Origin of the sequence: Actinoallomurus sp. NPDC052274, assembly GCF_040679475.1 — a bacterium.
GTDB lineage: Bacteria > Actinomycetota > Actinomycetes > Streptosporangiales > Streptosporangiaceae > Actinoallomurus > Actinoallomurus liliacearum.
The window spans coordinates 1-41,227 of the sequence record NZ_JBFAUT010000072.1; the positions used below are offsets into that span (position 1 = coordinate 1).

At 71.6% G+C, this 41,227-nt stretch carries 45 protein-coding genes; 18 read left to right on the forward strand and 27 right to left on the reverse strand.

Translation table 11 applies throughout. The features are described from left to right. Positions 1-173: 173 nt before the first annotated feature. Complete coding sequence (locus AB0K82_RS38410) at positions 174-605, reverse strand: SSI family serine proteinase inhibitor (protein ID WP_364406782.1); 432 nt, start codon at positions 603-605, stop codon at positions 174-176. Positions 606-1,083: 478 nt separating this feature from the next. On the opposite strand from AB0K82_RS38410, the gene AB0K82_RS38415 reads away from it, so the two are divergent. From AB0K82_RS38415 to AB0K82_RS38430, 4 genes are all read left to right on the forward strand, one after another. Further along, on the forward strand, positions 1,084-1,608 hold the full coding sequence (locus tag AB0K82_RS38415) for a hypothetical protein (protein ID WP_364406785.1): 525 nt from the start codon (positions 1,084-1,086) through the stop codon (positions 1,606-1,608). 66 nt (positions 1,609-1,674) lie between these two features. Continuing rightward, positions 1,675-2,544, forward strand: coding sequence for a DUF4097 family beta strand repeat-containing protein (locus tag AB0K82_RS38420; protein WP_364406787.1), 870 nt, complete (start codon positions 1,675-1,677; stop codon positions 2,542-2,544). Positions 2,545-2,818: 274 nt separating this feature from the next. Next, the gene (locus tag AB0K82_RS38425; RefSeq protein WP_364406790.1) at positions 2,819-3,793 is read left to right on the forward strand and encodes an ATP-binding cassette domain-containing protein; all 975 of its coding nucleotides are present in this window, start codon (positions 2,819-2,821) and stop codon (positions 3,791-3,793) included. After that, on the forward strand, positions 3,790-4,593 hold the full coding sequence (locus AB0K82_RS38430) for an ABC transporter permease (protein WP_364406792.1): 804 nt from the start codon (positions 3,790-3,792) through the stop codon (positions 4,591-4,593). The genes AB0K82_RS38425 and AB0K82_RS38430 overlap by 4 nt, the downstream gene beginning before the upstream one ends. Positions 4,594-4,844: 251 nt before the next feature. Here AB0K82_RS38430 and AB0K82_RS38435 read toward each other — a convergent pair whose 3' ends face one another. Beyond that, the gene (locus AB0K82_RS38435) at positions 4,845-5,321 is read right to left on the reverse strand and encodes a type II toxin-antitoxin system VapC family toxin (RefSeq protein ID WP_364406795.1); all 477 of its coding nucleotides are present in this window, start codon (positions 5,319-5,321) and stop codon (positions 4,845-4,847) included. Beyond that, entirely contained in the window at positions 5,311-5,580 is a 270-nt protein-coding gene (locus tag AB0K82_RS38440; RefSeq protein ID WP_345352944.1) for a type II toxin-antitoxin system prevent-host-death family antitoxin, read from the reverse strand. Before AB0K82_RS38440 ends, AB0K82_RS38435 begins: the two co-directional genes overlap by 11 nt. Positions 5,581-5,863: 283 nt before the next feature. Between AB0K82_RS38440 and AB0K82_RS38445 the strand changes: the two genes are divergently transcribed. Beyond that, positions 5,864-7,279, forward strand: coding sequence for a transposase (locus AB0K82_RS38445; RefSeq protein WP_364406798.1), 1,416 nt, complete (start codon positions 5,864-5,866; stop codon positions 7,277-7,279). Positions 7,280-7,286: 7 nt separating this feature from the next. On the opposite strand, the gene tsaD is transcribed toward AB0K82_RS38445, so the two are convergent. From tsaD to AB0K82_RS38500, 11 genes are all read right to left on the reverse strand, one after another. Continuing rightward, complete coding sequence (gene tsaD, locus AB0K82_RS38450) at positions 7,287-8,318, reverse strand: tRNA (adenosine(37)-N6)-threonylcarbamoyltransferase complex transferase subunit TsaD (protein ID WP_364406801.1); 1,032 nt, start codon at positions 8,316-8,318, stop codon at positions 7,287-7,289. Beyond that, positions 8,315-8,800, reverse strand: a complete 486-nt coding sequence (gene rimI, locus AB0K82_RS38455) for a ribosomal protein S18-alanine N-acetyltransferase (RefSeq protein ID WP_364406803.1) — start codon at positions 8,798-8,800, stop codon at positions 8,315-8,317. Before rimI ends, tsaD begins: the two co-directional genes overlap by 4 nt. After that, on the reverse strand, positions 8,797-9,459 hold the full coding sequence (gene tsaB, locus AB0K82_RS38460; protein WP_364406806.1) for a tRNA (adenosine(37)-N6)-threonylcarbamoyltransferase complex dimerization subunit type 1 TsaB: 663 nt from the start codon (positions 9,457-9,459) through the stop codon (positions 8,797-8,799). The genes rimI and tsaB overlap by 4 nt, the downstream gene beginning before the upstream one ends. Before the next feature lie 124 nt (positions 9,460-9,583). Continuing rightward, positions 9,584-10,306, reverse strand: a complete 723-nt coding sequence (locus AB0K82_RS38465; protein WP_364406808.1) for a hypothetical protein — start codon at positions 10,304-10,306, stop codon at positions 9,584-9,586. 128 nt (positions 10,307-10,434) lie between these two features. Continuing rightward, entirely contained in the window at positions 10,435-10,857 is a 423-nt protein-coding gene (gene tsaE / locus AB0K82_RS38470; protein WP_364406895.1) for a tRNA (adenosine(37)-N6)-threonylcarbamoyltransferase complex ATPase subunit type 1 TsaE, read from the reverse strand. Positions 10,858-10,886: 29 nt separating this feature from the next. Continuing rightward, a complete protein-coding gene (locus AB0K82_RS38475) occupies positions 10,887-11,966 on the reverse strand; it encodes an alpha/beta hydrolase (protein ID WP_364406811.1) in 1,080 nt (359 codons plus the stop codon). Further along, positions 11,963-13,111 (reverse strand): alanine racemase, encoded by a 1,149-nt coding sequence (gene alr, locus AB0K82_RS38480; protein WP_364406898.1) that lies wholly within the window; start codon positions 13,109-13,111, stop codon positions 11,963-11,965. Before alr ends, AB0K82_RS38475 begins: the two co-directional genes overlap by 4 nt. 114 nt (positions 13,112-13,225) lie before the next feature. Next, entirely contained in the window at positions 13,226-14,722 is a 1,497-nt protein-coding gene (locus AB0K82_RS38485) for an NAD(P)H-hydrate dehydratase (RefSeq protein WP_364406814.1), read from the reverse strand. 52 nt (positions 14,723-14,774) lie between these two features. Then, positions 14,775-15,131: a holo-ACP synthase gene (locus AB0K82_RS38490; protein ID WP_364406816.1), complete on the reverse strand. Its 357-nt coding sequence runs from the start codon at positions 15,129-15,131 to the stop codon at positions 14,775-14,777. 13 nt (positions 15,132-15,144) lie between these two features. Beyond that, positions 15,145-16,029: a helix-turn-helix transcriptional regulator gene (locus AB0K82_RS38495; RefSeq protein ID WP_364406819.1), complete on the reverse strand. Its 885-nt coding sequence runs from the start codon at positions 16,027-16,029 to the stop codon at positions 15,145-15,147. A gap of 434 nt (positions 16,030-16,463) precedes the next feature. Further along, positions 16,464-17,378 carry a trypsin-like peptidase domain-containing protein gene (locus tag AB0K82_RS38500; protein WP_364406822.1) on the reverse strand — a complete coding sequence of 305 codons (915 nt, stop codon included), beginning with the start codon at positions 17,376-17,378 and terminating at the stop codon, positions 16,464-16,466. 187 nt (positions 17,379-17,565) lie between these two features. On the opposite strand from AB0K82_RS38500, the gene AB0K82_RS38505 reads away from it, so the two are divergent. Then, a complete protein-coding gene (locus AB0K82_RS38505; protein WP_364406825.1) occupies positions 17,566-18,954 on the forward strand; it encodes an MFS transporter in 1,389 nt (462 codons plus the stop codon). A gap of 80 nt (positions 18,955-19,034) precedes the next feature. Here the strand turns inward: AB0K82_RS38505 and coaA are convergent, their stop codons facing one another. Next, entirely contained in the window at positions 19,035-19,973 is a 939-nt protein-coding gene (coaA, locus tag AB0K82_RS38510; RefSeq protein WP_364406828.1) for a type I pantothenate kinase, read from the reverse strand. Positions 19,974-20,085: 112 nt separating this feature from the next. Between coaA and glmS the strand changes: the two genes are divergently transcribed. Then, positions 20,086-21,930, forward strand: coding sequence for a glutamine--fructose-6-phosphate transaminase (isomerizing) (gene glmS / locus AB0K82_RS38515; RefSeq protein WP_364406831.1), 1,845 nt, complete (start codon positions 20,086-20,088; stop codon positions 21,928-21,930). A 3-nt stretch (positions 21,931-21,933) separates the two neighbouring features. Continuing rightward, positions 21,934-22,464: a DUF1697 domain-containing protein gene (locus tag AB0K82_RS38520; RefSeq protein WP_364406834.1), complete on the forward strand. Its 531-nt coding sequence runs from the start codon at positions 21,934-21,936 to the stop codon at positions 22,462-22,464. A gap of 78 nt (positions 22,465-22,542) precedes the next feature. Here the strand turns inward: AB0K82_RS38520 and AB0K82_RS38525 are convergent, their stop codons facing one another. Then, complete coding sequence (locus tag AB0K82_RS38525; RefSeq protein ID WP_364406836.1) at positions 22,543-23,373, reverse strand: helix-turn-helix transcriptional regulator; 831 nt, start codon at positions 23,371-23,373, stop codon at positions 22,543-22,545. A 102-nt stretch (positions 23,374-23,475) separates the two neighbouring features. Between AB0K82_RS38525 and AB0K82_RS38530 the strand changes: the two genes are divergently transcribed. The 3 genes from AB0K82_RS38530 to AB0K82_RS38540 are packed head-to-tail and all read left to right on the forward strand — an operon-like array spanning position 23,476 to position 25,710. Then, positions 23,476-24,246, forward strand: coding sequence for an SDR family oxidoreductase (locus AB0K82_RS38530; protein ID WP_364406839.1), 771 nt, complete (start codon positions 23,476-23,478; stop codon positions 24,244-24,246). A 34-nt stretch (positions 24,247-24,280) separates the two neighbouring features. Continuing rightward, complete coding sequence (locus AB0K82_RS38535; protein WP_364406842.1) at positions 24,281-25,060, forward strand: glucose 1-dehydrogenase; 780 nt, start codon at positions 24,281-24,283, stop codon at positions 25,058-25,060. Next, positions 25,057-25,710, forward strand: coding sequence for an SDR family NAD(P)-dependent oxidoreductase (locus AB0K82_RS38540; RefSeq protein ID WP_364406844.1), 654 nt, complete (start codon positions 25,057-25,059; stop codon positions 25,708-25,710). Before AB0K82_RS38535 ends, AB0K82_RS38540 begins: the two co-directional genes overlap by 4 nt. Before the next feature lie 97 nt (positions 25,711-25,807). On the opposite strand, the gene AB0K82_RS38545 is transcribed toward AB0K82_RS38540, so the two are convergent. From AB0K82_RS38545 to AB0K82_RS38555, 3 genes are all read right to left on the reverse strand, one after another. Then, positions 25,808-26,068 (reverse strand): GDSL-type esterase/lipase family protein, encoded by a 261-nt coding sequence (locus AB0K82_RS38545; protein WP_364406846.1) that lies wholly within the window; start codon positions 26,066-26,068, stop codon positions 25,808-25,810. A 71-nt stretch (positions 26,069-26,139) separates the two neighbouring features. Then, a complete protein-coding gene (locus AB0K82_RS38550) occupies positions 26,140-26,280 on the reverse strand; it encodes a hypothetical protein (RefSeq protein ID WP_364406849.1) in 141 nt (46 codons plus the stop codon). 92 nt (positions 26,281-26,372) lie between these two features. Beyond that, a complete protein-coding gene (locus AB0K82_RS38555) occupies positions 26,373-27,803 on the reverse strand; it encodes an MFS transporter (RefSeq protein WP_364406852.1) in 1,431 nt (476 codons plus the stop codon). Positions 27,804-27,952: 149 nt separating this feature from the next. On the opposite strand from AB0K82_RS38555, the gene AB0K82_RS38560 reads away from it, so the two are divergent. After that, a complete protein-coding gene (locus AB0K82_RS38560) occupies positions 27,953-28,837 on the forward strand; it encodes a helix-turn-helix transcriptional regulator (RefSeq protein ID WP_364406855.1) in 885 nt (294 codons plus the stop codon). Here AB0K82_RS38560 and nagA read toward each other — a convergent pair. After that, positions 28,834-29,988, reverse strand: a complete 1,155-nt coding sequence (nagA, locus tag AB0K82_RS38565; RefSeq protein WP_364406858.1) for an N-acetylglucosamine-6-phosphate deacetylase — start codon at positions 29,986-29,988, stop codon at positions 28,834-28,836. The genes AB0K82_RS38560 and nagA overlap by 4 nt on opposite strands. Before the next feature lie 134 nt (positions 29,989-30,122). Between nagA and AB0K82_RS38570 the strand changes: the two genes are divergently transcribed. Continuing rightward, complete coding sequence (locus AB0K82_RS38570; protein WP_364406861.1) at positions 30,123-30,698, forward strand: YceI family protein; 576 nt, start codon at positions 30,123-30,125, stop codon at positions 30,696-30,698. Between the two features lie 25 nt (positions 30,699-30,723). Here the strand turns inward: AB0K82_RS38570 and AB0K82_RS38575 are convergent, their stop codons facing one another. From AB0K82_RS38575 to AB0K82_RS38585, 3 genes are all read right to left on the reverse strand, one after another. Then, complete coding sequence (locus AB0K82_RS38575) at positions 30,724-31,194, reverse strand: ATP-binding protein (RefSeq protein ID WP_364406864.1); 471 nt, start codon at positions 31,192-31,194, stop codon at positions 30,724-30,726. Positions 31,195-31,268: 74 nt separating this feature from the next. Next, positions 31,269-31,385: a DUF397 domain-containing protein gene (locus tag AB0K82_RS38580; RefSeq protein ID WP_364406867.1), complete on the reverse strand. Its 117-nt coding sequence runs from the start codon at positions 31,383-31,385 to the stop codon at positions 31,269-31,271. Beyond that, on the reverse strand, positions 31,382-32,197 hold the full coding sequence (locus AB0K82_RS38585; protein ID WP_364406869.1) for a DUF5753 domain-containing protein: 816 nt from the start codon (positions 32,195-32,197) through the stop codon (positions 31,382-31,384). The genes AB0K82_RS38580 and AB0K82_RS38585 overlap by 4 nt, the downstream gene beginning before the upstream one ends. A gap of 89 nt (positions 32,198-32,286) precedes the next feature. Between AB0K82_RS38585 and AB0K82_RS38590 the strand changes: the two genes are divergently transcribed. Further along, the gene (locus AB0K82_RS38590; RefSeq protein WP_364406872.1) at positions 32,287-32,700 is read left to right on the forward strand and encodes an ATP-binding protein; all 414 of its coding nucleotides are present in this window, start codon (positions 32,287-32,289) and stop codon (positions 32,698-32,700) included. A 128-nt stretch (positions 32,701-32,828) separates the two neighbouring features. Further along, positions 32,829-33,701 (forward strand): alpha/beta hydrolase, encoded by an 873-nt coding sequence (locus AB0K82_RS38595; protein WP_364406874.1) that lies wholly within the window; start codon positions 32,829-32,831, stop codon positions 33,699-33,701. A 1,745-nt stretch (positions 33,702-35,446) separates the two neighbouring features. Here AB0K82_RS38595 and AB0K82_RS38600 read toward each other — a convergent pair. From AB0K82_RS38600 to AB0K82_RS38615, 4 genes are all read right to left on the reverse strand, one after another. Continuing rightward, positions 35,447-36,196: a PhzF family phenazine biosynthesis protein gene (locus AB0K82_RS38600; protein WP_364406877.1), complete on the reverse strand. Its 750-nt coding sequence runs from the start codon at positions 36,194-36,196 to the stop codon at positions 35,447-35,449. Positions 36,197-36,246: 50 nt separating this feature from the next. Beyond that, a complete protein-coding gene (locus tag AB0K82_RS38605; RefSeq protein WP_364406880.1) occupies positions 36,247-37,254 on the reverse strand; it encodes a hypothetical protein in 1,008 nt (335 codons plus the stop codon). A 19-nt stretch (positions 37,255-37,273) separates the two neighbouring features. Further along, positions 37,274-38,044 carry a VC0807 family protein gene (locus AB0K82_RS38610; RefSeq protein ID WP_364406883.1) on the reverse strand — a complete coding sequence of 257 codons (771 nt, stop codon included), beginning with the start codon at positions 38,042-38,044 and terminating at the stop codon, positions 37,274-37,276. Positions 38,045-38,176: 132 nt separating this feature from the next. After that, positions 38,177-38,839: an HNH endonuclease family protein gene (locus tag AB0K82_RS38615; protein WP_364406886.1), complete on the reverse strand. Its 663-nt coding sequence runs from the start codon at positions 38,837-38,839 to the stop codon at positions 38,177-38,179. A 173-nt stretch (positions 38,840-39,012) separates the two neighbouring features. Between AB0K82_RS38615 and AB0K82_RS38620 the strand changes: the two genes are divergently transcribed. The 3 genes from AB0K82_RS38620 to AB0K82_RS38630 all read left to right on the forward strand — a co-directional run bounded on the left by AB0K82_RS38620 (position 39,013) and on the right by AB0K82_RS38630 (position 41,126). Next, on the forward strand, positions 39,013-39,756 hold the full coding sequence (locus tag AB0K82_RS38620; protein WP_364406889.1) for a dienelactone hydrolase family protein: 744 nt from the start codon (positions 39,013-39,015) through the stop codon (positions 39,754-39,756). Position 39,757: 1 nt separating this feature from the next. After that, the gene (locus AB0K82_RS38625) at positions 39,758-40,045 is read left to right on the forward strand and encodes a DUF6295 family protein (protein WP_364406891.1); all 288 of its coding nucleotides are present in this window, start codon (positions 39,758-39,760) and stop codon (positions 40,043-40,045) included. A gap of 187 nt (positions 40,046-40,232) precedes the next feature. Beyond that, on the forward strand, positions 40,233-41,126 hold the full coding sequence (locus AB0K82_RS38630; RefSeq protein WP_345352839.1) for an ABC transporter ATP-binding protein: 894 nt from the start codon (positions 40,233-40,235) through the stop codon (positions 41,124-41,126). Positions 41,127-41,227: the final 101 nt, after the last annotated feature.

Sequence of the window (41,227 nt, forward strand, 5' to 3'; positions counted from 1 at the left end):
GACGTGGGCGCCAAGGCGCTGCGGCTGCGGATCACCTCCGGCTCGGACTCGATCTGGTCGTCCGACCGGTGCGCCGCCGGACCCGCGTCCGATCTAGTCCCGAGCCGACGTCCAGGGGAAGCTCGTGAAAGTTACAACCGAGTGATGTCTCGGTGCACCTGGGATGTCTCCCGTCAGAAGGCGAAGAAGACGCCTCCGGTCGCGCGGATCGCCGCGCGTCGATCGAAGAAGGTCCGGGGGTGGCGGCGAGAGTCGCCGTTCCCTCGGCCCTCAGCGGTCACGCGCACGGGCGCGTGGACCAGCGCGCATGCGCCGGACCCCTCCGGCAGGTCGGCGATCCGGCCGTCGACGGCGCGCGGCCGCTCGCACGCCGCCGCGGGGGCGAGGTGCGTTCCGCCGTCAGGGTCGCAGGTCAGAACGGTCGTACGGGCGGGGTCTCCGCCCTCGATCGGACTGACGGGCAGGGTGTGGACCCCCGCCGGACCGGTCTGGATGGTCGTTGGCGCCGCCACCGCGGCGGGGCCGGCGGCCAGGGCCGGCAGCCCCGAGGCGGCCACCGTGGTGGTCCGCCGGCCTCCGCCTCGCAGCGAGTCGGGCATGCGCATTCCAGCCTCCTTTTCCAAGCCGAGCTGTGTTCGATGGCCATTTCGGCGTGCGAGAGTCGACCTTTTGGGCGTTCCCTCGTCCGCCGATGGGACCTTTCCTCAAGGGATCTGTCGCGACGCGCTAACTCGCGAATCCCTTTCGCTCACGGACGTTATTACGACGAAATCTGCGATTCAACCCCCGCAGCCCTGTCCACACCCGGCCACACGATCACAAGAGAACGTTTGAAAGATGTACTTCCGCGGCGCGACCGTCGTCCAGCCATCATCAGTGCTTCTGTCATTCACTTCGCGGTGGGAATTTATTATTTTCCCAATAATCGAAGGAGACAGTGGGATGGATCACAGTCGGCGACCGCGGCGCGCGTCACGGGGGGGGACATCCCGAGAGGTGGCGCACACGAGGACGCCGCTGTGACGTCAAAGTGACGCCATCTGACGCTTGTCGTGACGCCATCCGGCATGCCATGCTGGCGTCATGCACCTGGAGTCGTACGTCGCACAGCTCCGCCAGGAGCTCGCGATCGCCGCCGAGGCGGGCGGCCAAGAAGCCCGCGAGCTCGCCGAGCGGCTCACCGCGCCGCTGGAGTCGGCGATCCGGCTCGCCCTGCTGGACGCCCTGTCGGCCGCCGCCGAGGAGATCACCCGGGAGCTCGCCCCCGGTTCGGTCGACCTGCGCCTTCGCAGGGGCGAGCCCGAGTTCGTCGTGGATCCGCCCTCCGGAGGCTCGGAGGAGGACGCCACCGTCACGGCGGCGCCACCGGCGGAGCCCGCCGCGCCGGTGCCGTACAGCGCCAAGGACGGCGCCGTCTCACGGATCAGCCTCCGCCTCCCCGAAGAGCTGAAGGTCAGGGCCGAGCAGGCCGCCGACCGGGAAGGACTCTCGGTCAACGCCTGGCTCGTCCGCACCATCGCCGAGGCCGTGGAGCGTACGGACCTCAAGCGGGACGTCCACAGGCGCTCGGCCTCACGCGGCGGCCGCTACACCGGCTGGGCCCGCTGACCCGGCCCCCTTCACCACCACCGACCAGCGGCGGGGTCTCGACCCTGCGACCAGAGAGGCAGCATCATGCCCACATTCGCAACCCCCGAGCCGATCTCCGCGACGCTCGACGCCTCCATCGCCGAGTTCCGTGTCACCGCGTCCGACCGCGGCGACACCGTCGTCGAGGTGCGGCCCGCCGACGCGTCGAAGGCGAGCGACGTCCGAGCCGCGGAGGAGACCACGGTCGAATACACCGACGGACGACTGCTGGTCAAAGGGCCGAAGCGGCGCGCCAGCATGATCCTGGGCCCCGGCAAGAACGCCGCCGTCCGGATCGACATCGAGCTTCCTACAGGCTCCCACCTGCACGCCTCATCCGGGTTCGGCGGCATCCACTGCGCGGGACGGCTCGGCGACTGCGAGGTGTCCAGCGGCGCCGGCGTCATCTGGATGGAGGACGCCGGCACGCTACGGGCGAGTACCGGCGGCGGGGACGTCACGGCCGGACGTGTGGCGGGCGACGTGAAGATCACCACAGGTGTCGGCGCGATACGCCTCCGCCACGCCGGCGGCGCCGTCACGCTCAAGACCTCCTCCGGAAGCACCTGGACCGGCGAGGCCTCCGGTAACGTCCGCGTCCGCTCCGCCAGTGGTGACATCGTGATCGATCAGGCGCACGGCGACATCGACGCGAAGACCGCAGCGGGCAGGATCCGCATCGGTGAGATCTCTCAGGGCACCGTCGTCCTGCAGACCGGCGCCGGTCAGCTCGAGGCCGGCGTCCGTGAGGGCACGGCCGCCTGGCTCGACGTGCACGCCACCGCCGGCACCGTGCACAACATGCTGGACGAGACCGACGGCCCCGGAGAGGCCGACCGGACCGTGGAGGTCCGCGCCCGCACCGGACTCGGCGACATCGTGATCCGCCGGGCCACCCTGACCCCTCAGGACTGAGCCGTACGGCGCCGCGCGGCGCCCGACCACGAGGCGGCACCGATCCGCCGACCGGCGCTCCTCCCTTCTGACCGGACTCGGGGCCTTCCTCCGTCACCCCACCGAGCCACGAGCCCGGTAACGCGCCCGCCTCGCCCAGAGGCACGGGTGATTCCCCACTCTTCGATCCTCTCGGCCCGGGGAGCGGTTTGGCGCGTCCGCGTCACACCGCGCCCTGACGCTGCCCGTTTCGCCGATGGCGACATCGGCCCCGACCTCCGACAAGGAGACTCGCATGAGCGACGCGATCACAGCCGAAGGGCTGGTCAAGAGATACGGCGAGGTGACCGCCCTGGACGGCCTGAGCTTCTCCGTCCCGCAGGGGACGGTGCTCGCCCTGCTCGGCCCGAACGGCGCCGGCAAGACCACGACGGTGCGGGTCCTGACCACGCTCCTGCGCCCCGACGGCGGCCGCGCCACCGTCGCCGGATATGACGTCGTCGGCGACGCCCGGCGGCTGCGCTCGTACATCGGGCTGTCCGGCCAGTACGCCGCCGTCGACGAACACCTCACCGGCGCCGAGAACCTGGAGATGGTCGGGCGGCTGTACCACCTGGGCGCCAGGCGCAGCAAGGCCCGCGCCCGCGAGCTGCTCGAACGCTTCGACCTCACCGACGCCGCCGACCGGCCCGTGAAGGGCTACTCCGGCGGCATGCGCCGCCGCATCGACCTCGCCGGCGCCCTGGTCGCCGACCCGCCGGTGCTGTTCCTGGACGAACCCACCACAGGCCTGGATCCCCGCGCCCGCGCCGCGCTGTGGGACACCATCTCCGAACTCGTCGCCGGCGGCAGCACGCTGCTGCTGACCACGCAGTACATGGAAGAGGCCGACCACCTCGCCGACCAGATCATGGTGGTCGACCACGGCCGCGCCATCGCCCGCGGCACCGCCGACGAGCTCAAGGACCAGGTCGGCGGCAACCGCATCGAACTGACCGTGACCAGCGCCGCCGAACTGGAGACCGCCCGGCAGACGCTCGCCTGGGTCGCCGTCGGCGCCATGCGGACCGTTCCGGAGTCCCTGCAGATCACCATTCCGGTCACCGACGGCCCCGAGGCACTCCGCCAGGTCCTCGGCCGGCTGGCCGACGAGGGAGTCCGGGTCCGGGACGCCGGGCTGCGGCGGCCCACCCTCGACGACGTCTACCTCACCCTGACCGGGCACCAGGCGTCCGGCACCGTCCCGCAGGCCCAGGAGGCCACCCGATGAACGCGCTCACCATGCCCATCGCCGACGGCTGGACGATCGCCAAGCGCAACACCCTGAAGATCCGGCGGTCGCCGGACCTGCTCGGTGCCGCGATCATGTTCCCAATCGTGTTCGTGCTGCTGTTCGCCTACGTCTTCGGCAGCGTCATCGACGTCCCGGGAATGTCCTACCGGGAGTTCCTGCTCCCCGGCATCTTCGTCCAAGCCGTGATCATGGGCGCGCAGGCCACCGGTTACACGCTGACCCTGGACCTGCAGAAGGGCATCTTCGACCGGTTCCGCTCGCTGCCCATGGCCCCGTCCGCGGTGCTGATCGGCCAGACCGTCAGCGACCTGCTCATGAATCTCGCCAGCCTGCTCGTCATGGCGGTGATGGGACTGATCGTCGGCTGGCGGGTGCACACCTCACCGTTCGAGGCCATCCTGGGTATCGGGCTGCTGCTGCTGTTCGCCTACGCCTTCTCCTGGGTCACCGCCACCGTCGCGCTGGCCCTGCGCACCCCGGAGAGCTTCAACAACGTCGCGACCATGGTCTCGCTCCCGCTGGTGTTCGTCTCCAACGCCTTCCTGGACAGCTCCAAACTGCCCACGCCGCTCCGCGTCGTCGCCGAGTGGAACCCCGTCTCCACCTTCACCCAGGCCGCACGTGAGCTCTTCGGCAACACCAACGCCGCGCTGAAGACCTCGGGCGCCTGGCCCATCCAGCACGCCATCCCGGCATCACTGCTCTGGATCGCCGTCATCCTGATCGTCTTCATCCCGCTGGCGACCCACCTCTACAAGAAGGCGGTCAGCGCCTGACCACCGACGCGACGCGAAGACGACCCCGGGTCCCCGTCATCGGCGGCGGCCCGGGTGGTCGCCGTTCCGGCCATCACCTCGTCGCCGTACCGAACGCCCGGTCAAGACCGGAGCCGAACCGCAAATCTGCGAAGTTCGCCCCACTTCGCCCCACTTCGCGCCCACGATCACCGAGCATTCGGTACGGCCGGCCCGCTGAGACACGCCCCGATATCCGGCCGGCCTCGCGAATACGGCGCCGACTCGATCTGTTAGCGGGGATCCGATCGCCGCGTGTGCTCGACCACGGACCGCGTTACCGGAACGACTGCCAGTAGCTCGTCCAAGCCCCGGAAATCATCGGGATTCGTGGTGAACAGCGGTAGCCCTTCGGCGATCGCCACCGCAGCGATCATCAGGTCGGCCGCTCGCCGGCGCGGCTTGCGGCCTGCGGCGACGACCCCTGCGGTGACTCTGCCGAAGGCCCGCGCGGCCTCGACTCCGAACGGGATGGGATCGAATTCGTGCTCCACCCGCTGCACCACGTCAAGCCGTCGAGCACGCTCGGCATGCTCGTCGTAGTCACCCTGTTCGCTGTTGGGGCGGACCTGGTGGGGACCTGCCGACAGTTCAGCGAGTGTGATCGCGCTGATCGCCATCTCGTCCGGCAGTTCGGCGGGATCGATCCAGTTCCGCAGAATCACGATGTTCGTGTCGAGCAGGCCCTGCGGATGACGTTCAGCGGCCATAAGGGTCGGCCGCGTCGTGGTCGAGGGCGGCATCCTGATCGGCGCGGAACGCGTCGATGTCGATGGCGGAAGCGCCACGGGACATCGCGGCGAACTCCTCACGGGGGACGAACCGGCGACGCCGACGCAGGGGGATCAGTTCACCGATCTGGTGACCGTCCCTGGTGACCGTGAACGCCTGCCCGTGCTCGACAGCGTCCATGATCTCTTTGGAGCGGTTCCGCAGATCCCGCTGGGTGATCTCAGGTTGCGCGGCCATATCCCGATGCTATGCCTGGGTGCCACACTGCGCCACCCGGTGCCACCACCGACATTGTGGAAGCGTCGATGGACGCCCCTCGCCGTCGTCCGGAGCGTCCAGGTCCCCGGCGCACGCCGGAATGCTAGTGCCGCATTAAGCAACGTTGGTCCTGTCGGGATGACGGGCCGTCTTGGTGCCGGCTCCGGGAGATGAGGCGTTTGCGATCATCGATTCGGGAGGTTGGTAGTGCGGCGCCGCCGACCGTCTCTGTTCTGTCGCAGGCACCTGCTGTAATCACCTCATGCCTCGACGTGTTGATCCGGATGCTGCCCGGACGGTGATGCGTACCGCCCGGGTCGGCCTGCGTCTCACGCCCGGCCAGCGGGAGCGGTGTTTCGGGCTGCTTGTCTCAGCCGGGGACGTGTGGGCGTGCGTGCTGGATATGAACCGGTGGCGGCGCCAGCGCGGCCTGCCCGCCGTGGCCTCGTATCAGGCGTTGTGCCGGGAGTTGTCGGCGGCCGGTCCGGGCACGTTCGGTGAACTGGACACCAAGGGGGCGCGGTCGGTGCTACGCCGCTACAGCGACGCGTGGTTCGCCGCCGCCAAACGCCGCAAGGACGGGGATGCCTGCGCCCGGTTCCCGCGCCGCAAACGCCGCCTGGTGCCGGTCCGGTACTACCACGGCATCTTCACCCTGGAGGACCAGCGGTTACGACTTCCCGCCGGTCGCGGGTGTCCGCCGTTGTGGGTGCGGCTGGACCGACAGGTGCCCTACCCGATCGAGCAGGTCCGGTCGGTCACCTTGCTGAACGAGAGCCGCCGGTTGTTCGTCGAGGTGACCGCCGAAGTCCCCGTCGCCGCCTATGAGCCCGGCACCGAGCCCGACCCGGACCGGGTGGCCGGAGTAGATCCGGGAGTGATTCATCCGTTCGCGGTGGCCGGACCCGACGCAGAAGGTCTCATCGTGTCGGGGCGGGCGATCCGCGCCGAAACCCACCTGCATCTCAAGGACGGCAAATACCGCCGCCGGACGATGGCCGCCCGAGCACCGAAGCCGGGGCAGGTGGGGTCGCGACGGTGGCGGAAGTTCCGGGCCCGGCAGCGGAAGCTGGAGGCCCGGCACAAGCGCCGCGTGAGGCAGGCCCAGCACGAGGCGGCCAAGACCGTGATCGGCTGGGCGGTGCAGCGCCGCGTCGGGACGCTGGTGGTCGGTGACCCGCGCGGGGTGCTGGGCCTGAAGGCCGGGCGGCGGCACAACAAGCGCGTCCGGGACTGGCGGGTCGGCTACCTGCTCCGCTGTTTGAAGGACAAGGCAGAGCAGGCCGGGATCCGCGTCGTGCTCGTGGACGAGCGCGGCACGTCCTCGACCTGCCCGTCCTGCGACCGGCGGGTACCCAAACCCACCGGCCGCCGCTTCACCTGCATGCATTGTGATTTCAGCGCGCACCGCGACCTGGTCGGCGGCGCCAACATCGCCCGGCGAGGACCGGGCGGCACCATCACCACCAACAACCCGTTCCCGGTGGTGATCACGCACCGTCGAGCCGGACGGCACCTCCCCCGTACCGGACCAGCCCGGCGTGACCCAAGACGACGCCCCCATCACGGCACCGTCAAAAGGTCCAATGGCCGGCCGCGGCCCGCCCCACCCCCGTGGGGAGTCGCTCGCCCCAGGCGAGGATCACCCAACACGGTCAAAACGACCAACGTTGGTTGACACGGCACTAGACGAGGACCTGGGTGATGGGGAGGGAGGAGTCGGCGGGCAGGCCGAGGTCGGAGGGGGCGAGGCCGGCGGCGACGAGCTCGGAGCCGAGGGCCGCGACCATGGCGCCGTTGTCGGTGCACAGTTTCGGCCGGGGCACGCGCAACTGGATGCCGGCCTTGTCGCAGCGCTCCTGAGCCAGGGCGCGCAGCCGGGAGTTGGCCGCGACGCCGCCGCCGATGAGCAGGTGGGACACGTCGTTGTCCTTGCAGGCGGCGATGGCCTTCCTGGTCAGCACGTCGACGACCGCCTCCTGGAAGGCCGCGGCGACGTCGGCGACCGGGACCGGCTCGCCGGCGCGCTCGCGGGCCTCGACCCAGCGGGCCACCGCGGTCTTCAGGCCCGAGAAGGAGAAGTCGTAGGTGCCGTCGTCGTACTTGCCGCGCGGGAAGAACACCGAGCCGGGGTCGCCCTCGCGTGCCGCGCGGTCGATGTACGGGCCACCGGGGAAGCCGAGGTCGAGCACCCGCGCGACCTTGTCGAACGCCTCCCCCGCCGCGTCGTCGACCGTGGCGCCGAGCGGGCGCACGTCCGAGGCGACGTCGGGGACGAGCAGCAGCGACGAGTGGCCGCCGGAGACGAGCAGCGCGACGCACGGCTTCGGCAGCGCGCCGTGTTCGAGCTGGTCGACGGCGACGTGGGCGGCGAGGTGGTTCACGCCGTACAGCGGCTTGCCGAGGCCGAGGGAGTAGGCCTTGGCGGCGGCGACGCCGACGAGGAGCGCGCCGGCGAGTCCGGGGCCGGCGGTGACGGCGATCGCGTCGATGTCGTTCAGGGTGACGCCCGCGTCGGCCAGGGCACGGTCCACGGTCGGCGTCATGGCCTCCAGATGCGCCCGCGACGCGACCTCGGGGACGACCCCGCCGAAGCGCGCGTGCTCGTCGACGCTGGAGGCGATCGCGTCGGCGAGCAGCGTGTGACCGCGGACGATGCCGATGCCCGTCTCGTCGCAGGACGTCTCGATCCCCAGGACCAGGGGTTCGTCCTTCATGCTTGCACTCCCTGTCCGGCGGGCACTCCGCTCCGCCGCGAGTCACGGACCATCACGATGGCGTCCACGCCAGAGGGCTGGTAGTAGCGCTTGCGGACGCCGACCGGGGTGAAGCCGAATCGTTCGTACAGCCGCCGTGCCCGGTCGTTGTCGGCGCGGACGTCGAGGAACACCTCAGGGCAGCCACGGGCGGCGGCCTCGTCGAGGAGCGCGGTCAGCAGCCGGGCGCCGAACCCCCGCCCCTGCAACTCCGGCCGGACGCCGATGGTGAGGACGTCGGCCTGGCCACCGACGGCGGCGAGCCCCGCCCAGCCGGCGAAGCGGCCGTCGCCGTCCTCGAGCACGACGTAGTGCCGGGTGCCGGTCGGATCGGCCAGCTCCTCGCGGTAGGCCTCCTCCGACCAGGATTCCTCGGGGAACAGCACGGGCTCGAGCGCGAGGACGTCGGACAGGTCGGCGGCGCTCATCGCGCGCAGCGTCATGGCTGCGTCACCCGTTTGCGCGGGCCGGGCTCGCGGGCGTCGGGCTTGCGGAGGTACAGCGGGACGGGCTCCAGGAGATCGGGGCCCTCCCCGCCGGACAGCCGGGTGAGCACCAGGTCGGCGAGCGCGGCGGCGGACGGCAGCGCGGGCTCCTGTCCGGCGAGCGTGTCGGCGTAGAGCAGCGCGCCCTCTCCGATGGCGGGCAGGCCCGGCTCGGCGGCCTCGGCGGGCTTGCCCACGGCGGGACCCGTGCTCCGGGCGCGGGACGAGGCGTAGGAGGCCCAGTAGACCTCCTTGCGCCGGGCGTCGGTCGCCGCGACGAAGGGGCCGGTGCGGCCGGACTGCCAGGCGAGGACGTCGAGCGTGCAGACGCCGTGGACGGGGATGCCGAGCACGGCGCCGAGCGCGCGGGCGGTCGTGAGGCCGACGCGCAGGCCGGTGTACGGGCCGGGCCCCACGCCGACCGCGATGGCCGACAGGTCGGCCCGGGTCACCCCGGCCTCGTCGAGCACGGTCGCGATCGCGGGGGCGAGCACCTCGGCGTGCCGCCGCCGGTCGACCGCGTTGGACTCGGCGCGCAGCCGGACGCCGCCGGCGGTGCCCTCGCTCAGGGCGACGGTGACCGCGGCGGTCGCAGTGTCAAAAGCCAAGACCAGCACGACCTATGAGCGTAGCGCGCCCGCGGCATCACCGTGGCCAGGTGGTGCCGGTCGGCGGGTACCGGGCGGCGCGGTGGACCTCTTCGAGCAGCTCGGCGGCGGCGCGCAGCGCCTTCGGCGCCGGTCAGGACTTTGACTGGAGCTTGGAGATCACGTCGCGGGCGGCGGAGAGGGCCCCGTTCGCGGCGTCCGAGGAGGAGATCGGCTTCGCGTCGCCGTCTTTCTCGTCGCCGCCCGAGAAGTGGACGGTGACGAGGACGTTCGCGAGGCGGGCGTTGGCGACGGCGTCGCCGATCCCGGAATCGTCGACCGTGTAGACGACGTACGCCTGTTCGCCGACGCCGCTCACGCCCCGGCTGTCACGCACTTTGACCGTGTCGGCGAGCTCCTTGCCCGCGCGGTCGGACTCCCACTCCTGGCCGAACGTCCGGGTCGCCACGCCGGTCGCGCTGGTCGCGCCGTCGGCGGTGAGGGCGCGCAGCTCGACGGTGAGCTGCCGGCGGTTGTTCCCGAAGAGGCTCCAGGCGCATTCGCTGTGCTGGTCGGGCTGGGTGCTCTGGCTCATCTCGGTGGCGTCGGCGCCCGGGGTGAGCTGGTCGGCGACCTTCTGGCTCAGCGCCGTGCAGGCGTCCGGGACGACGTCGCGCTCGGAACCGTCGGGTGCGGTCATCGGCGAGCTCTGCGGTCCGGTCCCGGCCTTGGCGGCCGTGGTCCGGGCCTTGCCCGGCCGCAGGAGTGCGACGGCCGCGACGGCGCAGACGGCGACGACCAATGCGAGGACGCCCGCGACGGCCCAGACGCGTCTGCGGCGTCCGGCCGGGCGGGGGGCGCGACGACGGCCACTCACCAGATCTCTCCCCCTCGTCGAGCTGTATGTCCTGATTCGCCAGGAAGGTGAGATTTACTCGTGAGGGTATTGCAAGATCACGGTTACGTCTGCGCCCGAACAGGAAGGGACCGGTCCAAATCCGCCGATCACAGCAGGTGGTCGACGGGCGAGTCAGCCCAGCGGGCGCCGACGCCCGTGATCCGGACGGTGCGCTCCTCCGTGTCCCCGCGCTCGATCATGACCTCGAGCCGGTCCTCGGACAGCTCCTCCACCATGCCCTCGCCCCACTCGACGACGGTCACGGCATCCTGCAGGTCGAGGTCCAGATCGTCGACCTCGTCCAGCCCGCCGAGGCGGTAGGCGTCGACGTGCACCAGCGCGGGCCCGCCGGCCAGCGACGGGTGGACCCGCGCGATCACGAAGGTCGGCGACGTGATCGGCCCGCGGACCTTGAGCCCGTCGCCCAGGCCCTGGGTCAGCGTGGTCTTGCCCGCGCCGAGCGGCCCGGACAGTACGACCAGGTCGCCGGCGCGCAGCGCGGCGGCCAGCCTCCGGCCCAGCTCTCGCATGACCTCATCGGTGGGAACCGGGATGGGTTTCACGCCGACCGCTCCTCCTCCGCGACAGGGCGCACCCGGTCGATCAACCGGATGAGCGCCCGGGTTACGACCTCAGGGTGCTCCATCATCGTGACGTGGCCCGCCTCGGACAGCTCCACGAGCTCCGCGTCCTCCAGCACGGCCGCGATCGCCCGCCCGTGCGCGGCGGGCGTCAGCCGGTCCTCGTCGCCGACGACGACCAGCGCTGGCAGGTCCTTGAGCACCTGCAGCGCCGCGAGCTTGTCGTGGGCGGCGAGCGTCGGGTAGAACTCCGCGATCACGTCGATCGGCGTGGAGCGGATCATCTGCTCGAGGAAGTCCACCACCGTGGGGCTGACGTGCTTGTCGCCGAACGCGATCCGGCGGGTGACCATGAAGGCGACGTCGGCGCCGACCTTCCGGCCGCGCTCGATCAGCTCGGCCCGCTTGCCCAGGCTGCGCGTCACCCGGGGCAGCGCCGCCTTGAAGACCTTCCCGAACGCCATCGGCAGGCCCAGGCTCAGCTCCGCCAGCTCGCCCGACGACGTGTTGATCAGGGCGACGGCGGCGATCCGGCCGTCCTCGAACAGCTCCGGATGGCTGTCGGCCAGCGCCATGATGGTCATGCCGCCCATGGAGTGGCCGACCAGGACCACCGGCGCGCCGGGGTCCACGGTGGCCTCCAGGACCGCGAACAGGTCCGCGCCGCACTGGTCGACGGTGGCGTGGGTCAGGTCGCTGCGGCCGGACCGACCGTGGCTGCGCTGGTCCCAGAAGACCATCCGCAGACCGTCGTCGCGGCCGAGGTCGCGCCGCTGGTAGTGCCAGCAGTCCTCGTTCAGGCAGTAGCCGTGGCAGAAGACCACGGTGAGGGGGGCGTCGTCCGGCCCGTCGATCTCGACGTGCAGGGGCACGCCGTCGCTCGCCTCGACGGTCAGCTGCCGTCCGTGCAGCTCGCCGAACGGCTCGCCGGCGTCGGGGTCGGGGGTCAGCCGGGCGCGTCCGACGGCGTACTTGCGCGCGGCGACGACCGCGCCCACGCCGACCGCGCCGACCGTGCCGACCGCCGCGCCGATCAGCCCGATGCGTTTCTTGTTCATTCCGGGGTTCCTTCGTACGCGCGGGGGACGCGTGCGCCGATGCGGGTGACGATCTCGTAGGAGATCGTGCCGAGCAGGTCGGCCCAGTCCTGAGCGGTGGGCTCGCCCCGGTCACCCGGGCCGAAGAGGATCACCTCGTCGCCCGCGTGGATCTCGTCGTCGCCCACGTCGATGACGAACTGGTCCATGCAGACCGTGCCGGCGATGCGCCGCCGGCGACCGGCCGCCCAGACCTCCAGGAGGTTGGTCCCGCTGCGCGGGATCCCGTCGGCGTACCCGAGGGGCACGACGCCGAGCGTGGTCTCCCGGTCGGTGGTGTACCGGTGCCCGTACGAGACGCCCGTGCCCGGGGCGACGCGCTTGGTGACGATCAGCCGCCCGGTGAGCGTCATGGCGGGCCGGAGGCCGAAGTTGTGGTCCTCGCGCCCGTCGGAGGCCGGGTGCGAGGGGATCGGGCTCAGGCCGTACACCGCGATGCCGGGCCGTACGAGGTCGTAGCGCGCCTCCGGGATCGTCAGCGTCGCGGCGGAGTTGGCGATGTGCCGGACCTCGGGGCGCACGCCCGCCTTCTCGGCGAACTCGACGGCCTCGTCGAAGGTCCTGAGCTGGGTGGCGATCGACGGGTGGCCCGGCTCGTCCGCGCACGCCATGTGGGACCAGATCCCGACCGCCTGGACGCGCCCCTCCGCCTGGGCGCGGAGCGCGGCGTCGACGACCGACGGCCACTCCTCGAGCGTCGCCCCGGCGCGGGACAGCCCGGTGTCGATCTTCAGGTGCAGGCGCGCCGTACGGCCCGCGCGGGCGGCGGCGGCCGCGATGGCCTCGACGACGTGCACCGAGCTCGCGGCCAGGTCGACGTCGGCGGCGACGGCCTCGTCGAACGGCTCACCCGCGCCGTGCAGCCAGCACAGCAGCGGCGCGTCGACGCCGGCCCGCCGCACGGTCAGCGCCTCGGCCAGCGTGGCGACGCCGAGCCGGGAGGCCCCGCCCGCCAGCGCGGCGCGAGCCGCCTGGATGATGCCGTGCCCGTACCCGTCGGCCTTGACGATCGCCATCACCTCGGCGCCCGCGGCCTTCTCGCGGAGGACACCGACGTTGTGGCTGATCGCCGCCAGGTCGACGTGCGCTGTTGCGGGGACGTTCATCATCATGGCTTCCAGTGTGGCAGTCGCGGGGGTGAGCTCCGGCCATCCGCGCCGAGGTGATGGCGGTCGGCCGGACACGACGGGCTACGGCGATCCGCGCCGACGTGACGGGCGTCAGCCGGACACGACGCGGAACGCGTCGGGCAGCGCGTCCAGGACGTCGTACGCGCTGATCGGCGCGGCGCCCTCGCCGTACGGGTCGGCCGACAGCCGCGCGGCCAGGCCGTGGAGGTACGCCCCGGCGGCGGCCGCGTCGATCGCCGGCATGCCGCCGGCCAGGAGCGTGCCGGTGAGCCCGGACAGCACGTCGCCGCTGCCCGCCGTCGCCAGCCAGGGCGTGCCGGTGGGGTTCACCCGCACCGGCCGGTCGGCCTCGGCGACGAGCGTCGTGGAGCCCTTGAGCAGCACCGTCGCGGCCAGCTCCGCGGCGGCGCGGCGCACGTGCTCCAGCCGCCGCGCCTCGACCTCGTCGGCGTCGGTGCCCAGCAGCCGGGCCAGCTCCCCCGCGTGCGGGGTGAGGACGGTCGGCGCGCTCCGCCACAGCAGGTCGCGGCGCCGCGCCAGCACGGTCAGCCCGTCCGCGTCGACGAGCACCGGCAGGTCCGTGGCGAGGACCTGGGCGAGCAGCGCCTCGGCCCGCTCGTCCGTGCCCAGTCCGGGACCGGCGACCCACGCCTGCACCCGCCCGATCTTGTCGACGGAGTCCCCGATGACCGTGGTGATGGTCTCGGGCCAGCGGTGCCGGACCAGCTCCACCGCGTGCTCGGAGGAGGCGAACCGCACCATGCCGGCCCCGGCGCGCACCGCCCCGCCGACGGCCAGGACGGCCGCCCCGGTGAACGTCTCACTGCCCGCCAGGATGCCGACGACGCCCCGCCGGTACTTGTTCGATTCCCCGGTCGGGCGGGGCAGCCCGGCGGCGACGTCCTCGGCGACCGGCGCGCACACGTCCGGGTCGGGCAGGTACGGGCCGAGCCCGATGTCGATCAGCTCGACCACGCCGGCGTGGTCGGCGCCCGGGTCGACGAGCAGGCCGGGCTTGTACGTCCCGAAGGTGACGGTCACGTCCGCCCGGACCGCCGGGCCGGCGACCTGGCCGGTGCTCGCGTCGATGCCGCTCGGCAGGTCGCACGCCACGACGATCGCCCCGCTGTCGGCCGCGCGCCGGGCCAGACCGGCGTACGGCTCGCGCAGCCCGCCCCGGCCGCCGATGCCGAGCATGCCGTCGATGATCAGGTCGGCCCGGTCGATCCCGTCGGCGACCCGCTCCTCGTCCGCGACGGGCAGCGCGCGGCCGCCGGCGGCGCGCAGCGCGGCGAGCCTGCCCTCGTGGGTCTTGGTCCCGGCGAGGATCGCGGTGACGCCGGCGCCGCGCCGCGCCAGGCCCGCGCCCGCGTACAGGGCGTCGCCGCCGTTGTCGCCGCTGCCGACCAGCAGGACGACCCGCGCGCCGTACACCCCCAGGCCCGGCTCGTTCCGCGGCCGCAGGATCCGGGCGCACACCGAGGCCAGGCCGGCCGCGGCCCGCCGCATGAGCGTCCCCTCGGGCAGGCGGGCCATCAGCGCCTGCTCGGCGGCCCGGACCTTGTCGACCTCGTGCGCGTACCGCATCACGCTCGCCTCCTCATGGGACGTTCTCGCCACGACCGCCGCCGCGAATCCCTCATCGGGCGTTCTCCGCCATCACCACCGCGACGGCGACGCCGCCGTCGTGGCTGAGCGACACGTGCCAGGTGGTGACGCCCAGCCGTTCGGCCGCCTCCTGGATGGTGCCCGTCACGTGCAGGCTCGGGCGGCCGTCCTCGGCACGGCGTACCTCCGCGTCGGTCCACCGCAGCCCGCGCGGCGCGCCCAGCGCCTTGGCCAGGGCCTCCTTGGCGGCGAACCGCGCGGCGAGGGACCGCGGGGGCAGCCCGCGTTCCCGGTCGGTGAAGAGCCGGACGGCCAGGCCCGGCGTGCGCTCCAGCGACCTGGCGAACCGGGCGACGTCGACGACGTCGATCCCCACTCCGACGATCACTCGACCAGGTTTATCACTCCGGGAGTACGGGGGCCGCGTGGACGTGGTCGACGGCGGGCGCGCCGGGGTGGTCGACCAGCCACGCGACGCGCTCACGGGTCTCCTCGTCGGCCGGCGTGTAGACCGCCATCCGGGTCTCCGGCGCGGCGGTGACCGCGAAGTTCACCACCGACAGCCGGATCTCGCCGACGGAGGCGTGCCGGAAGATCTTCACGCGCGTCGATGGCACGGCGACGTCATGCGCCGCCCACATCCGCGCGAACTCCGGGCTCGCCGCCGACAGGCGCTCGACCAGCCCGGTCCAGGACGGCTCGCCGAGGTGCCGGGCGAACGCCGCCCGGAACATCCCCACCATCTGCGGCAGCTCGGTGTCCCGGTTGAGCATCTGGTTGCAGCACTCCGGGGTGACGAACATCCGCCACAGCAGGTTGCGGGGCTTGGTGTCGTCGGCCTCCAGGATGCCCGGCCACACCGCGGCGTAGGCGGTGTTCCAGGCGAGCACGTCGTACCGGCTGGACATGATGGTGGCGGGCAGCGGGACCAGGCCGTCGAGGACGGTCTGCACCTGCGGTTCGAGCCGGTCGTGCGGCGCCCGGCCGGGCACCGCGGGCACGTCCGCCAGCCGGTACAGGTGCTCGCGCTCGGTCTGGTCGAGGCGGAGCGTACGGGCGATCGCGTCGAGGACCTGGCCGCTCACGTTGATCGGACGGCCCTGTTCGAGCCAGGTGTACCAGGTGACGCCGACCCCGGCGAGCTGGGCGACCTCCTCGCGGCGCAGTCCGGGTGTGCGCCGACGCAGCCCCGCCGGAATGCCGACGTCGGCGGGGGTGATGCGGTCCCGTCGGCTGCGCAGGAAGGCGGCCAGCTCGGTCCGCCTCCGGGTGGTCGTCGCGGTCACCCGTCCATGGTGCGGCATGCCGGACGGCCGTGCCAGGTGCTGTCAACACCAGTATCAGTGGGCTCTCACCACCCGTACCTCGCCGCAGGGCGCCCGCGCCGCCGGTGTACGGCCCGGTCGCGAATGGCCGAGGAGGAGACGGCCGAATCTTCCTGACCTGTCACAGCGTCTTGAGGACTCCGCCGTCGGCCACGAGTTCCTGGCCGGTGATGTCGTTAGGGGACGCGGCGAACACGATCAGCCGCGCGACCTCCTCCGGGGTCGACACGCGCCCGGTGGAGTACCCAGGGTCGTCAGCCGGCGTAGTTGATCGGCCCGGCGGACAGGTCCCGGGCACCGATCGAAGAGACGTTGATGACCACACCACCGCGCTCGGTCCGGCTGTGATCCTGGAGCCCTTTAGTTCTGACCGGGGGCATGGGAGAAACTCCGGCTCACCTCTTGGCGCGGCTCCAGCGATCCGCGGCGGTGAAGATCTTGCCGAAGGTGTCAGGGCGGAGGCGGGCCCCCATAGCGCCTTCAGGGAAGAGGGCGCCGGCCGAGGTAACACCGAAGACCGTCGCGTCGGCACCCGTGCCGGAGAACCAGGGTCCGCCGCTGTGTCCGGGGCCTGGCACACATGCGGCTGAGTACAGCGCGCCCGGGCCGCTCTTGGCCGAGGCCGGGGCCGCCTTCCCACTGCAGGCGCTCAGAATGTTCCCGCGCAGCTTCCCGGTCTGCTCATCCGGATATCCGATGGTGGTGAACTTCGGGAACGAGACCTTGGCGGTCATCTTCGGCGTGAGACCGCCGACGACATCCTGGATCTTTCTGTCGCGCTTGTCGGGAGCCACGCTCAGAACGGCGACATCGATGTAGGAGAACCGGTTCGGGTGGCCATCCCACAGGGATGCGTTCGAGGTCTGCCATGCATGCGACACCCAGGCCTTTTTGACGTCCCAGATGCCATAGGGCGCCTTGATGTCGTACTTGTCGCCTGTCTTGGGATCGGCCTTGGCGCTGAAGGCGGGGATGAACTGAAATTTTTTGTAGTACTTGGCCTTGGGGCCGATTCCGGACTGCACGCAGTGGGCCGCCGTAAGAATCAGGCTTCGGCTCGGTGACTTCACGACGGAGGCCGTGCAGAAGCTCGGGGTCTTCTTACCAGGCTTATAGATCCAGAGAATACCGGTGGCCCGGGAAACGGGGTCCTTGCCGTACGGCGTGGGCCACGGACGATAGTCACCCGGCTTGGTGGCCGCCTTCGCAGCGGTAGGCACCGCATGGGGGGTCTTGCCCGGTAGTTCGACCAGCGTCCACGTGGCGGCGAGCGCGGCGGCCGTGGCGACGGCGAGGATGCGTGAGTTCACGGCGTCCACCTCAAGGGGGGAATAAGAGGTACGTCCCGGTTGCCCGGGACTCAGCTTTGGTGATCATGACATCTTGATCACCAAGACCGGTCAGGAACCGGAGAATCCAGACACGGTGCCAGGTGCTGGCAGCACCGGTATCACTGGGCTCTCACCACCCGTACCGCTCCGGCCGCAGGCTCGGCGCATGGCCCAGATCACCCTCGACGCCCCCGCGGCGCACGCGCCGGTCCGCCGCGGCGGGCTCCTGACGCTCATCATGCTCGGGCAGTTCATGGCGGTCCTCGACGTGACCGTGGTCAACGTCGCCGCCCCCACCATCCGTACCGACCTGCGGGCCTCCGGCGCGGGCCTGCAGCTCGTCATCGCCGGCTACACGATCGCGTACGCCGTGCTGCTCATCACCGGGGCGCGGCTCGGCGACATCCTCGGGCACCGGCGCGCCTTCCTCGGCGGGCTGGCGGTGTTCACCGCGGCGTCCCTGGCCTGCGGACTGGCCGGGAGCACCGGCCTGCTCATCGGGTTCCGGCTCGTCCAGGGCGCGGGCGCCGCGCTGATGGTGCCGCAGGTGATGAGCCTGATCCAGCGCAACTTCACCGGTGCCGCGCGGGCCCGCGCGCTCAGCGTCTACTCGGCCGTGCTGTCCGGCGGCGCGGTCGCGGGCCAGGTCATCGGCGGGGCCCTCGTCAGCGCCGATCTCTTCGGCACCGGCTGGCGGCCGGTGTTCCTGGTGAACGTCCCGATCGGCGTGGCGCTGCTCGTCCTCGGGCCGCGCCTCCTGCCGGGTGACCGCGGCGAGCGGGGCCGCCGGCTGGACGTTCCCGGCGTGCTCGGCCTGTCCGCGGCCGTCGTCTGCTTCGTCGTGCCGCTCGTGCTCGGGCACGAGGAGGGCTGGCCCGGGTGGGGCTGGGCCATGCTGGCCGGCAGCGTCGTCCTGTTCGCGATCTTCGTGGTCCTGCAGCGCCGCGCGGCCGCGCCGCTGATCCCCGGCCGGCTGCTGCGCACGCCCGGCGTCGTCGTCGGTGGTGCCACGATCTTCCTCGCGATGGGAACGTTCGGCGGTTTCCTGTTCAGCCTGGCCCTGCACCTGCAGGGCGGCCTGGGCGACAGTCCGCTGCGCGCCGGGCTGTCCTTCATCCCCGGTGCGGGCGGATTCGCCCTGGCGAGCCTGAACTGGCGGCGGGTGCCCGCCCGGTGGCACCGCCTGCTGGTCCCGGGGGCGTTCCTCGTCGCGGGCCTCGGCTACCTGGGGCTGGCGGTCTTCCAGCACGGCGGAGCGGGGCTGGAGGTGGCGATGGCCCTGACCGGCCTCGGCCTGGGCGGGGCGTTCAGCCCGATGCTCGCGCTCGCGCTCGCGCAGGTGCCGGTCGCGGACGCGGCGGACGCCAGCGGCCTGCTCGTCACGATGAACCAGCTCTCCCAGGTCGTGGGCGTCGCGACGTTCGGCACGGTGTTCCTGAGCATCGCGCCGCCGACCGGCCACGCCCTGGCGGTGACGAGCGTCGCCCTGGCCGCGACCGCCGTGCTGGGCGGCTGCTGCTCCCTCCTGGCCGTACGGCCCCGGCGCGCCGGCTGAGGTTCAGTGTCTCTCGCCGCCGTACGGGCCCGGCGCGTCGGCCGAGGTCGAACCCGCCGGGCGGCCGCCGCCGACCGAGGTCAGATGCGGCGCAGGCGTACGCGGTGGATCCGGTGGTCGTGGTCCTTGCACAGGACGAGGGTGGCGCGCTCGCGGGTGGGCAGGATGTTGGCGACGAGGTTGACCTCGTTGATCTCCCGCCACATCCGCTCCGCGTACGCCGCCGCCTCGTCCGGGTCCACCCGCGCGTACGGGTGGAAGAACGAGCGCTCGTCGGTGAAGACGGTGCGCCGGAGCGCGAAGAAGCGGTCGATGTACCACTGGCGGGCGTCGTTCACCCGGGCGTCCACGTAGATGGAGAAGTCGAACAGGTCCGACAGCGCCAGACCGCCCGGCCGGGCGGTCTGCAGCACGTTGAGGCCCTCCACGATGAGGATGTCGGGCCGCCGGACGACCTGACGGGCCTCGGGGACGATGTCGTAGGACAGCGGGTCGTACACCGGGACGGACAGCTCCGCGGCACCCGCCTTCACCGCGGAGACGAACCCCAGCAAAGCGCGGCGGTCGTACGACTCGGGGAAGCCCTTGCGGTTCATCAGCCCGCGCTCGGCCAGTGTGGCGTTCGGGTAGAGGAAGCCGTCGGTGGTGACGAGTTCGACCTTGGGCTCGCCGGGGCCGCGGGCGAGCAGCGTCCGCACCAGGCGGGCCACGGTCGACTTTCCGACGGCGACGCTCCCCGCGATGCCGATGACGAACGGGGTCGGGGCGACCGGGTCGCCGAGGAAGGCGCCGACGGCGTCCCGCAGGCGGCCGTCGGCCGCGGCGAACAGGCCGATGAGCCGGGCCAGCGGCAGGTAGACCTCCTCGACCTCGGCGAAGTCGGTCCGGTCGTTCAGCCCGCGCAGGGCCTCCAGGTCGTCCGGAGTGAGCGACAGCGGCATCTCGGCGCGCAGTGCGCGCCATTCTTCGCGGCCGAACTCCACATAGGGGCTGGGCATGCCCTCCCCATCAGCGATCATGGGGGAAACCTTAGCCTTTACTGAAGTTAACTTCTGGTGACCTTTGCCGGAAGACGACGGTCGGGGCGACACTGGTCTACCCGCTCACCTGGAGCCATTAGGGTGGCGTGCCATGTGCGGAATCGTGGGGTACGTCGGGTCGCAGGCCGCTCTCGACGTCGTCGTCGACGGGCTCGCCAGGTTGGAATACCGAGGGTACGACTCGGCCGGCGCGGCGGTGCTGGCCGACGGGAAACTGACGGTGACCAAGCGGGCGGGCAAACTCGTCAACCTGCGGGACGCGCTCGCCGAGAGCCCGCCGCCGCAGAGCCGCGCGGGCATCGGCCACACCCGCTGGGCCACCCACGGGCCGCCCAACGACCGCAACGCCCACCCGCACGTCGACTGCACCGGCGCGGTCGCGGTCGTGCACAACGGCATCATCGAGAACTTCGCCGCCCTCCGCGTCGAGCTGGAGGAGCGCGGCCACGAGCTGTCCTCCGACACCGACACCGAGGCCGTCGCGCACCTCCTGGAGGAGGAGGTGACCAGGGGCGCCGGCCTCACCGAGGCGATGCGGCGGGTCTGCGGGCGGCTCGAGGGCGCGTTCACGCTGGTCGCGGTGCACGCGGGCGAGCCGGACCTCGTCGTCGGCGCGCGCCGCAACTCACCGCTCGTCGTCGGCGTCGGCGCCGGGGAGAACTTCCTCGCCAGCGACGTCGCCGCCTTCATCGCGCACACCCGCGACGCGATCGAGCTGGGCCAGGACCAGGTCGTCGAGCTGCGCCCGGAGGGCGTCACCGTCACCGACTTCGCCGGCGCCCCGGCACCGGTGAAGGAGTACCACGTCGACTGGGACGTCTCCGCCGCCGAGAAGGGCGGCCACGACTACTTCATGCTCAAGGAGATCGCCGAGCAGCCGCGGGCGGTCGCCGACACCCTGCTGGGCCGGGTCGGCGCCGACGGCCGGCTGACCCTCGACGAGATGCGCCTGTCCGACCAGCAGTTGCGCGACGTCGAAAAGATCATCATCGTGGCCTGCGGCACCGCCTACCACGCCGGAATGATCGCCAAGTACGCCATCGAGCACTGGGCGCAGATCCCGTGCGAGGTGGAGCTGGCCAGCGAGTTCCGCTACCGCGACCCGATCCTCACCCGCACCACCCTGGTCATCGCGATCTCGCAGTCCGGCGAGACCATGGACACGCTGATGGCGGTGCGGCACGCGCGCGAGCAGCGCGCCAACGTGCTCGGCATCTGCAACGTCAACGGCTCGACGATCCCCCGCGAGTGCGACGGCGTGCTGTACACCCACGCCGGCCCGGAGATCGCCGTGGCCTCGACCAAGGCGTTCCTGACCCAGCTCGTCGCCGTGTACCTCATCGCGCTGTACCTCGCGCAGGTCCGGGGGACCAAGTGGGGCGACGAGGTCTTCGCCATGATCCAGCTGCTCGCCACCATGCCGGAGAAGGTCGAGGCGGTCCTGGGCACGGTCGAGCCGGTCCGCGAGCTGGCCCGGTCGCTCGCGGGCGAGCGCTGCGTGCTCTTCCTCGGCCGGCACGTCGGCTTCCCCGTGGCCCTGGAGGGCGCGCTGAAGCTCAAGGAGCTCGCGTACATGCACGCGGAGGGCTTCGCCGCCGGCGAGCTGAAGCACGGCCCGATCGCGCTGATCGAGCAGGACCTGCCGGTGGTGGTCGTCGTGCCGCCGCGCGCCCGGCCGATCCTGCACGACAAGATCGTCTCCAACATCCAGGAGATCCGCGCCCGCGGCGCCCGTACGATCGTCATCGCCGAGGAGGGCGACGAGACCGTCGCGCCGTACGCCGACACGCTGATCCGGGTCCCGGCCGTGCCGACGCTCCTGCAGCCGCTCGTGGCGACGGTCCCGCTGCAGGTCTTCGCCTGCGAGCTGGCCACCGCGCGGGGTCACGACGTGGACCAGCCCCGCAACCTCGCCAAGTCCGTCACCGTCGAGTAGCCGGTGGCGCGCTACGTCGCCCTCCTGCGGGGCGTGAACGTCACCGGCAACAGCAGGGTCGCGATGGCCGACCTGCGCGCGTGGCTGGCCGAGCTGGGCTACGCGGACGTGCGCACGCACCTCAACAGCGGGAACGCCGTGTTCACCGCGCCGGAGGAGCCGACGGAGCGGATCGCCGCCGCGATCGAGGACCTTCTCACGACCCGGCTGGGCCGTGCGGTCCCGGTCGTCGTACGGACCGCGGCCGAGCTGGTCGCGGTGGTCGAGGGCAACCCCCTGGAGGTCCGCGACCCGGCCAAGTTGGCGGTGGCGTTCCTGGCCGAGCCGCCGGCCCCGGAACGGCTCCGCTCCCTCAAACCCGCCGATTTCGCCCCCGAGGAGGTCGGATTGGGCGAATCGGTGCTTTATCTTTACTTCCCCAACGGGATGGGCCGCTCGACGCTCGGACCGACCCTCGGGCGACACCTCGGCGTCCCGATGACCGTCCGCAACTGGAACACCGTCACCAAGCTCGTAGCGCTCGTGGACGCCTGACCCGGCGTCGTGGTGCGACGCAACCCGTGATCACTGGCAATCGCTGCGCTCTAGACGCAGCGATTGCCAGTGCGACGCTCAGGTCCGCTGACGTGAGTCGGCGGCGAGGGAGCCGAGGAGGCTCAGGGCCTCGCTGCTCGGCGATGCCGGTTCCGCGTGGTAGACGACGAGTTCCTGGCCCGGGCTGGAGCGGACGTCGAAGGTCTGCATGGACAACGTCAGCGCTCCGACGTCGCGGTGGTGGAAGCGCTTGCTCTCCAGGGCCTTGCCGCGGGCGTCGTGCCGGGCCCAGAGCCGGGCGAACTCCGGGCTCTCTTCGAGCAGCTCGGTGAGCACCTGCCGGATGCGCGGGTCGTCGGGCGCCTCGCCGTAACCGAGCCGGAAGCCGGCCACCGAGTTGCGCGCGACGTCGTGCCAGTCCACATAGAAGCTTCGCGCGGCGGGCTCGGTGAACACGACGTGCATGAGGTTGCGCGAGTGCGACCAGTCGTGGAAGAGCGCGTCGGCGATCGCGTTCGACGCGAGGACGTCGAAGGCGCGGTTGTAGACGATGGCCGGGTTGTTCGGCCAGGCGCTCATGAGCTGCAGGAGATTCGGGTCGACGTGGTCGTTCACGGCGGCGCTGCGGGCGCGTGGACCGAGTCCGGCCAGGCGGAACAGGTGCAGGCGGCCGTCATCCGGCAGGCGCAGGGCGACGGCCAGGGCCTCGACCACCTGCGCGGACGGTGTGCGTTCCCGGCCCTGCTCGAGACGGACGTAGTAGTCGACGCTGACGCCCGCCAGCGATGCCACTTCCTCGCGCCGCAGGCCGGGGACCCTGCGGTGCCCTGTGCTGGGAACGCCGGCCTGCTCCGGCGTGACCTGGGCCCGCCGGGCCTTGAGGTAGGCGCCGAGATCGGAGGAGGTCATGCGGCCATCGTAGGTCGCGGGCCGGCTCGCTTCCTGGGTGCGCTACTCCCAGGGAGGATCCCTCCCTTCCCCACCCCGGCGGGCGCCCCCAGTGTGGTGGTCATGCCAACGAACCGCCCAGGGGCCCAGACCCCACCCGAGCACAAGGTCGTCCTCGTCACCGGGGCCAGCAGCGGCATCGGCGAGGCCATCGCCGCCCGGCTGGTCCGCGAAGGACATCACGTGGTCGCGGGCGCGCGGCGGGTCGACCGGTTGCGGGAGCTCGCCGAACGCACCGCGCAGGAGGCCGCCCCCGCCGGCGGCGGCCTGTACCCGGTACCGCTCGACGTGACCGACCGTACGAGCTTCGGCGCCTTCGTCGAGTTCGCGCGCGACCGCTTCGGACGGGTCGACGTCCTGGTCAACAACGCCGGAGTCATGCCGCTGTCGCGGCTGGACTCCCTGCTGGTCGACGAGTGGGACCGCATGATCGACGTGAACGTGCGCGGGCTGCTGCATGGGATCGCCGCGGCCCTGCCCGTCTTCACCGAGCAGGGCGGGGGCCACTTCGTCACGATCGCGAGCATCGGCGCCCACCAGGTGGTGCCCACCAGCGCCGTCTACTCCGGCACCAAGTACGCCGCCTGGGCGATCACCGAGGGCCTGCGCCAGGAGGCCGATCCCTCGATCCGTGTCACGACCATCTCTCCCGGAGTGGTCGCCTCCGAGCTCGCGGACTCCATCACCGATCCCGGAGCCGCGGCCGCGATGCGGACCTACCGGGCGCACACCATCAAGCCGGACGCCATCGCCGAGGCCTTCTCGTACGCCCTCGCGCAGCCGGCCGACGTCGACGTCAACGAGATCGTCGTACGGCCGGCCCGCCAACGCTGACGTGACCCCGCAGAAGAAGACCATGAAGGAAGTCATGATCACCCCTCACGAGAACTCTTCCCTCCCCACCTCCTGGGACCTGACCGGGCGGGTCGCCGTCGTCACCGGCGCCGCCCGCGGCATCGGCCGCGCCACGGCCGTCCTGCTGCGCGAACGCGGTGCCCGGCTCGTGGTCACCGACCGCTCCGAGGCGGTCGAGGAACTCGCCGCGAGCGATCCCGGCAACGTGGCGGCGCTGGTCGGCGACGTCGCCGACGAGGAACTCGCGCGGTCGACCATGCGGCTCGCCACCGACCGCTTCGGGCGGCTCGACATCCTGGTGAACAACGCGGGCCGCACCCTCAACAAGCCGATCACCCAGACGACCGTCGAGGACTTCGAGGGCATCCTGCGGGTCAACGCCCGTGGCAACTTCGTCCAGGCACGCGAGGCCTTCCGCGTCATGGAGGCCGGTGGCGGCGGTGCGATCGTCTCGGTCGCCTCGGTGTCCTCGGTCGTCGCCTTCGAGACCCAGACGGCGTACGCCGCGTCGAAGGGCGCCCTGGCGCAGATCACGCGCGTGCTCGCCATCGAGGGCGGCTCCAAGGGGATCCGCTCCAACGCCGTGCTGCCCGGAGTGATCGACACCGACATCATGGAGGGCGTCGTGGACGACGGCCGCGAGATGCTCGCCTCCTTCGGCCCGGCTCACCCGATCGGTCGCATCGGGCGCCCCGAGGAGGTCGCCGAGACCATCGCCTTCCTCGTGTCCGACGCGGCCGGCTTCATCACCGGCGCGCTCGTCGCCGTCGACGGCGGATGGACCGCCCAGTGAGCGGGCCGGTCTTCGTCGTCGGGGCGGGGCCCGGGATCGGCGCCTCCGTGGCCCGCCGCTTCGCCCGGGAGGGCCACCCGGTCGGCCTGGTCGCGCGGACCCGGACCCGCCTCGACGCCATCGCCGACGACCTGCGCGGCGCCGGCCACCGGGCCACCGCCGCCACCGGTGACATCACCGACCCCGGTGACGTCGCGCGGGCGCTCGGGGAGCTGACCTCCGCTCTCGGGACGCCCGAGGTCGTCTGCTTCAGCCCGCTCCCGGACATCGGCCTGATCCGGCCCGTCCTGGAGACCACGGCCGAGGACGTGCGGGACGCGCTGGCGCTCACGGTCGTGGGCGCCACCGCCGTGGTCCAGGCCGTCCTCCCGGGCATGCTGGACCGCGGCTCCGGCACGCTGTTGTTCACCACCGGCGGCGCCGCCGTGCGCCCCGGCCCCGAGCGTGCCGTGAGCGCCGTCGCCTACGCCGGCCTGGTGAGCTACCTCGGCCTGCTCGCACAGACGTTGCCGCAACGAGGGATCCACGTCGGCCGGGTCACCGTCGTCGGCGCCGTCGGGCCGGGACTCACCCACGAACCCGACGACGTCGCCGAGCACCTCTGGAGTCAGCACGCCTCCCGGACGGAGACGGTGAGCGTCCTGACCTGACTCCCCCGCGCCGATCGCACCGGGCGGCCCGCCGCGATCGGCCCCGAACGGCGGCGCCGTGGCGGAGCCTGCCGGCTGCCGCCCGGCGCCGCGGTGTTCAGAGCCGGTCCGGGTCGATCGCCTGCGCCATGGCGCGGTAGCCCGCGTCGTTCGGGTGCAGGTGGTCTCCGCTGTCGTACGCCGCCCGGATGGCGAGCGGGTCCGAGGGGTCGGCCAGCGCCCGGTCGAAGTCGGCGACCGCGTCGAACGCTCCGGAGGTCCGGATCCAGTCGTTCACCCGTTCCCGGTCGGCCTCGGACCGCCGGCCGTAGTGGTCCGACCCCTTCATCGGCAGCAGCGTGGCTCCGACCACCCGCACGTGCCGCGCGTGCGCCCGCCGGATCAGCGCGCGATACCCCGCCGATGAGCTCGTCGGCCGAGACCTGCGGATTAGGCTGCGGCCGACCAGGCGCCCGTCCAGGCGGAGACCTGGGAGTCCGCCGTGGCCGGCCGTCCGGACGGTTGCGGGGCGAGGAGCCCGATGGCGAGCGCGGACAGGGCCGCGCCGATCGATCGTGTGAGGTACCGCATGACTTCTTCCGTTTCGCGGATCGGGACGTCAGACGTTGGAGCGGACGCCGTGCGGGCCGAACCCGGCGGCGGGCTTCGGGGAGTGCGGGTGGTCAGCGCACCGTGCGACGGCGCAGGAACAGGGCCATGAGCAGGGCGCCGGCCAGCACGATCGCGGCGTTGGCGAGGACGGCGAGCCGGACTCCGCCGAGGACGGCCTGGGCGTGCGGGCCGCCGAGCGCGCTCGTACGGGCGGTGGCGATCGCGCTCATGACCGGGATGCCGATCGTGATGCCGATCTGCTGCGTCATCGTCGCCAGCCCGGTCGCCAGCCCCTGCTCGGCGTCCGGTAGACCCGACGTCGCGGTGACCATGAAGGCCACGATCGCCAGCATGTTGCCCACGCCGCCGACGAAGGTGGCGACGAGGAACAGCAGGATCCAGCGGTGGGCGTCACCGAGCGCGGCCAGTGACGCGGTCGCGGCGGCCTGCAGGACGAACGCGCCGATCAGAGTGCGGTACGTGCCCAGGCGGGCGATCGTCCGTGCGCCGAACAGGCCGCCGACGACCGTCCCGGCGCCGAGGACGCCGAACGCCAGGCCGGTGACCAGCGGCGAGTAGCCCAGGACCTCCTGCAGGTACAGCGTCATCAAGAAGACGAGCGACGTCTCAGTGAGGAAGGCGATCAGCCCGGCGAGGTTCCCCCAGACCACCGTGCGCCGCCGGAGGATCCGCACCGGGACCAGCGGCGCCGCCGCCCGTGCCTCGGCGAACCAGAACGCCACCAGCAGCGCCACGGCGACGCCGAACGCGGCCAGGGTGACCGGCGCGGTCCAGCCCTTCTCCCCCGCCGCCGTCACGCCGTACACCAGCGCGAGCAGCCCGCCCGTGACCGTGAGCGCGCCGGGAACGTCGAGCCGGGCGCCCTCGGAGGCGCGTCCGCCGGAGACGAGGCGCGGTGTGCCCGCGAAGATCAGCAGCGCGATCGGCACGTTGACGAGGAACGCCCAGCGCCAGCTCAGCAGGTCGGTGAGCACGCCGCCCAGCACGGCGCCGGCGGTGAACCCGGCCGACATCAGCGCGCCGTTCAGCCCCAGCGCCCGGTCCCGCAGTGCCCCCTCGGGGAACGCGGTGGTCAGCAGCGACAGCGCGGCCGGCGTGCTGATCGCGGTGGCGACGCCCTGCAGCGCCCGCCCGGTGAGCAGCATCGCCGGCGTGGCCGCGAGACCGCCGATCAGCGACCCCGCGGCCAGCAGCGCCATGCCGACGAGGAACATGCGCCGCCGGCCGAACAGGTCCGCGACCCGCCCCGACAGCAGGGTGAGGCCCGCGGCGGGCAGCGCGAACCCGCTCGCGACCCACTGCAGCGCGTGCAGCCCGAATCCCAGGCCGTCGCCGACGGCGGGCAGCGCGACATTGAGGATCGAGAAGTCGACGGCCAGCATGAACTGCGCGCCCAGCAACAGGACCAGGACCATGCGCTGCCGCGCCGTCATCCGGGGCCTCACGTCGGCCCTCCCGGCGACCTCTTCCAAGACGGCCATGACCGCCCCTTTCCGTGATGGGAAGTTCGTCGGGAAAGAGACTGCGCCGCGCGGCGGGCCGTACCCAGCCCTCTGTCTTGCGTACGCCGCGGATTGGTACCACTGGCAGGGTCAGGCTCGGCGCCGGGAGAGACGACATACTCGGGGACATGGACAAACGGCCCGAACTCGGAGACTTCCTGCGATCTCGTCGCGCGCGGCTACGGCCCGAGGACGTCGGGCTGGCCTACTACGGCGGGCGGCGCCGGGTGCCCGGACTGCGGCGCGAGGAGCTCGCCCAGCTGGCCGGCGTCAGCGTGGCGTACTACACGCGGCTGGAGCAGGGGCAGAGCCAGAACGCCTCCGACGCCGTCCTCGACGCGGTCGCCCGCGCGCTCAACCTCGGTGAGGACGAGCGCGCGTACCTGCGCGGTCTCGCCCGTCCCGAACCGGCCGCCCGTCGGCGTCCCCGGCCGGAGCGGGTACGGCCCGGCGTACGGATGATGATCGAGTCGTTCGGGGACGTGCCCGCCATGGTGATCGGGCGGTGCACGGACGCCCTCGCGTGGAACCCGATGGCCCACGCGCTGCTCGCCGGGCACCTGGACCTCGACGCGCCGGACCGCCCGGCCGACCGGCCGAACATGGCGCGGCTGCTGTTCCTGGACCCGCACACCCGGGAGCTGTACGCGGACTGGCGGAAGAAGGCGCGGGACGCCGTGGCCTACCTGCGGCTGGCCGCCGGCCGGTACCCCGATGACCCGAACCTGACCGCGCTGGTCGGCGAGCTGGCGATGAAGAGCCCGGAGTTCGCGGCGCTGTGGTCGACGCATCCGGTCGGCGACTGCGCGTACAACACCCGCGAGTACCGCCACCCGCTGGTCGGCGCGCTGACCCTGTCGGAGGAGGTCATGCCGCTGCCGGACGACCGGGGCCAGCGCGTCATGGTCTGGTCGGCCGAGCCCGGCTCGCCGTCCGCGGCGGCCCTGCGCCTCCTGACCGAGGTCTCCGCCGAGACCACCGACCGCCCGGAGACCGCGCCCGCGCGGCGTTAGGGCAGGCTCCCGTGGACGACCGCGCCGACCCGGAGCACCGTCTCGACGCGTAGCCGGTCGGACAGGACGACGAGGTCGGCGTCCTTGCCGGGATGGACGCTGCCCGTACGGTCGGCGATGCCGAGGACCGTGGCCGGGGTCGTGGCCGCCGCGATCGCCGCCGTGGTGATCGGGAGACCGACGCAGTGGACCGCGTGCCGGACGGCGGCGTCCATCGTCAGCGTGCTGCCCGCGATCGTGCCGTCGGACAGCGTCACCCTGCCGTCGCGGGCGAACACCGGAACCGGCCCGAGGTGGAAGTCGCCGTCGGTCATACCGGCGGCCGGGGTGGCGTCGGTGATGAGCGCGATCCGCTCCGCGCCCGCGGCGTTCACCGCGATGCGGACCGCCTCCTCGTGGACGTGGAAGCCGTCGTTGATCAGCTCGCAGGTGACGGCGTCGTCGGCGAGCGCGGCGCCGGCCGGGCCGGGTTCGCGGTGGTGGAAGTCGCGCATCGCGTTGAACAGGTGCGTCGCCAGGCGTGCCCCGGACGCGAACGCCTGCCGGGCCTGGTCGAAGTCGGCCGTCGTGTGCCCGACCGCGGCGATCACCCCGGCCGAGACGACCTCCCGCAGCAGATCCATCCCGCCGGACAGCTCCGGCGCGAGCGTCACGACCCGTACGGTGCCGTCCCCGGCGGCCAGCAGGTGCCGCAGCGCCGTGACGTCCGGGGGCAGCAGGAACTCGGCGTGGTGCGACCCCCGCTTGGCGGGGTTGAGGAAGGGTCCTTCGAGGTGGACGCCGACGATCGAGGGATCGGCGGAGCCGTGGATGATCTCGGCGATCGTACGGACCGACGCGGCCATCCGGTCGAGTTCGTCGGTGACCAGGCTGGCCAGCGTACGGGTCGTCCCGTGCGCGCGGTGGAAGGCCACCGCGGCGAGGATCTCCTCGGCGTCGTCCGTGGTGATCTGCGCACCGCCCCCGCCGTGCATGTGGAGGTCGATGAACCCGGGCAGGACGTACCGGCCACCGAGGTCATGCACCGGCCCGTCCCCGGGCGGTGGGTCGCCGGCGCCCACACCCCGGATCCGCCCGTCCTCGACGGCCAGCCAGCCGGGCTCCAGCACCCGGCGGACGGTCACCACCCGGGCGTTCGCGAATGTGATCACATCCGCACATTACTCAGCCACCGCTCCGGTACACCGGGCCGAGAGGCGCGGCTCGCTTCTGGGCGCCTCACACTTCGCCGGGCTGTTTCGTCGATGGAGGTGAGGAACCTTCCCGAAGCACCCAAGGAGCAACGATGACCGCCGACCTGATCGAGATCCCCGGCTACGTGGCCGGCACCTGGACGATCGACCCGGCCCACTCCCACGTGGGCTTCGTCGTCCGGCACCTGATGATCAGCAAGGTGCGCGGCCACTTCACCCGCTTCGACGGCCGCATCGTCACCGCCGCGGACCCGCTGAAGTCCGAGGTGACCGCCACCGTCGACATGACCTCGATCGACACCGCCAACGCCCCGCGGGACGAGCACCTGCGCAACGCCGACTTCTTCGAGGTCGAGAAGCACCCCACGATGACCTACCGCTCGACCGGCATCAGGCCTGACGGTGACGACTTCCTCATGGAGGGCGAGCTGACGCTCAAGGGCGTCACCCGGCCGGTCCCGCTGAAACTGGAGATCAACGGCTTCGGTGTCGACCCGTTCGCCGCCGACCCGGCCGTGGGCGCCCGCGCCGGGTTCACCGCCACCGGCGAGATCGACCGGATGGAGTTCGGCGTCAGCTACAACGGCCCGATCCCCGGCGGCGGCGTCGCCCTCGGGGAGAAGATCCAGATCATCCTGGAGATCCAGGCCGTCCTGCAGCCCGCCTGAGGCCGTCGCGCCAGGAGGTCGTTCCTCACTCCCTCGCCTCCTGGGCCAACGGCCGCAAGTCGAATCCGCCCGCGCCGTCGATCCGGACCTCGTACAGCTCGTCGAAGCCGTCCGACGGCTGCGGGCGGCGCAGACGCTTGAGAGTGGCGAAGACGCCGACGTCGGGCACCCGGTTCTTCCCGCTACGCGAGGAGTTGCGGCGCAGCGAAGCGGCGACGTCGGGCGGGAACCAGTAACCGACCACCTTCGCCCCGTACCGCCGCGCGGCCTCGGCCAGCGGCCGCCACTCCTCGGGCGAGGGGTTGGTGTTGTCGACGGCGACGCTCAGCCCCTCCGCCAGCGCCTCCTCCACGAGCCGCATCTGCCGCGCCTGCCGCCGCCGGGCCCTCGGGAAGTGGTCCTTGCTGACGTGCACATACTCCGAGGTCAGCGTCTGCCGGAAGAACGTCGTCTTCCCCGACGCCTGCAACCCGATCAGAACCGCCAGCGCAGCCATCCCACACCCCGACCCGCTCCCGACAGCACACGCTCCGTCATAGCTGCCGGTCTACCGCAAGATCAGGCCCAGAATCACTCGAGGCCGACAGCAGTCGCCCTGTCGAGCAGCAGAACTTCGACGCAGTCGGTGCCTTCCTGACCGCTGTGACTGCTCTTACGCCATGCCGCCAAGGCGCGGATAGTGCTCACAGATCCTCCAAGACCGCCAGGATGAGCTTCGCCGAATCCCCGACCGGCAGGGCTTGAGCGCCAGCTTGATCGAACAGTACTTCAAGGTCACTGACCTGTCTGCCGGGCTCGATGATCTGGCCGTGGCCACCGACGCCTTCGACATAGGCGATGCTCGGCGCCTCGTGAAAGCTCAATAGATTGAATGCCCCAGACAAATAGACCGGAGCTCCAGCGGGGACGATCCGGAGGGTGATGTTCGGCTCCTCCATCGTGATCAGAAGGTGTTCTAGCTGCCGCCGCATGATTCCGCGGTCGCCGACGAGGCGCCGGATGACGGCCTCATCCAAGAGAACGGTGAACCACGGCGGGTCATCACCACGCAGGATTTCCTGTCGGCGGAGTCGTGCCGCGACCAGCTCATCGAGGCGATCTGGACGCTGGCCCGCTCGTAGAACCTCACGAGCGTACTCCTCGGTCTGTACTAGTCCCTGAATCAGGAAATGCTGGTAAGACTTGATGCCGCAGGCGATCGCTTCCTGCTCCGCGTAGTCCCAGAACTGGGACGGGATTCCGGATTCGCGTTTGATCGCGACGTACAGACTCTCGAAGAACTCACTCAGCTCGAACGCTTTGTCCAGGCCCTTGGAGAGGCGGTGGGTCGGAGGGCGGTAGCAGTTCTCGACGTGGCCGATGAGCTTGTCGGAGACCATGACGGCGGGATGGCCGCCGAGCTCGGCCTGGGTGAGCTTCCGTTCCGTGCGCAGCCGCTTGAGCTGGACCGCGTAGAACGCGCGGGCAGAGGACTTCGGGTCGATGGGCTCGCTGCTCATGGGGGGCTCCAGACAGATGGAGGGCTCGATCTTCACGTGGAGCATTCGAACTGTAGCCGAGGGTAATTCTCCGAGGCCAGGCTGTGCGCATGGATCAGAAAATCTGCGAACGCCTCCCCGGCAGGAAGCGCATGTACGCCCAGACCTTCCCCGCGACGCGCGAGACGGTGTCGGACGCGAGGCGGTGGCTCACCGGGACGCTCGGCGCGACGCATCCGGCGTGCGACGACGCCGTTCTCCTGCTCTCGGAGGCATTCACGAACAGCGTCCGGCACAGCCGCGGAAAGACTATTACGGTCCTCGTGTTCGTGACGAAGACCGTCGTACGGATCAAGGTGATCGATCGGGGCGGCGGCGCTCTCCCGCACCACGTCGACGACCCGTACGGCGAGGCCGGACGCGGCCTCCCGATCATGCAGGCACTAGCCCAGGACTGCGGCTTCGAGGTGCTGGGAAACGGCTGGCTGATGGTCTGGTTCGACGTCGGCGGAACCACTTCGTAGTCGCCGTTGCCTCATTGTCGCCGGAAGGGGCGGCGCGGTGTCCGGTTCGCCGGTTTCCGCCGTCAACAGAGACGGCAAGGACCGATGTCGGCCAGTTCACGGGTCCCGGAGTCCCCCACAATGGGGCGGTGCGGGTCCGTGTGAATGACGTCGTTCTCTATTTCGACGTTGACGGGTGTCAGCTCGTCCCGGCCGGGGCGACCATGGTGGAGCGGCCGACGATCGTCGTGCTGCACGGCGGCCCTGGCGCCGACCACTCGGTGTTCAAGCCGGGGTTCGGCGCGGCCACCGAGTTCGCCCAGGTGGTGTACCTGGACCAGCGGGGCAGCGGCCGGTCCGACCGGGCCGGTCCCGGGTCCTGGACGTGGGACCGGTGGGCGGACGACGTCGTCGACTTCTGCGATGCCCTCGGCATCGTCGACCCGACCCTGGTGGGCACGTCCAGCGGCGGGTGGGTCGCCCTGACGGCGGCCCTGCGTCACCCGGAACGCGTGTCCAAGCTGGTCCTGGACAGCGTGATGCCGGGCCCCACCGAGGAGCGGCTGGCCGTGTTCGAACGGCTCGGCGGCGACGAGGCCCGCGAGGTGGCCCGCCGCTACTGGACCGGCGAGAGCGGCGACGAAATCCGCGCGGCGTGGGAGAGCGTCTGTCTTCCGCTGTACTCCCGGAAGCCCGGCGGCGACCCGGACGCCGCCGACCGCCTGGCCCGAATCGAGTGGAACCACGACGTCCTCGAACACTTCAGGCACGTCCTCGCCGCTCGGTTCGATCCCTGGGACCGGCTCGACCGGCTGACCTGCCCGACGCTCGTCCTCGCCGGCGCGGACGACCCGGTCGCCACCGAACCGGCCGCCCGCCGCCTCACCGACGCGATCACCGCCGCTCCGGCTCAGCTGCACGTCCTCCCGAACACCGGCCACGGCGTCTTCCGCGAGGCCCCCGAGAAGTCCTTCCCCCTACTCCGCGATTTCGTGACCGAGAGCACCGCCCCATCTACCTGAAGCTCTGCGCCCCGAGTTTCCGTCGCTCCAGCGACCAAAACTCGGGGCACAAGTGAGGATGAGCAGCATCGAGGCGCTGCCCCACGCCTCGTCCTCTCCCTAGCCGATCCGGTGCACCCACAGCCGTGCACATACGCGACCGGCCCGGTCAGCATCGAGCGTCGTCCATCTCCAGGTGACGCCAGGGTTACTCGGCTCTGTGCCGAGACTTTTCGTCGTCCCAGCGACGAGAATCCGGGGCGCTGGTACCGAAACCGCCGCGCTCCCCAAGGTCCCACCCCGGGTGGCGTACCAAGCGCCCGGTAACCGCCCCGCCGCCCCGCCGCCCCGCCGCCCCGCCGCCCCGCCGCCCCGGACAAACCTCACATACCACAAGCCGGAGCGCCAGTGTCGTGAGCACCAAGCGGCGTACCGAATGCTCGGTAACCGCGACCCCAGCCCCGAACAAACCCCACGTACCGCGAGCCGGAGGCCCCGTTGACCGAGTCTTCGGTTCAGGCGGCGCTCGTCATGACCGCCTTTCTCAGACCGTTCGTCTGATGCTGAGGGGCTTCGCGGTCGCAGTTCTGGAAGAGGCGGGAGGCGCATGTGCCAGCCTTGCCGCGATCCGCGTAGCCCACCGCCGCCTCGCCCGCACGACTCCGGCGTTCGCCGCCGCCCTTCGCGGCTGTCGGCGCGCACGGGGCGCGGAGACGCTGCCACCGCCGGAGCGCTCATCGCCTGGATCGGCGGGCAAGTCGATCGCAGCGTCGGCACGATGGGCCACGGGGCGCGTGACCCGGTGCACCGGTGGTCGATAAGGGACCGTGCGCGCCCGCGGGCACCGGACCCCGCTCAGGTCTGTGCCTAGACTTTTCGTCGTCCCAGCGACGAGGATCTGGGGCGCTGGTGCCGAAATCGCCGCGCTACCCAAGGCCCCGCCCCGGGTGGCGTACCGAGCGCTCACTAACCGCGCCCCGCCGCCCCGGACAACCTCACGTACCACAAGCCGGAGACGCCAGTGTCGTGAGCGCCAAGCGGTGTACCGAATGCTCGGTAAACGCGACCACTCCCGCCCGACAAACCTCACATCCCGCAAGCCGGACGGTCCATTGACCGAGCCATCGGCTCACGCGGCACTCGTCATGACCGCGTTCCTCATGCGAGTCCCAGGGGTCGGCGGTCGCAGCTCAGATGAGGAGGCGGCGAGGCGCATGGGCCCGCCTTGCCCCGCCCCCGTCGCCTACCTCATCCCACACGGGGCCTCATCGCCCACCGCCGCCTCGTGCGGATGGCTCAGGCATGCGCCGCCGCGCTCTGCCGGCGCGCGGAGCGCGGGGACGCTGACGCCGCCGAAGCGCTCATCCCTGGATCGGCAGAAGTCGGTCGGGGCGTCGGCGCGACGAGCCACCCGCGCGGTGGACAGGTGGTCGACGGGGAGCGAGGCGTTTCCGCGTTCGGTGAGACGGTGAGCGAGGCGCGGCCGCGGTTGGTGAGGCGTCCGCAGCCATCGCCGGCGAGACCCGCTCGGTGGGGCGTCGGCCTTGGTCGCCGGGTCGGCTCCGGTCTGTGCCGAGACTTTTGGTCGTCTCAGCGACCGGAATCCGGGGCGCTCAGGTGGCGGTCGCCGTTTTCCGGAGGCCTGCCACGGGGGCGTACCGGATGCTCGGTGATCTCGCTTGCCGATCCGGGCGAACGGTACATGCCGCGAGCCTGACGGCGCGTTGGCCGAGCGTTCTGTCGTGGCGGCGCGTGTCGTCGTCGCCTCAGCGCCGATCACCGGAGTTCGCTCGGGCGCCCGCCGTCGCGTAGAAGTCGGTGATCTGGGCGGTGAGCTCAGGAGTGGGGGAATCGACGACGCAGCGTCCGCCCAGTTCGACGCGGACGTCGTCGATCGGGTTGGTCCGGATGAGGGCGCCGTGCCGCCCGTGGACGACCTCGAGTGGGCGGCCCAGCTTGAGGGTGAGCAGCATCGAGGCGCTGCCGCACGCCTCGTCCTCGCCCTTGCCGATCCGGGGTGCCCACAGCCGGGCGCGTACGCGACCGGCGGTACGGTCCATCCAGGCCCAGACCTGGGTGAAGTCCTCGCCCTCCGGGAGTCCGGTGAGCGCGTCGATGGTCTCGGGCCGGTCCATCTCCAGGTGACGCCAGGGCTTGGACCACGCCGCCGGGGCGGTGATCCAGACGGTGCCGTCCTGGTCGCGGCGGCAGGCGACCGGTCCGGCCTCCGGAACGAGTTCGGTGACCGGGGAGCCGAGCCGGTGGAGGACCTCGACCGTGGCGAGCAGGGGGTGACCGCCGAAGCGGATCGCCTGACCGTACGAACCGTGGATGGCCACGACGCCGCGGGCGTCGTCTCGGACGAAGACGGTCGCGGGGATTCCCAGTCGGGTCGCCAGGGCCTGGCGTTCGTCCGCGGTCACGGACGCGCCGTCGGGCTCGATGACGACGAGGGCCGGGTTTCCGTACTCCCCCTCGGCGTTCACGAACGCCCGGGCCAGCATGCAGACCGTCATCCCCGCACCTTCCGATCTCGTCCTACCGAGGTGACACGGTAACGGTCGCCTCAGCCGGCGTAGGCGGCGGCAAGGGTGTGGAAGGACTCCTTCGGTTCCCAGGTCTGGTCGGGGTACGTGGTGCCGTGGCCGGTTTCCAGCACCTTGACGACGCCGTACGAGGCCAGGTCCAGGTCGTGGATCGGGTCGCCGGCGCGGTGCGGCAGGCTGTATCCGGCGAAGGTGAACCAGAAGGCGCTGTCGACGCCTTCCCGCTCGAAGATCTCCAGTAGTTCGCGCATGTAGGTCGCCTGCTCCGCCTCGTCGCGTACGTAGACGCCGTCCAGGCGGTCCGCCTCCCGGTCGGCGATCGTCCAGCCGATCCCGCCGCGGGCGGCGGCGCCGCGGTAGGTGCAGCAGCCGAACTCGGTGACCGCGACCGGCTTGCCGTGCCGGAAGTGCGCGCGGAGCTCCCCGACGTAGCGGTCGGCGTTCTCCTCGGCGCGGTAGGCGTCGACGCCGACCAGGTCGAAGGGCGTCCAGTCGATGTCCTCCCAGGGGCCCGCGGCGTACGTGATCCGGCCGCCGAACCGCTTGCGGGCCGCCGCCACCGTCTCGGCGAAGAAGGCGTTCACCCGGGCGGGGACCTCGCGCATCGTCGCGTACACGGCGGGGTCGCCGGAGACGAGCGCGTCGATCCGGGCGTACACGTCGTCGCCGGGGATGAAGCCGGCCGCGAAGAGGCTGACCTCGCAGCCGGTGACGAGGACCACCTCGGCGCCGCCGCGCCGGATGTCCTCGGCCCGTTCGGCGCAGTCGGTGAAGAGCGGGAGCATCCGCTCCGCCGTCAGTTCGCAGGGGAACGGGGCGAACCAGACCTCCAGGCCGGCCGCGGCGGCGTGCTCGGCGGCGACGGTGAGCCGTTCGGGGTCGCCGCCGGAGATCCGTACGGCGGTGCAGTGCAGGTCGTCGGCGATGATCCGCATCTCCCGCCGTACGACGTCGGGGTCGAAGGTCTCCCGGCTGGCGCGTCCGCCGGGATGGAAGCCGGTGTCGTAGTTGATGCCCTTGGCGCGCATGGTCGTCTTCCTTCCGGGGTCAGGACGCGGTCTCGGCGGCGACGAGCTTTTCCATCGGTCCGCTGGCGGTTCCGCCGACGACGATGCCGACGGCGATGGCGCCGAGCAGGATGACGGTCGACAGCCAGGCCATCGTGTCGACGGGCAGGGTGAACGCGCCGACCAGGCGGGCGGCGCACTCGCCGAGAAGAGCCAGGCCCCAGATGACGGTGAACCGCCGTTCGAGGCGGTGGAACGCCGCGGATCCGGCGGCCAGCCGGTCCCACGCGGCGATCCTCGCGGGATCGCCCTTGGTCATGAAGGGCTTCAGGCCGGCCGACATCAGCGGGCGGCCGCGGAAGGCGGAGATCAGGATGCCGAGGCCGATCACACTGCTCACGCCGGAGTCCTTGGCCAGCATCAGCCGGGCGTCGCCGGTCACGAAGCTGAGCACGATCCCGACGACGTTGACCGCCAGCATCAGGCCCGCCAGGCCGTTGAACACGCGGTGGCGGACCGCGTCGACGACCGTGTGCACCGCCGGGACCACGCTGCTGAGCGCCAGCGAGGTGACCACGTCCACGCCCAGGCCCTTGTGCAGCAGGTAGTACCCGCCCGTGGGGATGGCGACGTCGACCACCAGCGGCGTCAGGTTGCGGGCCAGTCGCCGCCCCGTGGACCGGTCCACCGACGCGGTGTCCGTCGCCTGCGGACGGTCCGCCGGGGCGGCCTCCCCAGCCTGCGGACGGTCCGCCAAGGCGGTGTCCGTCCCCTTCGCGGCGGGTCGGCCGGCCGCCAGGATCTGCGCCATCTTCGTTCCTTCGTTCGGCTTCGTTGTTGCCACAAGCCTCGCGGGAACGGGAGTACGCCCGGCAGATCCATCGATCCACGGCGGACCGGTACGAATGTCACGGCTCCGGAGGGCCGGAACGACCGGTCGGGGTCAGCAGGCGTCGAGCATCGACAGCAGCGCCGTACGGTCCGCGCGGGTCACGGACAGCCGGTAGGTGTGCGCGACCCCGATGAACTTCTCGGCGTAGGTGCACTGGAACGACTTCTGGGGCTTCCACTCCGACGGCCCCTTGTCGCTCTTCTGCATGTTCGGGCGGCCCCAGACGGCGAGCAGGTTGCCGGGGTCGTTGGCCAACTGCGCGCGCTTGTCCGTGGTCCACTCGTGGGCGCCCATCCGCCACGCCAGGGCGAGCGGGAAGATGTGGTCGATCTGTACCTCGGAGGCGTGCGCCTTGGTGAAGGCGATGTCCTTGCCGGCGTAGGGGTCCCGCAGGTCACCGGAGATGACGACGCACTTGTCGCGCTTCTTCACGTGGGTCAGGTCGCGGGCGAGGATGTCGTTGCGCGTGTCACAGCCGTTGTGGTCTTCGTCCTTCCAGGCGGGTCCGTACTTGTCCCGGCTGTATCCCGTCATCGGATCCGGGACCGCGACCTTGACCTGGCTCAGCTCTTTGCGGGCGGTCGCCTCGTCGCCCTTTGTCGCGTGGGGTGCCGAGCCTCCCCCGCCGGTGGGTTGGACCCCGTTGGCCGAGCATCCCGCGGCGAGCACCGCCGGGATCACGAGCGACATCGCCCATACGCGCCTTGACAGCATGATCCTCACCTCATTTTTGCTGGCTTTTTGCCCAGGTTTGACGGATGAATGCTGCCATATCTGACGATCACGAAATCTGGCGATTTGGGCTGTGCAGGGCGGTCGGCGGTGCGGGAGTCCGCGGATTCGAGTGCCCCATCCGGCGGCGCCGGGGATCGGTAGCCTTGCTAACCATGTACGACGCGACGATGGCCGAAACGATCCCGCTGACCGGCCACAGCGGCGACCCGATCGAGGCGTACCTCGCCCGGCCCCTCGGACCGGGCCCGTACGGAGGCGTGGTCGTGATCCACCACATGCCCGGCTACGACGAGCCGAGCAAGGAGATCGTGCGCAAGCTCGCCGCGCACGGCTACACGGCGATCATGCCGAACCTGCACTACCGGGAGGCGCCCGGCGCCTCTCCGGACGACGCGGCGGCCGCCTCCCGGGCGGCGGGCGGCGTGCCGGACGAGCGGCTCGTCGGCGACGTCGACGCCGCCGTCCGCTACCTCAGGAGCCTGACCTCCTCGAACGGCAAGGTCGGCACCATCGGGTACTGCTCCGGCGGGCGCCAGTCCTTCCTGGCCGCCTGCTCGCTCGAGCTCGACGCGGCGGTGGACTGCTATGGCGCCTTCGTCGTCGGCGAAGTGCCCGAGAACTTCCCGATGGCGGTACGGCCCATCGTGGACCGCACCCCGAACCTGTCCTGCCCGCTGCTCGGCCTGTTCGGCGCCGACGACCAGTACCCCTCGCCCGACCAGGTCAAGGAGCTGGAGGAGGCGCTGAAGAAGCACGGCAAGACGTACGACTTCCACGTGTACGAGGGCGCCGGCCACGCGTTCTTCGCCGTCGACCGGCCGTCCTACCGGCCGGAGGCCGCGAACGACGGCTGGCAGCGCGTCTTCGGCTGGTTCGACCGTTACCTGGGGGCCTGAGATGTGCACCTACGTCACTGAGCTGGTCACGATGGCGGGCAGCGGCAAGGGACCCGACGGCTGGTTCCCCCTGACGCAGGCGGCCGTGTACGTCGACCATCCGTTCCACGCGCCCTTCGAGCACACCGTCAACATCGACTTCACCGCGCCGGAGCTCGGCCCGGGAGCACGGGTCGCGGTGGAGCTCACCGAGGAGTCGGCGCTGGCGCTCATCGACGCGATCAAGGCGGCCCTCGCCGCCGCGCCTCCCGGCATCGCCGCCGCCGGCGGAGCACCGCCCGCCGGCTGAAAACCGTCCGGTGGCGGAGCACCGCCCACCGGCCGGGCACCGTCCGATGGCGGACGCGCCGACCGCGCGTCCGCCATCGGACTATCGGGGCATCATCCGGAAGGCGCGCGCAGTCATCCCAAAGGGGGGCGAAGCGTAGTGCCGAAGAGTGACGACGGGCGTACCGCCGCTCCACTAGGTTCGGATCATGTCCATCATCGCCACGCGGGGGCTGTCCATGCGGTTCCCCGGCGTGCTCGCGTTGGATCAGCTGACGGTCGACGTCGAACCCGGTGTCGTCGGGCTCGTCGGAGCCAACGGCGCGGGCAAGTCGACGCTCATCAAGATCCTGCTCGGCCTCCTCGAACCCACGAGCGGGCAGGCCCAGGTGCTCGGCCTCGACACCGCGCGCGAGTCCATGAAGATCCGTGAGCTGGTCGGCTACATGCCCGAGCACGACTGCCTGCCACCGGACGTGTCGGCCACCGAGTTCATCGTGCACGTCGCCCGGATCTCCGGCCTGCCGGCCACCGCCGCCCGCGAGCGCGCCGCCGACACCCTGCGCCACGTCGGTCTGTACGAGGAGCGGTACCGCCCGATCGGCGGCTACTCGACCGGTATGCGGCAGCGCGTCAAGCTCGCCCAGGCCCTCGTCCACGACCCGAAGCTCGTCTTCCTCGACGAACCCACCAACGGGCTCGACCCCGCCGGCCGCGACGAGATGCTCGCCCTGGTCCGGCGGATCGGCGGCCAGTTCGGCATCAGCGTCCTCGTCACCTCCCACCTGCTCGGCGAGCTCGAACGCGTCGCCGACCACCTGGTGATCATCGACGGCGGGCGGCTGCTGCGGTCGCAGGCGGTCTCGGCGTTCACCCAGGCCAGCGGCGTGCTGGCGGTCGAGGTCGAGGAGGAGATGGACCGCCTCGGCGAGCACCTCGCACGGACCGGGCTGCACGTCCGCCCGGACGGCCGCCTGCTGCTCGTCGACATCGCCGGCGAGACCACCTACGACGTCGTACGCGACTCGGTCGCCGACCTCGGCCTGGCGCTCGTCCGCATGGAGAACCGCCGCCACCGCATCGAAGAGGTGTTCTCGACGTGACGAGCGTCATCCACGACATCGGATACCGGCACTACGACGGCAAGCGCCTCGGCCGGGCGTACGCCGTTCGGTCCCTCTTCGTCCACAACCTGCGCGCGGCG

Excerpts from the sequence above, each read along its gene's own strand:
- AB0K82_RS38410 (WP_364406782.1), bottom strand. The coding sequence starts at position 605 with ATGCGCATGCCCGACTCGCTGCGAGGCGGAGGCCGGCGGACCACCACG.
- AB0K82_RS38415 (WP_364406785.1), top strand. The coding sequence starts at position 1,084 with ATGCACCTGGAGTCGTACGTCGCACAGCTCCGCCAGGAGCTCGCGATC.
- AB0K82_RS38420 (WP_364406787.1), top strand. The coding sequence starts at position 1,675 with ATGCCCACATTCGCAACCCCCGAGCCGATCTCCGCGACGCTCGACGCC.
- AB0K82_RS38425 (WP_364406790.1), top strand. The coding sequence starts at position 2,819 with ATGAGCGACGCGATCACAGCCGAAGGGCTGGTCAAGAGATACGGCGAG.
- AB0K82_RS38430 (WP_364406792.1), top strand. The coding sequence starts at position 3,790 with ATGAACGCGCTCACCATGCCCATCGCCGACGGCTGGACGATCGCCAAG.
- AB0K82_RS38435 (WP_364406795.1), bottom strand. The coding sequence starts at position 5,321 with ATGGCCGCTGAACGTCATCCGCAGGGCCTGCTCGACACGAACATCGTG.
- AB0K82_RS38440 (WP_345352944.1), bottom strand. The coding sequence starts at position 5,580 with ATGGCCGCGCAACCTGAGATCACCCAGCGGGATCTGCGGAACCGCTCC.
- AB0K82_RS38445 (WP_364406798.1), top strand. The coding sequence starts at position 5,864 with ATGCCTCGACGTGTTGATCCGGATGCTGCCCGGACGGTGATGCGTACC.
- tsaD (WP_364406801.1), bottom strand. The coding sequence starts at position 8,318 with ATGAAGGACGAACCCCTGGTCCTGGGGATCGAGACGTCCTGCGACGAG.
- rimI (WP_364406803.1), bottom strand. The coding sequence starts at position 8,800 with ATGACGCTGCGCGCGATGAGCGCCGCCGACCTGTCCGACGTCCTCGCG.
- tsaE (WP_364406895.1), bottom strand. The coding sequence starts at position 10,857 with ATGCGAGAGCTGGGCCGGAGGCTGGCCGCCGCGCTGCGCGCCGGCGAC.
- AB0K82_RS38475 (WP_364406811.1), bottom strand. The coding sequence starts at position 11,966 with ATGAACAAGAAACGCATCGGGCTGATCGGCGCGGCGGTCGGCACGGTC.
- alr (WP_364406898.1), bottom strand. The coding sequence starts at position 13,111 with ATGAACGTCCCCGCAACAGCGCACGTCGACCTGGCGGCGATCAGCCAC.
- AB0K82_RS38485 (WP_364406814.1), bottom strand. The coding sequence starts at position 14,722 with ATGCGGTACGCGCACGAGGTCGACAAGGTCCGGGCCGCCGAGCAGGCG.
- AB0K82_RS38505 (WP_364406825.1), top strand. The coding sequence starts at position 17,566 with ATGGCCCAGATCACCCTCGACGCCCCCGCGGCGCACGCGCCGGTCCGC.
- coaA (WP_364406828.1), bottom strand. The coding sequence starts at position 19,973 with ATGATCGCTGATGGGGAGGGCATGCCCAGCCCCTATGTGGAGTTCGGC.
- glmS (WP_364406831.1), top strand. The coding sequence starts at position 20,086 with ATGTGCGGAATCGTGGGGTACGTCGGGTCGCAGGCCGCTCTCGACGTC.
- AB0K82_RS38525 (WP_364406836.1), bottom strand. The coding sequence starts at position 23,373 with ATGACCTCCTCCGATCTCGGCGCCTACCTCAAGGCCCGGCGGGCCCAG.
- AB0K82_RS38530 (WP_364406839.1), top strand. The coding sequence starts at position 23,476 with ATGCCAACGAACCGCCCAGGGGCCCAGACCCCACCCGAGCACAAGGTC.
- AB0K82_RS38535 (WP_364406842.1), top strand. The coding sequence starts at position 24,281 with ATGATCACCCCTCACGAGAACTCTTCCCTCCCCACCTCCTGGGACCTG.
- AB0K82_RS38550 (WP_364406849.1), bottom strand. The coding sequence starts at position 26,280 with ATGCGGTACCTCACACGATCGATCGGCGCGGCCCTGTCCGCGCTCGCC.
- AB0K82_RS38555 (WP_364406852.1), bottom strand. The coding sequence starts at position 27,803 with ATGGCCGTCTTGGAAGAGGTCGCCGGGAGGGCCGACGTGAGGCCCCGG.
- AB0K82_RS38560 (WP_364406855.1), top strand. The coding sequence starts at position 27,953 with ATGGACAAACGGCCCGAACTCGGAGACTTCCTGCGATCTCGTCGCGCG.
- AB0K82_RS38570 (WP_364406861.1), top strand. The coding sequence starts at position 30,123 with ATGACCGCCGACCTGATCGAGATCCCCGGCTACGTGGCCGGCACCTGG.
- AB0K82_RS38575 (WP_364406864.1), bottom strand. The coding sequence starts at position 31,194 with ATGGCTGCGCTGGCGGTTCTGATCGGGTTGCAGGCGTCGGGGAAGACG.
- AB0K82_RS38585 (WP_364406869.1), bottom strand. The coding sequence starts at position 32,197 with ATGAGCAGCGAGCCCATCGACCCGAAGTCCTCTGCCCGCGCGTTCTAC.
- AB0K82_RS38590 (WP_364406872.1), top strand. The coding sequence starts at position 32,287 with ATGGATCAGAAAATCTGCGAACGCCTCCCCGGCAGGAAGCGCATGTAC.
- AB0K82_RS38600 (WP_364406877.1), bottom strand. The coding sequence starts at position 36,196 with ATGACGGTCTGCATGCTGGCCCGGGCGTTCGTGAACGCCGAGGGGGAG.
- AB0K82_RS38605 (WP_364406880.1), bottom strand. The coding sequence starts at position 37,254 with ATGCGCGCCAAGGGCATCAACTACGACACCGGCTTCCATCCCGGCGGA.
- AB0K82_RS38610 (WP_364406883.1), bottom strand. The coding sequence starts at position 38,044 with ATGGCGCAGATCCTGGCGGCCGGCCGACCCGCCGCGAAGGGGACGGAC.
- AB0K82_RS38615 (WP_364406886.1), bottom strand. The coding sequence starts at position 38,839 with ATGCTGTCAAGGCGCGTATGGGCGATGTCGCTCGTGATCCCGGCGGTG.
- AB0K82_RS38620 (WP_364406889.1), top strand. The coding sequence starts at position 39,013 with ATGTACGACGCGACGATGGCCGAAACGATCCCGCTGACCGGCCACAGC.
- AB0K82_RS38625 (WP_364406891.1), top strand. The coding sequence starts at position 39,758 with ATGTGCACCTACGTCACTGAGCTGGTCACGATGGCGGGCAGCGGCAAG.
- AB0K82_RS38630 (WP_345352839.1), top strand. The coding sequence starts at position 40,233 with ATGTCCATCATCGCCACGCGGGGGCTGTCCATGCGGTTCCCCGGCGTG.